The organism is Pantoea latae (genome assembly GCF_002077695.1).
GTDB lineage: Bacteria > Pseudomonadota > Gammaproteobacteria > Enterobacterales > Enterobacteriaceae > Pantoea > Pantoea latae.
On record NZ_MWUE01000022.1, the window covers coordinates 1 to 54,289 of the forward strand.

At 50.4% G+C, this 54,289-nt stretch carries 65 protein-coding genes, 1 tRNA gene and 3 pseudogenes (1 of these 69 cut by a window edge); 48 read left to right on the top strand and 21 right to left on the bottom strand.

Features of this window, described 5'->3' with window-relative positions:
* The first annotated feature begins 508 nt into the window (after positions 1-508).
* Positions 509-766, top strand: a pseudogene (locus B2J69_RS24540) (replication protein P).
* A 464-nt stretch (positions 767-1,230) separates the two neighbouring features.
* On the opposite strand, the gene B2J69_RS13930 reads toward B2J69_RS24540, so the two are convergent.
* The 3 genes from B2J69_RS13930 to B2J69_RS23870 form a co-directional block, all read right to left on the bottom strand.
* The gene (locus tag B2J69_RS13930) at positions 1,231-2,310 is read right to left on the bottom strand and encodes a hypothetical protein (protein ID WP_081140506.1); all 1,080 of its coding nucleotides are present in this window, start codon (positions 2,308-2,310) and stop codon (positions 1,231-1,233) included.
* A 492-nt stretch (positions 2,311-2,802) separates the two neighbouring features.
* Positions 2,803-3,558, bottom strand: coding sequence for a hypothetical protein (locus B2J69_RS24235; protein ID WP_174580910.1), 756 nt, complete (start codon positions 3,556-3,558; stop codon positions 2,803-2,805).
* Positions 3,559-3,561: 3 nt separating this feature from the next.
* Positions 3,562-4,389, bottom strand: a complete 828-nt coding sequence (locus tag B2J69_RS23870; RefSeq protein WP_143806291.1) for a hypothetical protein — start codon at positions 4,387-4,389, stop codon at positions 3,562-3,564.
* Between the two features lie 1,104 nt (positions 4,390-5,493).
* On the opposite strand from B2J69_RS23870, the gene B2J69_RS13940 reads away from it, so the two are divergent.
* Entirely contained in the window at positions 5,494-5,910 is a 417-nt protein-coding gene (locus B2J69_RS13940; protein WP_081140148.1) for an antiterminator Q family protein, read from the top strand.
* A gap of 71 nt (positions 5,911-5,981) precedes the next feature.
* On the opposite strand, the gene B2J69_RS23875 is transcribed toward B2J69_RS13940, so the two are convergent.
* Positions 5,982-6,533, bottom strand: a complete 552-nt coding sequence (locus B2J69_RS23875) for a DUF6037 family protein (RefSeq protein ID WP_143806292.1) — start codon at positions 6,531-6,533, stop codon at positions 5,982-5,984.
* 628 nt (positions 6,534-7,161) lie between these two features.
* The gene (locus B2J69_RS23640) at positions 7,162-7,662 is read right to left on the bottom strand and encodes a tyrosine-type recombinase/integrase (RefSeq protein ID WP_094078517.1); all 501 of its coding nucleotides are present in this window, start codon (positions 7,660-7,662) and stop codon (positions 7,162-7,164) included.
* A gap of 424 nt (positions 7,663-8,086) precedes the next feature.
* On the opposite strand from B2J69_RS23640, the gene B2J69_RS13950 reads away from it, so the two are divergent.
* The 21 genes and pseudogenes from B2J69_RS13950 (at position 8,087) to B2J69_RS14045 (ending at position 24,318) form a co-directional block, all read left to right on the top strand.
* Complete coding sequence (locus B2J69_RS13950; RefSeq protein WP_081140150.1) at positions 8,087-8,401, top strand: hypothetical protein; 315 nt, start codon at positions 8,087-8,089, stop codon at positions 8,399-8,401.
* Positions 8,388-8,912 carry a lysozyme gene (locus B2J69_RS13955; protein WP_081140151.1) on the top strand — a complete coding sequence of 175 codons (525 nt, stop codon included), beginning with the start codon at positions 8,388-8,390 and terminating at the stop codon, positions 8,910-8,912. Before B2J69_RS13950 ends, B2J69_RS13955 begins: the two co-directional genes overlap by 14 nt.
* Positions 8,912-9,370 carry a lysis protein gene (locus B2J69_RS23645; RefSeq protein WP_094078518.1) on the top strand — a complete coding sequence of 153 codons (459 nt, stop codon included), beginning with the start codon at positions 8,912-8,914 and terminating at the stop codon, positions 9,368-9,370. The genes B2J69_RS13955 and B2J69_RS23645 overlap by 1 nt, the downstream gene beginning before the upstream one ends.
* A gap of 76 nt (positions 9,371-9,446) precedes the next feature.
* Positions 9,447-9,671 carry a hypothetical protein gene (locus B2J69_RS23880; RefSeq protein WP_143806293.1) on the top strand — a complete coding sequence of 75 codons (225 nt, stop codon included), beginning with the start codon at positions 9,447-9,449 and terminating at the stop codon, positions 9,669-9,671.
* A 912-nt stretch (positions 9,672-10,583) separates the two neighbouring features.
* Positions 10,584-11,096: a DUF1441 family protein gene (locus B2J69_RS13965; RefSeq protein ID WP_081140155.1), complete on the top strand. Its 513-nt coding sequence runs from the start codon at positions 10,584-10,586 to the stop codon at positions 11,094-11,096.
* Positions 11,093-13,192, top strand: coding sequence for a phage terminase large subunit family protein (locus B2J69_RS13970; RefSeq protein ID WP_081140157.1), 2,100 nt, complete (start codon positions 11,093-11,095; stop codon positions 13,190-13,192). The genes B2J69_RS13965 and B2J69_RS13970 overlap by 4 nt, the downstream gene beginning before the upstream one ends.
* Positions 13,189-13,401, top strand: coding sequence for a hypothetical protein (locus B2J69_RS13975; protein ID WP_081140158.1), 213 nt, complete (start codon positions 13,189-13,191; stop codon positions 13,399-13,401). Before B2J69_RS13970 ends, B2J69_RS13975 begins: the two co-directional genes overlap by 4 nt.
* Positions 13,401-14,906, top strand: a complete 1,506-nt coding sequence (locus B2J69_RS13980; RefSeq protein ID WP_081140160.1) for a phage portal protein — start codon at positions 13,401-13,403, stop codon at positions 14,904-14,906. The genes B2J69_RS13975 and B2J69_RS13980 overlap by 1 nt, the downstream gene beginning before the upstream one ends.
* A gap of 13 nt (positions 14,907-14,919) precedes the next feature.
* A complete protein-coding gene (locus tag B2J69_RS13985) occupies positions 14,920-16,842 on the top strand; it encodes a ClpP-like prohead protease/major capsid protein fusion protein (RefSeq protein WP_081140162.1) in 1,923 nt (640 codons plus the stop codon).
* Positions 16,843-16,926: 84 nt separating this feature from the next.
* Entirely contained in the window at positions 16,927-17,250 is a 324-nt protein-coding gene (locus B2J69_RS13990; protein ID WP_081140164.1) for a DUF2190 family protein, read from the top strand.
* Positions 17,243-17,554 carry a hypothetical protein gene (locus B2J69_RS13995; protein ID WP_081140166.1) on the top strand — a complete coding sequence of 104 codons (312 nt, stop codon included), beginning with the start codon at positions 17,243-17,245 and terminating at the stop codon, positions 17,552-17,554. The genes B2J69_RS13990 and B2J69_RS13995 overlap by 8 nt, the downstream gene beginning before the upstream one ends.
* A complete protein-coding gene (locus B2J69_RS14000) occupies positions 17,520-18,086 on the top strand; it encodes a phage tail protein (protein ID WP_174580913.1) in 567 nt (188 codons plus the stop codon). The genes B2J69_RS13995 and B2J69_RS14000 overlap by 35 nt, the downstream gene beginning before the upstream one ends.
* Entirely contained in the window at positions 18,083-18,481 is a 399-nt protein-coding gene (gene gpU, locus B2J69_RS14005) for a phage tail terminator protein (RefSeq protein WP_081140170.1), read from the top strand. Before B2J69_RS14000 ends, gpU begins: the two co-directional genes overlap by 4 nt.
* A gap of 9 nt (positions 18,482-18,490) precedes the next feature.
* Positions 18,491-18,967, top strand: a pseudogene (locus B2J69_RS14010) (phage tail tube protein); the annotation flags it as partial.
* A 47-nt stretch (positions 18,968-19,014) separates the two neighbouring features.
* Positions 19,015-19,410 (top strand): phage minor tail protein domain-containing protein, encoded by a 396-nt coding sequence (locus B2J69_RS14015; protein ID WP_081140173.1) that lies wholly within the window; start codon positions 19,015-19,017, stop codon positions 19,408-19,410.
* Positions 19,411-19,418: 8 nt separating this feature from the next.
* A complete protein-coding gene (locus B2J69_RS14020; RefSeq protein WP_081140175.1) occupies positions 19,419-19,724 on the top strand; it encodes a phage tail assembly protein T in 306 nt (101 codons plus the stop codon).
* Between the two features lie 118 nt (positions 19,725-19,842).
* Positions 19,843-22,146, top strand: a pseudogene (locus tag B2J69_RS14025) (phage tail tape measure protein); the annotation flags it as partial.
* 134 nt (positions 22,147-22,280) lie between these two features.
* Entirely contained in the window at positions 22,281-22,610 is a 330-nt protein-coding gene (locus B2J69_RS14030; RefSeq protein ID WP_081140179.1) for a phage tail protein, read from the top strand.
* Positions 22,611-22,620: 10 nt separating this feature from the next.
* Positions 22,621-23,322, top strand: coding sequence for a phage minor tail protein L (locus tag B2J69_RS14035; protein WP_081140181.1), 702 nt, complete (start codon positions 22,621-22,623; stop codon positions 23,320-23,322).
* Positions 23,319-23,678 (top strand): C40 family peptidase, encoded by a 360-nt coding sequence (locus B2J69_RS14040; protein WP_081140183.1) that lies wholly within the window; start codon positions 23,319-23,321, stop codon positions 23,676-23,678. Before B2J69_RS14035 ends, B2J69_RS14040 begins: the two co-directional genes overlap by 4 nt.
* On the top strand, positions 23,665-24,318 hold the full coding sequence (locus B2J69_RS14045; RefSeq protein ID WP_081140185.1) for a tail assembly protein: 654 nt from the start codon (positions 23,665-23,667) through the stop codon (positions 24,316-24,318). The genes B2J69_RS14040 and B2J69_RS14045 overlap by 14 nt, the downstream gene beginning before the upstream one ends.
* Before the next feature lie 152 nt (positions 24,319-24,470).
* Here the strand turns inward: B2J69_RS14045 and B2J69_RS14050 are convergent, their stop codons facing one another.
* Together B2J69_RS14050 and B2J69_RS14055 are read right to left on the bottom strand one after the other, a co-directional pair.
* On the bottom strand, positions 24,471-24,953 hold the full coding sequence (locus B2J69_RS14050; protein WP_236722734.1) for a PIN domain-containing protein: 483 nt from the start codon (positions 24,951-24,953) through the stop codon (positions 24,471-24,473).
* Between the two features lie 56 nt (positions 24,954-25,009).
* Entirely contained in the window at positions 25,010-25,726 is a 717-nt protein-coding gene (locus tag B2J69_RS14055; protein WP_081140188.1) for a hypothetical protein, read from the bottom strand.
* Between the two features lie 384 nt (positions 25,727-26,110).
* Between B2J69_RS14055 and B2J69_RS14060 the strand changes: the two genes are divergently transcribed.
* Positions 26,111-29,527, top strand: a complete 3,417-nt coding sequence (locus B2J69_RS14060) for a phage tail protein (RefSeq protein WP_081140189.1) — start codon at positions 26,111-26,113, stop codon at positions 29,525-29,527.
* A gap of 207 nt (positions 29,528-29,734) precedes the next feature.
* Here B2J69_RS14060 and B2J69_RS14065 read toward each other — a convergent pair whose 3' ends face one another.
* Both B2J69_RS14065 and B2J69_RS14070 read right to left on the bottom strand, forming a co-directional pair.
* Positions 29,735-30,892: a tyrosine-type recombinase/integrase gene (locus tag B2J69_RS14065; protein WP_081140191.1), complete on the bottom strand. Its 1,158-nt coding sequence runs from the start codon at positions 30,890-30,892 to the stop codon at positions 29,735-29,737.
* A gap of 162 nt (positions 30,893-31,054) precedes the next feature.
* Positions 31,055-31,129, bottom strand: a tRNA-Arg gene (locus tag B2J69_RS14070).
* A gap of 195 nt (positions 31,130-31,324) precedes the next feature.
* On the opposite strand from B2J69_RS14070, the gene B2J69_RS14075 reads away from it, so the two are divergent.
* Positions 31,325-32,494 carry a tyrosine-type recombinase/integrase gene (locus B2J69_RS14075; protein ID WP_081140193.1) on the top strand — a complete coding sequence of 390 codons (1,170 nt, stop codon included), beginning with the start codon at positions 31,325-31,327 and terminating at the stop codon, positions 32,492-32,494.
* A 211-nt stretch (positions 32,495-32,705) separates the two neighbouring features.
* On the opposite strand, the gene B2J69_RS14085 is transcribed toward B2J69_RS14075, so the two are convergent.
* The 4 genes from B2J69_RS14085 to B2J69_RS14100 are packed head-to-tail and all read right to left on the bottom strand — an operon-like array spanning position 32,706 to position 34,414.
* Positions 32,706-33,050, bottom strand: coding sequence for a hypothetical protein (locus B2J69_RS14085; RefSeq protein WP_081140196.1), 345 nt, complete (start codon positions 33,048-33,050; stop codon positions 32,706-32,708).
* Positions 33,051-33,806 carry a hypothetical protein gene (locus B2J69_RS14090; RefSeq protein WP_081140198.1) on the bottom strand — a complete coding sequence of 252 codons (756 nt, stop codon included), beginning with the start codon at positions 33,804-33,806 and terminating at the stop codon, positions 33,051-33,053.
* Positions 33,806-34,243, bottom strand: a complete 438-nt coding sequence (locus B2J69_RS14095; protein ID WP_081140199.1) for a hypothetical protein — start codon at positions 34,241-34,243, stop codon at positions 33,806-33,808. The genes B2J69_RS14090 and B2J69_RS14095 overlap by 1 nt, the downstream gene beginning before the upstream one ends.
* 12 nt (positions 34,244-34,255) lie before the next feature.
* Positions 34,256-34,414: a DUF1317 family protein gene (locus B2J69_RS14100; protein WP_081140201.1), complete on the bottom strand. Its 159-nt coding sequence runs from the start codon at positions 34,412-34,414 to the stop codon at positions 34,256-34,258.
* Between the two features lie 824 nt (positions 34,415-35,238).
* Between B2J69_RS14100 and fumD the strand changes: the two genes are divergently transcribed.
* On the top strand, positions 35,239-35,442 hold the full coding sequence (fumD, locus tag B2J69_RS14105) for a fumarate hydratase FumD (RefSeq protein WP_081140203.1): 204 nt from the start codon (positions 35,239-35,241) through the stop codon (positions 35,440-35,442).
* A 918-nt stretch (positions 35,443-36,360) separates the two neighbouring features.
* Here the strand turns inward: fumD and B2J69_RS14110 are convergent.
* The 4 genes from B2J69_RS14110 to B2J69_RS14120 all read right to left on the bottom strand — a co-directional run bounded on the left by B2J69_RS14110 (position 36,361) and on the right by B2J69_RS14120 (position 38,635).
* Positions 36,361-36,858, bottom strand: coding sequence for a PIN domain-containing protein (locus B2J69_RS14110; RefSeq protein ID WP_236722735.1), 498 nt, complete (start codon positions 36,856-36,858; stop codon positions 36,361-36,363).
* A 38-nt stretch (positions 36,859-36,896) separates the two neighbouring features.
* Positions 36,897-37,613: a hypothetical protein gene (locus B2J69_RS14115; protein WP_081140207.1), complete on the bottom strand. Its 717-nt coding sequence runs from the start codon at positions 37,611-37,613 to the stop codon at positions 36,897-36,899.
* 140 nt (positions 37,614-37,753) lie between these two features.
* Positions 37,754-37,912 (bottom strand): hypothetical protein, encoded by a 159-nt coding sequence (locus B2J69_RS24095; RefSeq protein ID WP_158083437.1) that lies wholly within the window; start codon positions 37,910-37,912, stop codon positions 37,754-37,756.
* A 9-nt stretch (positions 37,913-37,921) separates the two neighbouring features.
* On the bottom strand, positions 37,922-38,635 hold the full coding sequence (locus tag B2J69_RS14120) for a LexA family protein (protein WP_081140208.1): 714 nt from the start codon (positions 38,633-38,635) through the stop codon (positions 37,922-37,924).
* Between the two features lie 101 nt (positions 38,636-38,736).
* Between B2J69_RS14120 and B2J69_RS14125 the strand changes: the two genes are divergently transcribed.
* The 8 genes from B2J69_RS14125 to B2J69_RS14155 all read left to right on the top strand — a co-directional run bounded on the left by B2J69_RS14125 (position 38,737) and on the right by B2J69_RS14155 (position 43,025).
* On the top strand, positions 38,737-38,958 hold the full coding sequence (locus tag B2J69_RS14125; protein ID WP_010246577.1) for a Cro/CI family transcriptional regulator: 222 nt from the start codon (positions 38,737-38,739) through the stop codon (positions 38,956-38,958).
* 28 nt (positions 38,959-38,986) lie between these two features.
* Positions 38,987-39,535: a YmfL family putative regulatory protein gene (locus B2J69_RS14130; RefSeq protein ID WP_081140210.1), complete on the top strand. Its 549-nt coding sequence runs from the start codon at positions 38,987-38,989 to the stop codon at positions 39,533-39,535.
* A gap of 186 nt (positions 39,536-39,721) precedes the next feature.
* Positions 39,722-40,609, top strand: coding sequence for a conserved phage C-terminal domain-containing protein (locus B2J69_RS14135; protein WP_081140212.1), 888 nt, complete (start codon positions 39,722-39,724; stop codon positions 40,607-40,609).
* 14 nt (positions 40,610-40,623) lie between these two features.
* On the top strand, positions 40,624-41,022 hold the full coding sequence (locus tag B2J69_RS14140; RefSeq protein WP_081140214.1) for a PerC family transcriptional regulator: 399 nt from the start codon (positions 40,624-40,626) through the stop codon (positions 41,020-41,022).
* The gene (locus tag B2J69_RS24455; protein WP_269087941.1) at positions 41,022-41,144 is read left to right on the top strand and encodes a hypothetical protein; all 123 of its coding nucleotides are present in this window, start codon (positions 41,022-41,024) and stop codon (positions 41,142-41,144) included. Before B2J69_RS14140 ends, B2J69_RS24455 begins: the two co-directional genes overlap by 1 nt.
* Positions 41,141-42,463 carry a ParB/RepB/Spo0J family partition protein gene (locus B2J69_RS14145; RefSeq protein ID WP_081140216.1) on the top strand — a complete coding sequence of 441 codons (1,323 nt, stop codon included), beginning with the start codon at positions 41,141-41,143 and terminating at the stop codon, positions 42,461-42,463. The genes B2J69_RS24455 and B2J69_RS14145 overlap by 4 nt, the downstream gene beginning before the upstream one ends.
* Before the next feature lie 29 nt (positions 42,464-42,492).
* Entirely contained in the window at positions 42,493-42,678 is a 186-nt protein-coding gene (locus tag B2J69_RS24545; RefSeq protein ID WP_407944748.1) for a Lar family restriction alleviation protein, read from the top strand.
* On the top strand, positions 42,675-43,025 hold the full coding sequence (locus B2J69_RS14155) for a RusA family crossover junction endodeoxyribonuclease (protein WP_081140220.1): 351 nt from the start codon (positions 42,675-42,677) through the stop codon (positions 43,023-43,025). The genes B2J69_RS24545 and B2J69_RS14155 overlap by 4 nt, the downstream gene beginning before the upstream one ends.
* 123 nt (positions 43,026-43,148) lie before the next feature.
* Here B2J69_RS14155 and B2J69_RS14160 read toward each other — a convergent pair whose 3' ends face one another.
* On the bottom strand, positions 43,149-43,409 hold the full coding sequence (locus tag B2J69_RS14160) for a hypothetical protein (protein ID WP_081140222.1): 261 nt from the start codon (positions 43,407-43,409) through the stop codon (positions 43,149-43,151).
* A gap of 400 nt (positions 43,410-43,809) precedes the next feature.
* On the opposite strand from B2J69_RS14160, the gene B2J69_RS14165 reads away from it, so the two are divergent.
* Positions 43,810-44,013, top strand: coding sequence for a hypothetical protein (locus B2J69_RS14165; protein WP_143806297.1), 204 nt, complete (start codon positions 43,810-43,812; stop codon positions 44,011-44,013).
* A gap of 40 nt (positions 44,014-44,053) precedes the next feature.
* Here B2J69_RS14165 and B2J69_RS24550 read toward each other — a convergent pair whose 3' ends face one another.
* The 3 genes from B2J69_RS24550 to ycgZ all read right to left on the bottom strand — a co-directional run bounded on the left by B2J69_RS24550 (position 44,054) and on the right by ycgZ (position 44,951).
* Positions 44,054-44,299, bottom strand: a complete 246-nt coding sequence (locus B2J69_RS24550; protein WP_081140226.1) for a biofilm development regulator YmgB/AriR family protein — start codon at positions 44,297-44,299, stop codon at positions 44,054-44,056.
* A gap of 57 nt (positions 44,300-44,356) precedes the next feature.
* Positions 44,357-44,635 carry a hypothetical protein gene (locus B2J69_RS14175; RefSeq protein ID WP_081140228.1) on the bottom strand — a complete coding sequence of 93 codons (279 nt, stop codon included), beginning with the start codon at positions 44,633-44,635 and terminating at the stop codon, positions 44,357-44,359.
* Between the two features lie 76 nt (positions 44,636-44,711).
* On the bottom strand, positions 44,712-44,951 hold the full coding sequence (ycgZ, locus tag B2J69_RS14180; protein WP_081140230.1) for a regulatory protein YcgZ: 240 nt from the start codon (positions 44,949-44,951) through the stop codon (positions 44,712-44,714).
* A 387-nt stretch (positions 44,952-45,338) separates the two neighbouring features.
* Between ycgZ and B2J69_RS14185 the strand changes: the two genes are divergently transcribed.
* From B2J69_RS14185 to B2J69_RS14245, 13 genes are all read left to right on the top strand, one after another.
* Positions 45,339-46,220 carry an ORF6N domain-containing protein gene (locus tag B2J69_RS14185; RefSeq protein ID WP_174580911.1) on the top strand — a complete coding sequence of 294 codons (882 nt, stop codon included), beginning with the start codon at positions 45,339-45,341 and terminating at the stop codon, positions 46,218-46,220.
* Positions 46,221-46,222: 2 nt separating this feature from the next.
* On the top strand, positions 46,223-46,483 hold the full coding sequence (locus B2J69_RS23885) for a hypothetical protein (RefSeq protein ID WP_143806298.1): 261 nt from the start codon (positions 46,223-46,225) through the stop codon (positions 46,481-46,483).
* Positions 46,480-47,496 carry a DUF968 domain-containing protein gene (locus tag B2J69_RS14190; RefSeq protein WP_081140232.1) on the top strand — a complete coding sequence of 339 codons (1,017 nt, stop codon included), beginning with the start codon at positions 46,480-46,482 and terminating at the stop codon, positions 47,494-47,496. The genes B2J69_RS23885 and B2J69_RS14190 overlap by 4 nt, the downstream gene beginning before the upstream one ends.
* 22 nt (positions 47,497-47,518) lie before the next feature.
* Positions 47,519-47,920 carry an antiterminator Q family protein gene (locus B2J69_RS14195; protein WP_081140234.1) on the top strand — a complete coding sequence of 134 codons (402 nt, stop codon included), beginning with the start codon at positions 47,519-47,521 and terminating at the stop codon, positions 47,918-47,920.
* Between the two features lie 737 nt (positions 47,921-48,657).
* A complete protein-coding gene (locus B2J69_RS14200) occupies positions 48,658-48,909 on the top strand; it encodes a phage holin (RefSeq protein WP_081140236.1) in 252 nt (83 codons plus the stop codon).
* A 2-nt stretch (positions 48,910-48,911) separates the two neighbouring features.
* Positions 48,912-49,415, top strand: coding sequence for a lysozyme (locus tag B2J69_RS14205; RefSeq protein ID WP_081140238.1), 504 nt, complete (start codon positions 48,912-48,914; stop codon positions 49,413-49,415).
* Entirely contained in the window at positions 49,405-49,788 is a 384-nt protein-coding gene (locus B2J69_RS14210; RefSeq protein ID WP_081140240.1) for a hypothetical protein, read from the top strand. Before B2J69_RS14205 ends, B2J69_RS14210 begins: the two co-directional genes overlap by 11 nt.
* Positions 49,789-49,954: 166 nt before the next feature.
* On the top strand, positions 49,955-50,299 hold the full coding sequence (locus tag B2J69_RS14215) for a hypothetical protein (protein WP_081140242.1): 345 nt from the start codon (positions 49,955-49,957) through the stop codon (positions 50,297-50,299).
* A gap of 443 nt (positions 50,300-50,742) precedes the next feature.
* A complete protein-coding gene (locus tag B2J69_RS14225; RefSeq protein WP_081140246.1) occupies positions 50,743-51,093 on the top strand; it encodes an HNH endonuclease in 351 nt (116 codons plus the stop codon).
* The gene (locus B2J69_RS14230; RefSeq protein WP_081140248.1) at positions 51,090-51,275 is read left to right on the top strand and encodes a hypothetical protein; all 186 of its coding nucleotides are present in this window, start codon (positions 51,090-51,092) and stop codon (positions 51,273-51,275) included. The genes B2J69_RS14225 and B2J69_RS14230 overlap by 4 nt, the downstream gene beginning before the upstream one ends.
* Before the next feature lie 161 nt (positions 51,276-51,436).
* Positions 51,437-51,910, top strand: coding sequence for a phage terminase small subunit P27 family (locus B2J69_RS14235; protein WP_081140250.1), 474 nt, complete (start codon positions 51,437-51,439; stop codon positions 51,908-51,910).
* 3 nt (positions 51,911-51,913) lie between these two features.
* On the top strand, positions 51,914-53,644 hold the full coding sequence (locus tag B2J69_RS14240) for a terminase large subunit (RefSeq protein ID WP_081140252.1): 1,731 nt from the start codon (positions 51,914-51,916) through the stop codon (positions 53,642-53,644).
* Positions 53,644-54,289, top strand: the start of a protein-coding gene (locus B2J69_RS14245) for a phage portal protein (RefSeq protein WP_081140253.1). It continues 659 nt past the right edge of the window; only the first 646 of its 1,305 coding nucleotides appear in the window; its start codon is at positions 53,644-53,646; the stop codon falls past the right edge of the window. Before B2J69_RS14240 ends, B2J69_RS14245 begins: the two co-directional genes overlap by 1 nt.

The window sequence follows — 54,289 nt, forward strand, 5'->3', positions numbered from 1 at the left end:
GATGGAGTTAATGTATAAGATTTTAAATAGCGGTAAGTTAGAGGAAATAATGTTATTGATTGAAAAGTGAAAGATTGCTGGTAAGGTGTTTATTTATAATATTACCTTACCGGTTTTATTGGTTTTATTGGTTTTATTGGTTTTATTGGTTTTATTGGTTTTATTGGTTTTATTGGTTTTATTGGTTTAGTAAGTGAATATTCCATTCCTTCGCTTGTGTTTATCACAGAAGCATAAAGTGTTCAGGCATGGTTTTTTATACAATAATTTTATCTCACTAACGTTAAATTAATATGTTGTAAATTTATTAGAGCATATGATGATAATAAAACCCTAAGTTAACCGGCAACCAGACGCAGTCAGGCAACCGTGGCTTTAACAGAATCGCTGAGCAGCTGAGGGATATACTTTTCTGCAGTTGAAGCTGGTCTTTCCCGCATCCATCAGCACGGCCCTGAAGCATTAATGTGACGAGGCCGCTGCGAAACGACAATGGATTGCGGCGTTTGTGGAGAACGGCATCACTTCGAAACAGCAGTTGCCCACGGGTATGAAACGGACTTGTTCCAGTAATTGGCCTTTCTGACCTTCGCCTGATGAGTTCATTCAGTGGTGCCGGAAGGGCGAATACAGCGTTGCGGGGCTGCCGGACGAGGATGAGCTTTACAACATGGTGATGAAATATTGCGCTCGCCGGGGACTGTACAAATCACCTGAAGCCTACTCGTGGAAGAGCAACACCTGCTTCTGGATGGTTACCGGCTGATACAGTGCAATGCGCGCGAAGGGCTGACGGAGCTGGAGCTGTGCATGAAGTGTCGCAATGAGCTGCGGATAATGACTATGCGCCTTCAGTCTAGCGAGTTGATGCCGCCTCCTCGTGCGTAGCTGGAAAAGCTCTATGTGCCAGCCAGCACCGAAAAGGTAGTGGCATATATTAGGTAGTTGAAGACTTTGCTTAAAGCAAATGGCAGGAAGCGCCGGGGTAAACTTTCGGAATGAGCAAGCAGCGGAAGTTCATCACTTTTTGCTAATGGAGATTTAACGAATAATCCAAATGCTCAATTAATGGGGGGCAGGTCAAAGCATTTTAACATTCCTATTCAACTTGAAACGATTTTGCGCGATAGAATTTACGGTTTATCAGGAAATATTCCTGAGCTCCTACCCTTTTAAAAACGTGATTTAACGTATCTAAGACCTATTATTCGTTGGTAGGGGTTGTCGATATTAATCGGAGTCAATTTTCCCAAATTCTGTTAAGCCGAAAACTGAATTATCAGTATTATGAGCTTGCAAACCCGCTTCGTGAATTTCATTCAGATCAACTGCTTTACTATCCTCTAATCCTAGAGAGAACATAGGATAAGCCCAGTTCCAATGCTGATCAGGAATCAATCTATTATTCTCAATCCTAAAAAAACTGACTATGAGATGATGCTTCCCTTGAATTGCCTCGTCATCATAGATATTTGCCAGTACACCAAAGTGCTTGTAGCCTGCTTGGTCATTCTCGAACATTTTTATTTTTGTGCCGTTTCTTATCATCCAAAAAGAATGTTTCCCAATAGCATCAGTGGCTTGCCAGTCGGATTCATCAACTTCCCAGTCAAGGTAGTGTTTGTAGTTTGACTGAGGTTTTAGTTTTTTGTCATTACTAAACCAAGGTATTGGTGGGAGTATAGGTTGAAGTCCTTCTGGCAGGGGGGACTGACCCGCGGCAATGGAATGCATGATCTTTGTCATTGATGGAAGCCCCATTAAATGCCATAGATCATGTTTATCCTTTTTAAAGATAAGAAGCCCTTTAGATACGCCATCCATGTAAGTTGACTTTAAACGAATTAGTATATCCTTGTTACCGTCTTTATCTAGGTCTTCAATATTTATTGAAGATGCTACGACTTCGTCATTCTCAGCGCCCGGGATAATTGCCCAGTACCCAATATCGTAGAATCCAGGTCTGCCAACTACTTTATCTATTAAGTTTTGTCCAGAGGGTTCGAAGATCATCAGGAAGCGGCTAAGGGCACCATTAGCACTCATAGCTTTTCCGTAAACTACTACGGAGTTTGATGTACTTAGGTCGAGTGACTCACTTGTTACTGAGTCAAATAACACTGAGGTCAAATTTGTGGCAAGTTGCTGCTGGATACAGGCTCGAGCCATTTCTACTAATTTTTCACGAACATCCGCAGATCGCATAGGTTGTGAAGTAAAATGGAACAGCCCTAGTGTAACCACTACGCCCAGTATTGCCGTTATAATGCTGCCTAGAACCTGTTCCTTAACCAATTTTAAAATACTCATCAATATCACCTTCAACTTCACTTTAGCATCTTAGTACTATTAAAATTGTCATTCTGAAATATCACAGCTTTCCAGCCACTAAGTCTATCTCTAAGCTTTTCGAGCATTCAGCACCAGTCATAAATAATGCTCGATAAAGTTCGCCTTGAGCGCATTATAGCAAGGAACGTCGTTTTATTGACTAATGCAAGCGAGTATTTTGTCTCAGCATAACTCCCAACTACGTATCTGTTTTTAGGAGATCATTACGGCGAGCAAGATGTTTCAGAAAATGCATATCTCCAACAGCAAATGCATGCACTTGATTGTCATTTGAATTACTACCCTTCATAAAGTGCCGGTATTCAGGAAAACCGTTTTACCGTACGTAACGTATCCGGCGTAGAATATCATACATTAATATTTAATTGGTTATTTTATGTCAGAAATTTCAGTAGTATATTGATTGCTGGCTTCGCTGAGAGACAAGTGATGTAAATATTACGAACATTCTTAGCCATGCATTTCGTAAAAAGCATCTATGCTATTTTTTATACCAGGTTTTTCAAAAAACTCTGGAAAATTATCTTTCATATAAGAAATGTTTTTCCAATCAAAATAAACTACAGCTATTACTAATATGTTTATAGCTTTAACTGGTGTTAAGCTAACGCAAACATCAATATAGTGTTCTCTGTCCTCTATAGGACATTTTTCATTTATTAGTTTAGTTAGAACGTAAAAGCCTCTGACAACAGAAAATATTGCCATTCCAGAAGCGTCATCAATACCCCCTAAAATTGCAGAAGTTTCACTCAGAGTTGAGTTGTTTTCCTCTATATAATTGGTGATATAGTTTTCTAGTTCATTAACCGCCTTTACGCTTTTGAACGTGCCGTTTGGTAGAATCAATTCAAGCTCTTTAAATTCTTCTCGTTCTGCTTCAATTAAATTATAAAAGCTTACTTCAAAAGATCTTTTGTCTTCTAACTTAGACTGTCGCTTCGAATCTTCTATAAGTGAGTTGTTTGCTTCTCGTTGCAGATTAATTGAGTTGATTAGCATAACAATGCTTATAAATGATAATATAGGGTTAAGAACGCCTCCAACATAGTCACCAAATGTCCCCCAATCACCTTTCGAATCGGAAAAGCCACTCCATTTTCTTGGCTCAAAAATATCCCACATATCATCCCAGTGATTAAAATATGCGAAGTAAACAAACCAAGTAATAGCTATTATGGCTATAGCTGAAATCTTTACCCTCATCAGTTATTCCACGCCGTGTATTAAATATTGAACAAGCTCACCAGTATTATCTGTGATCTCAGTTACTTCCATGGTTAATGGGGAAAAATAATCATTTCCTCTCCTATTATTATTATCGAGGTTTCGTGAGAACTTCCTCTTTTGTTCTTGACTTATGTAATCCCATCTAACTGCATGTCTAAAGGATATAGAAGTAGATTCTCTATCTAAAAGAAGTCTCCCAGTCCCCGTCAGCGCGTTAAATCTCGTAACGATTGCTTGGATTCGAGACCTTTGAGGCGACTCGTAACGTCGATTAAGATTAGCTAAAGTGACGCTATCAATAGTGGCTACTTTGACTCTTATTTCATTCTTTTTAGTAGAAAGCTCTACCTTATACCCTTGACTTTCAACAGCCTTATGCATATTAATTAATGGCTCTTTGAGTCTTCTTAGTATGTCTAGTTCGATAGGTCTTAGCTCTGCTATTTTATGCATTGCGTTTTCGGTAGTAGGCACAAAGTCAACGCGGAGACACTTGCAAATATAATATCTCATTATTTCAGAAAATGCTTGTGCGCCTAATTCATTAAAACGCTGAATTTGATCATCACCCGTAATGGACAATAAAAAGTTTTGTCCAAATGATCCTTCGAAATTATTTTTAAATACTGTTCTTAACCCTTCGGCTTTGTTTATTTTTTTTGGAACTTCACTGTTTAATATAGCATTGGCAACCAGAACTGTTGTGTCTGAAGTCCCTAGGAATGTTTTGGAACCCGAGTTCATGTCAAGAAGATTAAATTGCCTTTCGCCATCTGTTACGATTACGTCCATTTTTAAATCAAGCATTTGTTTTCCTTTGTTGATTTGTAGTGCCTTAAGTAGACGATATCTTAAAATTTCCCATGTAAAGCATTTGTTTGATATTTGCTTTATTTTTATAGTTATTTTTGATATGAATAATTTGCGTTTTATATAATAATATTCCCGTTCGCCATCCCATGTCAGTGTAACGAGGCTGGCATCTGATTAGCTTGTAACGGTGCGCAGTTGAGTTTTATGATAGTGCAATTTTTTAATTGCCTAACCTTTATTAACCTTAAGTTTTTAGTTGCTGTTCAGTGAATGGCAAGCGATAGATGTTTAATAACATCTAGAAAATATGATAAAATGCAATATTTAGTATTGAATGTGCTTTATATCAATTTGTTACATCGTTAAAGCTTTGCTTTTGCCTCAACTTATGCACCATGCGGACAAAATATCTCCCGTGCTAGTATTTTATCTATAAATCGGCAAGGCCATAGAATCTCTGTCCGTCAAATCCTGACTCATCGAGTGTTATGTACCATATTATTTTTCCCAAAATTTTTCATTTGGCTATATACCTGCAGGAGACATATTCTGAAAGTATTAAATCATAAATTTAACTGGTTAATGAAGAGCGTTTCATGCAACTTTATGCATTTATTATAAATACAAGGAAACGTACTTTTCTAACGTGTTTTAGCGGAGTTTTATAGTGTTTATTGTGGGATGAGCGATTTTTTCTACCACAAAATTAAACTAATCTGTTAATGGTTATCATGGCTCATGGGCACCGCTAATCAATTTTCAAATGAAAGGCAATCACTCTATCGGCTGGTCTGGGCAAATCCGGCAGACGTCTTAGCTGCGGACCTCAGGGTCAGCGAGCAGGTGCTTATTGCAAGATGCCTAGAGTCCCTGACCCCGCGTCCATTAACCGATTACTGGCGAGCTCTACTTGGATGTACCTGTTCCGAACTCATTCCAAAGATGCTCATCTTAGGATGCGTCCGGGGCGGCTTGTCTTCTCCCCTTGATTTACTTGTCTTTAAAACTGCGCAACACTGACTTTCTCATGTAACGTTCATCAATAAACCGTATAATTGTTTTACTTAGTTCGGTTCAGTCAAGATGGAAACCAGAGCAATGCGTGATATTCAACAGGTGCTTGAACGCTGGGGAGCCTGGGTTGCAAATAACCCGGAAAAAATCTCATGGTACAGTGTTGCCGCTGGATTCACAGGGCTTTTCCCAAATAGAGTGACGACTCGCCCTCAGTGTTGTGATGAGGATGGACTGATTGTCAGCCGTTGTGTCGCTAAGCTTTATTCCAAAAATGCAGATCTGCATGAATTGTTGGTAGATTACTACATTCTCGGTCATACTTTTATGTCATTGGCAAGAAAACATCACTGTTCAGATGGCCACATCGGGAAAAAGCTTCAAAAGGCCGAAGGCGTAGTTGAGGGCATGCTCGTCATGCTAGATACGTCACTTGAAATGGACAGGTTTGTGCAACGCATACCTCGCCCATATTCATGTGAAACTAATTTACGTACGTAAAAGTTGGCGTAATCTGGTAATCATGCAGTTTCTGTGACAACACCGGCTTCCGCAGTCAGTAAGCGTTCAGTCTAATTTTTTTTGTCGTGTACTGACCAGCAACTGCTGATATTTCTGTCCAGACAAAAATCGGAGATCAACTTGCCAAATGCACGGTAAGTTTTTTCCAGGTTCTTTTCGCTGACATGGCTGCTGCTTCCATTATTGCGCCAGTGGCTGAAGAAAACCTTCTCTCCGTCATCAACAATTTCTGCACTCTGGGTAGGTAGAGCAGATGGCTGTTTGGCATTTTCGATAGAGGAAGGAATATGTTGGGCAAAGTGCTGTAAGAATTTAGATGGCTTAAAAGGGTTAGCAGGATCGAAGGTCAACCCCAAGGCTCTGCACAGATCTGAGTAAGCTGATTCAGGTCTTATTACTGGCGCAACCTCATATCCCTGGCGAACATCAAGTATGAAACTACATTTATGTCCAATCGCGCCAAAAAGCAGTTTATAGGGCGTACGGTCGGTAAAAAAAAGCACATCGAAAACAACATTATTGTGTCGGTATTGAAACTGCGTCCGTGTCACATTATTAGCCCGCATACTCGCATGAAGTGAACGAAGACCCTCTAATTGCATATGCCCCTCACTAATTGATAAGTTAATCTTTAGGTTATCAAATGGTGTAAGGGGCATCCACAAGCAATTACTATTTTCAATGTACTCTTATGGCATACCTCAACCCTCTGACAGCGCGGTCTGTAGAAAATTTGGCAGCTGGGATCTCAGCCTTTATTGGCTGGAGAGTTTTGGCATAGATAAAATATTGTTAATTTTTGTCAACACTACAGATTGCTCTGTTCAATGAATGGGTCGATAGAGGAATATATTGCAAAACATTCCAAAAGACTGGCATAGCCTGTATGAACTGGCACAAAGCTGATGCGTGGGAGTCGCTAACTGGCGTAATACCGCTAAGAGCAGCCATAGCCCATCATCGATGGTTAAAGCGTCGGCAGTATCTTACCGACGCTTTAACCATCGATGATTAACTAAGCGATAAATACCTAAAACCTTTCTCTCGCATGTCGTTGTATTTATCTGTCATATGCTGATATTTATGGCCCAGTAGTGTGCGAGTATCTATGCCCTGCACTCGATAAAGTCGCTCAGCCAGAGAGCGCTGTTCGCGGAACGGCGGTGCAGTACAGCCGGGCGGAACTGACAGCTCGCAGCACTCACGACAAACCCTAAACCAGTGCGACAACTACCAGGTATGGATGCACCTCCCTGAGTCCGTTTGCAGCATCAGGCCATTTGACGGACAGATAACGATGACTTCAGCGAGTAAGGTAGATATAGCCTCCAGATACAGGCTAAGCGAGAGGGCTATCTTTTCTCCCGTTTTAATCTGCGTGATATAAAGATAACCATCCCTGACGTCACGAGAATGCATACTGACTAAATCCGAGGGGCGCTGGCCGGTAACCAGTGCCAGCAGCATTGCGTTCTGAAAATAAACCGGAGCCCGGTATTTAGCGCACTTAAAAAGCTGTATCCACTCGCTGAGGCTCAGTCGCGCCGCTGCAACCGCTGTCATCGGCGGCCGGGATAAAAGGGCGGGGTTGTGTCCCATCGGTACAACGCTCGCTCGTTGCACCTCTTTGAAAAGATCGGACAGATTTATGCGGAGCCGGCGAGCTGCGTATGAGGTTTTTTGGACTTTTTCATTGATGATGCGGCTGATCTCATAAGCCGAGATGCTCATCAACTTACGATCGCCCCAGACTCTGCAACAGAACCGCGCAAGCCTTATATAGTCCTGTACTGTTTTCGCTTTTATTTCGCCGCTGGCGTGTCTTGCCTGCACTGCGAGTGAATAGCTTTAAACCCATTTACCTACTGTTAATGACATGATTTTCTACTCATCTGTAATTAAAGCTGCCTGCGCGGCAGTGAGATAAGTGAGGAAGGCTATTCCTGCGCTGAATGCAGTCCTTGCATATCTCTGCGAGGACTATAGAGCCTGTTGTTAACGACGAATCTCAATAAATTGTACCTACAAAGCTCGCTTAGGCGGGCTTTTTTTTATACTCAAAGTCTCCGCTGGTTCCCACCGCGCACCCTGCGCACGCCGACGCGCGGCTTTTTTCTTTTCACCCCATCGTTGCCCACACCAGAAAGGGCTGAGCATGCATCGTATGGACTCTTCATCTCATCAAATGCCGTATTGGTGGTCTGCGTGTCTGGCGTTCTTCTCAACGCTGACGCTTTACGACTGCGTTTTTTGCATCGGCGCAGCGATCTCCGCTTTCTTCACAGTCAAAACCTATTACGCCTCGCGACGCGAAAGGCGACAGCAGCTGGAGGAGGAGCGCAAGCGAACAGAGATGCTCAGAACCTATCTGGACAGCGTCATCGCTAAGCCGGAAAGCGAGCGCCCAACGGCTGCTGAAGTGGTGGCTAAAGCAACAGAAAATGCGGGGATGACAGATGCCGATACTTAACAGAAAAGCCGGCGCAGCGGGCGCGGTATGTGCTGTTGGCGTCATCGTTGCAATCATGCTTTCTGGCGGGCAGGTGCGCACAAATCAGCGCGGACTGGAACTCGTTGGTAATGCAGAGGGTTGCCGGCGTGAGCCGTACACATGTCCGGCAGGTATTATAACCGACGGTATAGGCAATACACACGGTGCTAAGCCAGGCTCGCGCAAGACTGACGAACAGATAGCCGCAGACTGGCAACAAAACATACTGGACGCCGAAGCATGCGTAAATCGCTACGCCGCTGGCACCCGACTGCCGGCTAACACTTTTTCCGCTGCGGTCTCGATTGCATTCAATGTCGGCTGTCCAAAAATGCAGAAATCAACGATGTTCCGCTATTTCCGCCATGGGCAGCTGGTGGACGGATGCAATGAATTTCCCCGGTGGGTTTTCGGCGGAGCCAAAGAGCTGCCGGGGTTGGTGAAACGTCGCGAGGAAGAAAGGCAGCTTTGTCTGAAGGGTGTGAAGTGATGCGGTATTTGCTGCTGTGCCTCTGCCTAGTTGCGTTGGGAGCCGGTCTGCTCGCTACCCATTATCACGACAAAGCCACAGAGTGGCGCGCGGCAGCACATCAGACGCAACAGCTGGCGAAGCAGCAGGAAGCTGCTCTCAGCGAAATGCAGAGGCGACAGCGTGAGGTTGCCGCGCTCGATGAGAAATATACAAAGGAGTTAGCCAATGCTCAGGCGACTATTGAGCAGCTTCACCATGACGTTATTGCTGGTCGCAAGCGGCTGTACCTCAAAACCCGCCGTTCAGCCATGCCAGAGGGTAAAGCCCCCGGCACCAGCGGCGTGGATGATGCAGCCCGCACCCGATCTGATAAGTCCGCTGAACGGGATTATTTCACTCTCAGAAGTCGAATCGAGCTCGCCGGTAAGCAAATAGCCGGCCTGCAGCAATTCATCAGAGAGCAATGCCTGAGGTAACAATAATTCCCCGGCTTTTTGCATGACTTCTGATGATGCATAATCCTGGTTCAATGCATCAGCACATGAGTGAAAAATGGAAATAGACGTTGGAAACTTCACACGCGTCCAAGGAAACGCTGTCTATGCAGAAGTAACGATTTATACCGATCCCGATTCGGGTGGTGAAAACGTGTCTCTGTATCTGAAGTTGCCTTACAAGTCTGAAACAACACTTGCAGATTTAGAGGCGCTGGCAAAAAGCGAGGCCATAAAGCAAATGCGCGCTGCGGCCGACTGGTTATCCAGGAGTCCTGTATAGCTGCACAAGCTCATTACACAACAAAGCGCATTAAAGGTGGCATTGCTTGAGACTATGGGCTTGAAGTTAGTTTGATTATATTTACGTGCTCGAAGGTAAAAACAATTTAAGAGCTGGACTTATGCGCGGGCCTTATGATTTACTGAGTTTAGTTCCGGAATTCAAGCTCATTATAAAGTAAGGGCTTGTAAAGATATGGGTGGTCTCCTCCTTAGACTGATGTTCACGGCTTCGGTAGTTGGAATTGGCGGGAGCTTAACCTCGTTTGCAGTATCGTTTCTAACAGCAGAAGTTATCAGTTTGATTTCAGGATATATCCTTAAGGAGGGTGCATATATGATTAAATTTAATACTAAAAATCACATCTGCTTCAAAAACAACGCCGTGAAATCTGGTTGTGGAGAAGGCCGCCATTTCAGGCTAAGCCTGCTGATGAGCCTGTGAAAGTCAGGCGAAAATAACATATCTTTTTAAAGCCTCTTTTATAGAGGCTTTTTTATTAGGTAAATATGGCCCCTATTTATAAACATGACATGTTCTGTTGCAAACACCTCTTTGTTTAAACACTGTGCTCGAAGCCGTATCAGGGCAACTCGGAACTCTTTAAAAGAGGTGAAAGCCTGACCTATTAAAAATCAGAACAAAAAAAGGAAAAAATGATTGTCTCGCCACGCTCTGAATCTGCGGGTCCTCCCGGAGGGGTACCCTGGCCACGAGGCGGCGGCCCCGCAGAAAACGGCTAGTTTTGCGATTTTCATAGGGACACCACCACGTGTCTTAACTAATTGAATATATAAAATAAATCGGCTTTTGAGGTGTCCATTTCGCCAAAACCAGGGACAGGTGGATAGCGGTTAATTACATGATATTAAAAAGGAAATACGTAAATGAGCTGGTGTGTTGAGGTGAGGAATGTCAGACATCAGCAGAATCGGGGATGCCTATAACTGGAGTGTTGCGAAAATTGCTGAAGCTTTCGGCATAGATCGTAAGACGGTCAGAAAGAAAATCATGAACGCTCAGGTTGCATCCGCCGGAAACATTCGTGGAAATCCGGTCTATGCCCTCAAGGACATCGGTCCTGTTCTCTTTGCCCCTGACGAAGCAGCCACACCTGAAACACTTCATGATCCCTCCCGTATGGATCCTAAATCCCGTAAGGACTGGTTTCAGTCTGAGAATGAGCGCGTAAAGCTTGAAGCTGCGCTCAGCCAGCTCGTTCCTGCTAATGAAGTGCATCGCGAGATGGCCATGATGGCGAAATCTGTTTTACAGGTACTGGATACATGGCCTGACAGGCTGGAGCGCGATCATGGGTGGTCTCCGCATCAGATTTCAGAAGCACAAAGCATTGTTGATGAAATTCGAGAAGCGCTGGCTGCAGAGATCCGTAGTGCAGATATCGTCGAAGAGAGTGAGTCATGACATACGCCTCAGCTGCTGAGATACGCCGAGACGTATCTGAACTCTTTAAAGCTCCACATCGAATGCCAGTAGCTGATGCGGTTAGACGCTACATGCGCGTGCCTTTGGGTGGCGGCAGTTCACTCCCATGGGACGCGACACTGACGCCCTATATTGTTGAACCCATGAACTGCCTGACGTCGCGCAATTATGACGCTGTGGTTTTTGTCGGCCCCGCGCGGACGGGTAAAACGCTGGGTCTGATTGATGGCTGGATAACCTATTCTGTGGTCTGCGATCCGGCAGATTTTCTGCTGATACAGATGACGGAAGAAAAGGCGCGCGAACATTCAAAAAAACGCCTTGAACGCACTTTTCGCTGCAGCCCTGAGCTTCACAGCCGTCTCAGCCCACGCGCCAGCGATAATAATGTGCATGACCGGACTTTTCGCGCCGGCAACTACCTCAAAATTGGCTGGCCATCCGTCAATATCATGTCCTCATCGGATTATCGATATGTTGCACTCACTGACTATGACCGCTGGCCCGATGATATAGACGGGGAGGGGGATGGTTTTTCCCTGGCGTCCAAACGCACCACCACATTTATGTCAGCCGGGATGACGCTGGTGGAGAGCTCCCCGGGCCGGGATATTTGCGATACAAAATGGAAGGCTTCGACGCCACATGAAGCACCGCCAGCAACAGGGATCCTCTCGTTATATAACCGGGGCGATCGCCGCCGGTGGTACTGGCCGTGCCCGCATTGTGGGGAATATTTTCAGCCGGAAATAGCCAGTATGACAGGCTATCGCGGCTATACCGATCCGGTACTGGCCAGTGAGGCTGCACGTCTGCAGTGTCCGGCCTGCTCTGAACTGATTGAACCCGATATGAAGCGTGTCCTGAATAGCCGCGGCGTCTGGCTGCGTGACGGGCAGAGCATGGATCGTGAGGGGCAACTCAGCGGGAAGGCACGCCAGTCCCGGATTGCCTCTTTCTGGATGGAGGGGCCGGCAGCGGCATATCAGACATGGACTCAGCTGATTTATAAATATCTCACTGCCGAACAGGAGTATCAGGCAACAGGCAGTGAAGAAACCCTTAAAGCCGTCTTCAATACGGATTTCGGCAGGCCTTATTTTCCCCGGACCGCCCTTGAACAACGTAAGGGAGAACATCTGGAGAGCCGGGCAGAGGATATTCCCGAGCGAACGGTTGCAGACGGGGTGAGGTTTCTTGTTGCAACCGTGGATGTGCAGGGCGGCCGGCATCGTCGTTTCGTGGTGCAGATAACCGGATACGGTGCGATGGGAGAACGCTGGGTCGTTGACCGGTACAACATCCGTCATTCGTTACGCAGCGATGCCCTTGGCGAAAGCCGCCCACTCGATCCCGGCAGTTACCCTGAGGACTGGGATCTGCTTCTCTCGGACGTGCTGTACAAAACCTGGGCGCTGGCCAGCGATCCGTCAAAACGAATGTCGCTTATGGCGATGGCTGTGGATTCCGGAGGCGAGGACGGTGTGACCGACAACGCCTATCGCTTCTGGCGAAAATGCCGTCGGGAGGGGGAAGGAAAGCGTGTTTATCTTTTCAAGGGCGACAGCCATAAGCGTGAAAAGCTGATCACCCGGACATGGCCTGACAATACCGGACGCTCAGCGCGCCGGGCAAAGGCTGCAGGGGATGTTCCGCTTTATCTGCTCCAGACCGATGCGCTCAAGGACCGGGTAAATAACGCCCTGTGGCGTGAAGCCCCAGGTCCCAATTACATTCATTTTCCGGCCTGGATCGGGAGCTGGTTTTATGACGAGCTCACCTATGAAGAGCGCTCACCAGAAGGGCGGTGGCGTAAACCGGGGCGGGGAGCCAATGAAGGATTTGACCTGCTCGTCTATGCCGATGCGCTGGTCATTCTGCATGGCTACGAAAAAATTAAATGGCCTGATGCACCTTCATGGGCTCGCCGGGAAACCTGGCTTGAAGACAGTGATACAGATAACACTCTGACAAGCATGTCTCCGCCACTGAAAGCCCGCACCCGCAAACCCTCATCAGGCCCGACTCCCGACATGACAAACAATCCCTGGATTACAAACGGAGGCTGGATATGAACCAGACCGAGGTGGAAGCCATGATCCGCTATTACACCGAGGCAGAGATTGCCGTACTGAGCGGCAAAACCATCATGCTGAACGGACAGTCCATGACGATGGAGAATCTGGCAGACATTCGAAAGGGGCGGCAGGAGTGGGAGCGCCGCCTGGCCGTATACCTTAAAAAACGCTGTGGTCAGACGGGTTATCGTTTAGCGAGGTTCTGATGTCATTCCTGGATAATGCAATCGGTGCTTTTTCGCCGTCGTGGAAGGCTGCCAGGCTGCGTGCCCGCATGCAGATCCGCGCCTACGAAGCCGCGCTCCCCACCCGCACACATAAAGCCAGACGCGAAACACGCTCAGCCAACCAGCTCAGTCAGGCCGGGGCAGTTTCCCTTCGCCAGCAGGCCAGAGCGCTTGATGCGAATCATGACCTGGTGATCGGCATACTGGATAAGCTGGAAGAGCGCGTTATCGGCGCAAAAGGCATCATCGTTGACCCGCATCCGCTGCTGAAAGACGGCCGTGTGGCTACAGAGCTGGTGAAAACCATACGCAAAAAATGGGGTGAATGGTCACTGCGGCCTGATGTCACTGGCGAGTTTTCCCGGCCAGTACTGGAGCGCCTGATGCTGCGCACCTGGCTCAGAGACGGGGAGGTTTTTGCTCAGCTGGTGAGCGGCCATGGCGCCGGGCTCAGGGCAGATGGCGGCGTACCTTTCTGGCTTGAAGCACTTGAGCCAGATTTCGTGACCATGAACTCCGATCCTGCCGCTGGACTCATTCAGGGCGTCTGGCTGAACGAGTGGGGTAAGCCGCTTAAGTATCAGGTCTATAAAAATCTCCCCGTCAGCGGTTTGCTCTCTGATACCAAAGAGGTGTCTTCTGACGCCATGCTGCATCTTAAATTTGCGCGGCGTCTGCACCAGGTGAGGGGCATTACCATCCTGTCTGGTGTGATGATCCGCCTGAGCGCCCTGAAAGATTATGAAGAAAGCGAAATGGTGGCCGCGCGCATTGCCGCTGCTCTGGGGATGTACATCAAAAAAGGTGACGGGCAGGACTATTCAGAAAGCCTGAGTGGCAGCAGTGAGCGTGAACTGACTATTCAGCCGGGCATGTTGTATGACGATCTCCGGCAGGGTGAAGAGATTGGCATGATCAAGTCAGACCGGCCCAACACCAACCTTGAATCATTCCGGAACGGGCAGCTACGTGCCGTGGCTGCCGGTACACGTCTGAGCTTTTCGAGCACCGCCCGCAATTACAACGGCACATACAGCGCGCAGCGGCAGGAGCTGGTGGAGTCTACGGACGGATATCTCATTCTGCAGGACTGTTTTATTGCTGCTGTCACCCGGCCGGTTTATCGCGCATGGCTGAAGCAGGCGCTTGCGGCGGGCGTGATTAAGCCACCCGCCGACATCGAGCTTTCCACACTGTATGACGCCATTTACTCGGGACCCAGTATGCCCTGGATCGACCCTGTGAAGGAGGCGACAGCCTGGAAAATCCAGATACGGGGTGGGGCGGCAACCGAATCCGACTGGGCGCGAGCGTGCGGGCGCAACCCTGATGAGGTTAAACGTCGCCGCAAAGCGGAAGTCGATGAAAACCAGAAAGAGGGGCTGGTGTTCGACACTGACCCGGCAAACGACAAAGGAGTCAGCAGTGACCGAGAAAATAAAGCAGATAAGCCAGCGTCAGGCGATACAGGCGAAGAAGACTGAATCCTGGTTCTGGATGGCCATACGGGGCGAAGCTGAGGCAGAAATTTATATCTATGACGAAATTGGTTTTCAGGGGGTGCCGGCAAAACAGTTTATCAGCGACCTCCAGGCACTCGGCGAGATCAAACACATCAACCTTCACATCAATTCGCCGGGTGGCAGCATTTTTGAAGGGATCGCCATTTTTAACGCACTTAAATATCACCCTGCTGCCATTACGGTTCATGTCGACGGCGTGGCCGCGTCGATGGCCTCCGTCATCGCCATGGTCGGTAATCCGGTCATCATGCCGGCCAACAGTTTCATGATGATCCATAAACCCTGGGCGGTCGCAGGCGGTGATGCCGATGACATGCGTGATTTCGCTGAACTGCTGGATAAAACAGAAGCTGTGCTCATCCCGGCTTATGCCGCCAAAACAGGGCTGGCCCATGAGGTTATCGCCGGGATGCTGAAAGAGGAAACCTGGATGGATGGGACCCAGTGTGTCTCGCTGGGATTCGCTGACCAGCTGGCGCCCGCCGTTCAGGCAATGGCCCGCATTGATTCAAAACGTATCGAGGAGTACGAAAAAATGCCAGAAAACCTTCGCAATATGCTGACGCCGCCGCAGAACAGCCTGACGCATGATCCTGCTCCACCTCAGGCAGGTGTGAACGAAGCGGTTTTACGTGAACAGTTCATTGAAGAACAGCGTGTCCGCGCACGGGCGCTCACTGACCTGTTTGGGATGTTCGGTGATAAATACAATGCTCTGCAGGCAGCTTGCATCGCGGATCCGACGTGCACACTTGAGCTGGCACGCGAGAAGCTGCTGACGCAAATGGGCAAAGACAGCACGCCGTCTAACAAATCAGCCGCACCTCACATCTATGCCGGAAACGGTAATTTTACCGGTGACGGTATCCGGCAGGCCATCATGGCGCGGGCCGGTTATGAGCCACTCCAGTCAGATAACCCTTACAACGCCATGACGCTTCGCGAGCATGCGCGCCTGTCACTGACCGAACGGGGCTTCGGTGTGGCCAGTTATAACCCGGTACAGATCGTCGGGCTGGCGTTTACGCACAGCACTTCCGATTTTGGCAATATCATGCTGGATGTGTCCTATAAATCCATTCTTCAGGGCTGGGAACAGGCCCCTGAGACGTTCGGTGAGTGGACCAAAAAGGGACAGCTGTCCGATTTCAAAATTGCGCACCGTGTGGGGCTGGGTGGTTTTCCTTCGCTACGTCAGGTCCGCGAGGGGGCGGAATACAAATACGTCACGACGTCAGACAAGCAGGCAACGATTGCCCTGGCCACCTACGGTGAGCTGTTCAGCATCACCCGCCAGGCCATTATCAATGATGACCTGAGCATGCTGACCGATGTTCCCATGAAACTTGGCCGTGCGGCTAAAGCCACGGTGGCAGATCTGGTCTATGCCATCCTCGTGAAAAATCCGCAACTGAGCACGGATAACATTGCGTTGTTTGCAGACAGCCATGCAAATGTTCTGACCAAAGCCGCAATGGATGTGGCGTCCCTGGATAAAGCCCGGCAGATGATGCGCCGTCAGAAAGAAGGCGAACGCCATCTCAATATTCGTCCGGCTTTTGTGCTGGTGCCGACCGCCATGGAGTCCACTGCCAGTCAGGTCATTCGCTCAACGTCTGTTAAAGGCGCCGACATCAACGCCGGTATCATTAACCCCGTGCAGAACTTCGCAACGGTAATTGCCGAACCACGTCTGGACGATGCCAGCCAGAACACGTTCTACCTCGCGGCGGCAAAAGGTTCGGACACGATTGAGGTCGCTTACCTTAACGGTGTGGATACGCCGTTTATCGACCAGATGGAGGGATTTACTTCTGATGGTGTCACGACGAAAGTACGCATCGACGCTGGTGTTGCACCTGTTGACTATCGCGGCCTGGTGAAGTGCACCGCCTGATGCGCCCTGAATAAACCTGAACGCCCGGAAGGGCTTTTTTTATGCCTGAAATCCGGTCAACACGGATCGGGAAGGAGAATAACCATGGCAAAAAATTATGTGCAGGATGGCAAGACACTGACGTTCATTGCGGACGAAAACTATAAAAGCGGCGATATGGTGCGTGTGGGAGATCGTATCGTTATTGCCGTAACAGATACCCCGAAAGATTGCGCCGGAACTGGCCTGGCGGAAGGGGTATTCACTTTAGCGAAAAAATCGGGTGAAACCATTCAGGCCGGAAAGCGCGTGTATGTGTACGACAATCACGTTGTTGCAAACAATCAGGCGGGGGCGGTACCACTCGGTACCGCCTGGGAAAACGCCGAAGGCAAGGCGCCCTTTGTGGCCGTTAAGCTTTTTGGCTAGCCCGTTTTTCCGCCTGACTGACAGGATGGACGATGTCACTGCACGCCGGTTCGGTCAGGCCGTAGTGATTAATGGGCGGACGATGTGCGCAACTGAACATGCCTTTACGGCTGACATGGGACCACTGTCCGGAGAGGGCGTGTCGTTAATTGTCTTCGACAGGGCTTATCAGCCCGAACGACATGATCGGGTTGAATGGCAGGAGAAACACTGGAGAGTGACCCGCTGGCAGTTTTACAACGGCAAGCCGCAAATCTGGCTTGAGGAGGATAAAAGTGTGGGGACTGAACCAGGCACTGAATAACCTGTATGAGCTCGATCGTCAGCTGGTGCCCCGCGCGCTGGCGCAGGCGGTGAACCGTGTGGCCCGTCGCGTCATTACGCGCTGCACACGCGAGGTTGCAAAGCAGACGCGTGTTCCTCAGAAGCTGGTCAGGCAGCGTGTCCGGCTACGCCCGGCCACGCCGGGCCATGCTGATCCGACCGCGCGACTGGTCGTTAACCGCGGGGATTTGCCGGCTATCAGTCTGGGCACGGCCCGTCTGCAGCTGTCCCGGCGAAAAACAGTGGCCGGCCGGCATGGCAGCGTGCTGAAAATCGGGCGGTTTACTTTCCGAAATGCATTTATACAGCAACTGGCTAACGGCCGCTGGCATGTACTGCAGCGGACCGGCCGCAGTCGCTATCCGGTTCAGGTTGTAAAAATCCCGCTGTCCGGACCGCTGACGGAGAGCTATCAGAAACAAAGCCGGCAGTTGCTGGAAACGGATATGCAGGCTGAACTGGCCGCCGCGCTCAGACAGCAACTGAGGCTTTACCTGAGGAAGAGGGTATGAAAAAACATGCTGAAATCAGGCGCACCCTCACGGATGCGCTTAAGTCCCACATCAGCGGGGCGGCCTTTCATGATGGCCGCCCCGTTTTTATTGATGAAAAAGAACTGCCCGTCGTAGCCGTTTATCTGTCAGACGCCCGCTACAGCGGTAACTATCTGGATGCAGAAGCCTGGCAGGCCACGCTGCATATCGAGGTATTCCTCCGGGCAACCCAACCGGATACGGCACTGGATGAGTGGGTTGAACGCCATATCCTTCCGGCACTCGTTAATGTGCCGGCACTTTCATCCGTGATCGATACGCTCACGCCGCAGAGTTATGACTGGCAGCGAGACACTGAAATGGCGAGCTGGGGTTCAGCCGATCTGACTTATCTCATTACCTATCAGATGTAAGGAGCCACTATGGCGACACCTAATCCTCTTGCATCAGTCAAAGGTGCAGGAACCACCTTACTGATTTTCACCGGCAGCGGCGATGCCACCGCTAAACCTCTGAACGATGACGGCTGGACACGGCTCGCCCAGATCCGGGAGCTGCAGCCTGGCGAAATCAGTGCGGAAAGTTACGACGACACCTGGCTGGACGATCCGGACGCCGACTGGAAAGCCACGGCGCAGGGCGAGAAATCGGCGGGAGAAGCCAGTATTACGCTTGCCTGGAAACCCGGCGAGCAGGGACAGAAAGATTTACTGAGCTGGTTTCACAGTGGGGAGGTTCGCTATTACAAGATTCGCTATCCGAACGGCACGGTTGATCTGTTCCGGGGCTGGGTCAGCAGCCTGGGCAAGACCATTCCGGCAAAAGAGGTCATCACGCGAACCATCAAGGTAACGAACAGCGGCCGTCCGGTTCTGGCTGAGGAAATTCCGCAGTCGCCTGCACCTGCGCCACATTCTGACAATAAGAATGATAAAGGAGGTCTCTGATGTTTCTGGAAAAAACCGTGTTTCATTACGGGCCTGAGCAAATGGAGTTATCTGAACTGACAGCGCTGCAGCGCGCCGAGTTTTTTGCGTTTATTGCCAGTTCTGACGTGGTTAAAGATAAGGCTCCCTCGGACGCAGCCCGGAACGCAGCACTGGTCAGGCTGAATACGGAGTCCAGTGCCTGGCTTGTTTCGCGTGCGCTCTGGAATTGTCATCGTGAGGCGGACGTTAACGATATTTATCAGGGGATCCTGGCCGACTGGCCCGAAAAGGCGCTGTGTGTGGCTGCGGAAAAGGTGATGGTTCTCAGCGATCTCAAGGGGGATGAAAAGCCGGCCGAGCCATCCGGCCCCGGGGAGGATGACCTGAAGGTAAAGCCGACGGACGAGAGCTGAAATTTATCATGTTTCTGGCCCATGAGTTTCGCCGTCCTGACTGGCGCCGGATGCTGAGCGAGATGACGTCTTCTGAACTCGCAGACTGGCAGCGTTATTTCGCCATTGTGCCGTTCAGCCATCGCCTGCTGGATGCTGAATTTGCGACGCTCAGCAGCACAATGGTGGCGCTCGCCACAGGCGAATGCGGGCTGACTGCAGAAGACTTCAGCCTGCTCAGTGGCTCAGGAACCGGTGACCTCATGACTGATGACATGCTGATGGCCGTGGCAGAGTCCATGGGAGGAGAACGCCATGTCCCAGCAGATCGCTGATCTTGTCGTAAATCTTGGGGCTGAGACTGCCCGGTTTCACGAGCAGATGGGCCGGGTCGAACGTCAGCTGAAAAACGCGGGGCAGCAGGCCGGGCGCGCTGCGCAGCAGGTTTCCTCCGTTTCGCGCGCTGAAGTGCAGGCCACGCAGGCAAAAGCCCGTTTTCTCAGCCAGCTCAAGGCACAGCTGGCCACACAACGGCTTTCACGTGAAGAGATGCTGAGAACGCGCGCGGCACAGCTGGGGCTGGGCGATGCGGCGGAAATCTATATCCGTAAGCTGGAGTCGGCCCGTCAGAAAACACACTCTCTGGGACTGGCGAGCGCGTCGGCGCGGCGCGAGCTGGGCGTGTTGTTTGGCGAAATGGCGCGGGGCAATTTTGGCGCACTTCGTGGCTCAGGCATTACGCTTGCGAATAATGCCGGATGGATAGAAAAGCTGATGACCCTGCGCGGTCTGAGCATAGCCGGGATGGTGGGCGGTATTGCCGCTGCTGTCTGGGGACTGGGGAAAGCCTGGTATCAGGGCAGTCAGGAAGCTGAGGCCTTTAACAGGAATCTTATCCTCACCGGCCACTATGCCGCCCGGACAACCTCAGCGCTACAGGCGATGAGCCGCTCTCTGACGGGCAACGGTATTACGCAGCATGAAGCGGCTTCTGTGCTGGCGGAAGTCACTGGCTCGGGTTTATTTAATGGGCAGCACCTCCGGCAGGTCGCTGACGTCGCGGCCCGTCTCAAAACTGTAACCGGTCAGGCTACCGAAGAAACTATCCGACAGTTTGCGCGGCTTCAGGACACGCCCGTCGCTGCCGTCCGGGAGCTGGATAAATCCCTGCACTTTCTGACGGCGACTGAACTGGAAAACATCACCCGCCTGGCAGAACAGGGGCGTGAAGCCGATGCGGCAGCTCTGGCTATGGATCGTTACGCTGAAACCCTGCGTCATCGCAGCGACGATGTGGCACAGCATCTGGGAACGCTGGAGAAAACCTGGAAATGGCTGGGGGAGACGGCGGCGGGTGCCTGGGATGCCATGCTGGGCATCGGCCGGGAACGGTCGCTGGAAGAGCAGATTGCTGCCCTGAGAGAGAAGTTAAACGCGGGTGGAAAGGCCCTGGGCAAAGCCTGGATACCTGTCACGCAGCAGGACAGGGACAGGCTTTCCCGGCTGGAAGAACAGAAGTTTCAACATGACCTGAAGGCCGCCCGCGATAAAGCAGATCAGGATGCGGAAATCCGTAAAAAGCGCCGTTTCGATGCTGACCAGACCCTGAAAAAACAGTACGAAACGGAAGAGGAAAAGCATCAGCGCGCGCTGTCAGTTATCCGCCATTCATGGGCATCCCGTGAGGTTAAAGAGGAGGCGATGCGCCGTGAAAAACAGCGCTATGACACGCTTGTCGCAGGCCGCCGAAAACGGCGGGACGCACATCAGCCGTCGGCGGCTGCCCTTGCAGGCGAAAAGGCGCAGGCTGACATGCTGGCGCTACAGGCCCGGCTTCACGCTCTGAAGACGCATCAGGAAGCAGGTATTGTCAGCCAGCAGCGTAAAGAGCTCTGGGCCTCCCAGGCGAAATTTCATGTTCTTGAGGAAGCCGCACAAAAACGCCAGCTGACCCATGAGGAAAAATCCCTGCTTGCCGGTAAAGCCAGCGTCCTGCTTCAGCAGGAAAAACTGGCCATGCTGGGGGATGAAGTTGCGCTTCAGGAACGCATGAATCAGCTTCAGGTGCAGGCTGGAAAATTTACGGAGCAGCAGCGCACGCGGCAGGCGGAAATTGCGGCGCTTGAACACGGCCTGTCGGCACGGGAGGCGCAGCAGCATGCCAGCGTTACCCGACTCAGCGCCACTTATGCAGAGGCGCCAGATGTACTTGCTGCAGTGTTAAAAGCACAGCAAAAAACCTGGCAGGCGGAAGAAAAGCTGCGGGCTGACTGGCTGGCGGGAGCAAAAAGCGCATGGGCTGAGTACCGTGATGCGGCGCTTGATGCCAACAGCCAGATAAAACAGGCTTCGTCCAGGGCGCTTGACGGGTTAAGCACACAGCTGAGTGCTCTTCTGACGGACGGTAAGGCAGGTTTTCGCGACTTTACCCGAAACGTTCTGAGCATGCTCACCCAGATCCTGGTGAAAATGACGCTGGTCAGGGGCGTGGATTTTTTCGCCGGACTGCTTAAGCAACATGCGTTGTCATTTCATGCGCAGGGCGGTGTTTTTCATTCTCAGGATCTTCATGCCTTCAGCGGAAGCGTGATCCGGACGCCTACGCTGTTTGCGTTTGCCCATGGTGCCGGCGTCATGGGAGAGGCCGGGCCGGAAGGTATCTTTCCACTACGTCGCGGTGCCGACGGTAAGCTGGGTGTGGTGGCCCGGATGACAGGAGCCGGCCTGAAATACGCACCCGTCTTTAATGTCACCATTCACAATGACGGCCGTAACGGGCAGCTCGGGCCGGAGGCCGCAAGAATGATGTATGAGCTGGGGCGTCAGGGCGCGAAAGATTTCTTCCTTCAGCAGCAGCGTGACGGCGGCATGATGAGCGGAGGCCGGGTCTGATGGAATCATTTAACTGGAAGATCCGGCCGGGTATGCGTGCCGAGCGAGAGCCACGTGTGCAGACAATCCGGTTTGGTGACGGGTATGAGCAGCGGCGCGCAGATGGCCTGAATGTTCTTCAGAGCCGCTACGCCATTATGCTGTCCGGACCTCACGCCACGATGCAGGCGGTGGAGAACTTCCTTATCCGGCACAGCGGTGTCAGAGCCTTTCTGTGGCAACCGCCGGGCCAGCCCGATCCTGCCGTCTTTGTCTGCCGACGCTGGTCGGCGGTGCGTCTGGCGAGGCGCACGGAAATAACCGGCGAATTTGAACAGGTCCCCGCCTGAGGTAACAGCGATGAACACCATTCCTTCTCAAATGCTGAGTGAACTGACCCGGACAGAGCCGTCTGCCCGTATTGACCTGTGGGAAGCGGATCTGACCGCAACAGGCGGTAAACGTTACTTCTTCTGCAATGAACAGAATGAACTCGGAAAAGCGGTTATCTGGCAGAAACGTCGCTACCGGCCTTATCCCGTCAGGATGGAAGAGTGTGGCATGAGTGGGCGAGGCCCGGCTGCGCGTCCGTCAGTTGTTGTCTCAAACCTGTATGGTATCGTGACCGGCCTGGCCGAGGCGCACCAGAGCCTGGTGGGTGCCGCTGTGATACGGCGAACGGTCTGTGCCCGGTTTCTGGACGCAGAGAATTTCAGGCGTGGTAATCCGGACGCCGATCCGCAGCAGGAAGTGGTCAGCCGTTATGTTATTGAACAGCTGGCGGAACTGACGTCACTGACGGCGAGATTTATTCTGGCCGTGCCGACAGAAACCGAAGGGTTACTCTGCCCGGGCCGCATCATGCTGTCTGACCTTTGCCCATGGGAATACCGCTCAGCAGACTGTGGGTACACCGGGCCGGCAATTGCAGACAGCAACGGACACCCCGTCAAGGATGCCGCTCAGGATCACTGTGGCAACTGTGCGGCAGGTTGCCGGCTTCGTCATAACACCAGGCGCTTCGGCGGGTTTCTCTCGCTGAATACGTACTCAGCAGAATGACGTACGCCTGTAGCGCAGCGACAATCGGGCGTCTCTCCGAAGATATCTTCGCCCACGCCCGGGCCTGTCATCCGCAGGAGTGCTGCGGTCTGGTCATCCTGACACCGGACGACTGTCAGTATCGGCCCTGCATTAACACTTCCCCTGAGCCACACCGGCATTTTCTGATCACCCCTGAAGATTACCTGAGTGCCTCTGCCGCCGGCACGATTATCGCGCTGGTTCACAGCCATCCTGATGGGCCACCTGAACTGAGCCCTGCGGATAAAGCCGCCATGAGACACAGCGCCTGCAGCTGGTGGCTGGTGTGCGGTGACAGCATTTATCGCTTTGGAGATGAAAATGAGCTCACCTGAATATTCATCTGAAAGGGCCCGGCCGGTTCGGGTGTGTCTGTACGGCAACCTCGGCAGGTCTGGCAGGCGCATTGATCTGCATGTGAGGACTGCGGCAGAAGCGCTGCATGCGCTGGTGATGCAGTCCGGTGAGTTCAGGCGTCAGTTCAGCGAAGGGCTTTATCAGGTGCGTATTGCCGGCAGCGATCTTGATACTGGCAACCTGCATGCCCGCCTGCATGAAAAGCTACCGTCCGGCGCAGTTGTCCATCTGGTTCCCCGGCTGCAGGGCGCTTCCCGGCGGGGCCTGCTTCAGTTGTTTGCAGGTGCCGCGCTCATCGCGGCGTCATTTATTCCGGGTCTGAATGCTTTTGCCTGGACGGTGGGCGCGACAACGCTTTCGCTGAGCGGGGCGGCTTTTTCGCTGGGGGCCAGCCTGATGCTGGGCGGAGCCGCTCAGCTGCTGGCTCCACGACCTGCGGGTGCAGATACCAGGGATAACAAAAGCACCTGGTTTTCAGGCACAGAAAACATGATGGCTCAGGGCGCGCCGGTACCAGTACTGTATGGAGAAATGCGGGTGGGGTCACGCGTAATTTCTCAGGAGATTTCCACCCGGGATATGAGCGGGGAAGGAAAGGTGATTATTATCGGATACTGACATTAAGAGAATAAATAAGCGTTTTTTTATTACATCATTATTAGTTAATTGACTGTATTTAATTATAAAATTTGAAAAACGAAGCATGATGCTATTGCTGATAACTGACAGGATTTAAAACTAGTCAAAGCAGGTAGCCCACTAAGGTGGGCTCAATGTACACTTTTATTTTCGATAGATTGACTGAAGTCCATTGTGCTTTGTATAGGAGCCGGTTCTATTGATGACAATGTGAATACAGGAATTTTGAGATGCTTACATCTCTCATGTACACCTTTATCATGAGTCCAGACTTCATCAACACCAATCGCAATGGCTATGGCAATGATTTGTCTATCAAATTTTATTTTGTTAGCCGTTCCCTCTGTGCTGATTTTTTTTAACTCCTGAAGTGTTGGTAATGACGCACATTCAATTGCAGCAAGCTCATCAAAAGGAGCAGTTTCAAAACAAGAAACAGATCTAATAATATTTAATCTTTCTTGTTGATGATTCTTATGTATGCCTACCAAATATTCAGCTAATACTGGGGTAGGCACAATTATCGTACCGTTTAAGCTTTCGATTCTGTCAAGCAAAGCTTCAGCTCTTCTTTTAACATCTTTAATTTGAGAACCTAAAACAGGATCGGACATTCTGTAATCATTTTCAATGTCTGACAGCAAAGGAACTAAAATATTGGTATCTAAAATTACTCGCAATTTATTACCCTCATCGTCTTGAGGAGAGAATCAGCATCTTCTTCTTCTGACCACTGGTCCCCAGGTGCTTGTTTAATAGAGCTGATTGCATCCCTGAGCGATGTCTTCTTTAGCAACGTAAAGGAAGCAATTTTCATTTTTTTTAACTCCCATTTACCCTCTCTTTTTTCCCAATTACTCTCTCCTTTTACTCTTATATTTTTGAAGAGATGTGAGCCTAAAGATGAAGCTAGTTCGGGAGTAGCCTCACACTTGAAGGTTTCCCCATTAGGGCCTTCAATTCGAACAGGAATAGAGTCATCTTTACCACCAACGCTATAAAGCCTCCCTTGGATCTCAGCAACTTTAGTTACATATAGGGGCATGTCTTTTTTTATCGTTGGGAAAGAAATGATAACAGTGTCGTTACGATCAAGCAGCTTTCCGACAAAACCATCCTGTTCAAGTAAATTTGTTAGCCTTTGGTACGAGGAGCCATTGTTCTGTGCAGCCAGAGTCGCTTTAGTAATTACAGCATTGTAAGAAATGTCATTATCAACCCATGCATTTAAATCGGCAGAGCCTTCGCTTACCGAATCAAAATGTACAGCCTCCACGGAACCATAAAAATCCGTAAGCGCAGCCATATACTTAACCAGCTTAGCCATAGGCAATTTGCTTGGGCTGGTACCGTCAAGTTTTAAAGTGAGAGCATTGGGTTTTTTCATTAATCTTTACACAACATCATAGGATCCTGTTTTCAGTATAACCCTAAACATCAGCCTTAAAGCTCATCATTCTTTGACATACAACTCTCAACTGAAAGCTGGGAGGTTAACCGGCCCTTCGACGATTACTCTTTAAGATTCATCCTAGCCTGGCTTTGCTCGCCCGCCCATCCTGATAGATGAACAGTACTTTTTTATCATGGCGAATAGGACGGTTTATGCTGACAGAAGAAGTGCCTGTCTAAGTGAACAAGCTGCACTATCAACTCTGTCTTGTTCGCAGTGAGCGCAGGCAGAGAGAATTGAACAAGAAACACTGACACCTTCTCCCCGAACACCATAACCCGCTTAACTGCGGTTTTTTTATTTGTACAGAGGAAAGCAATGCACATTTTTCATCACCATGCACAAACGCCGCATGACAAACCTGACAACCTTCGCTCCTCTCAGGTACTGAGCGTAATGGATGTTGTCAGCGAAGGCCCCGTTGCCGGTCTTGTTGACGGTTTAAAAAGCGTGCTGATTAACGGCACGCCTGTGCTTGGGCCGGACGGACAGGTGAACGTGCAGGGCGTCAGTATGCACTTTCATGCCGGAACGGCGGATCAGCCACCGCTGAGCGGATTTGAGGCATCAGCCCGGGAAAAGCTGATCAATGCTGACGTGACCGCGCAATATGCCGTCACGCGCACGGTGGATGGAAAGGAAACAGACCGGCTTCGCCTGACGCTGGGCGTTCGCCAGCTATTCTCGGTCAACAAAAAAGGCGAAACGCAGGATGCGTCAGTCACCCTGCGAATTCTTATCCGGCATCCTGCAGGCTGGAAAACGGAAAAAGACATTACCGTGAAGGGACGTACGCACGAGCCATTTGCGTTTTCGGTGATCCTTGAAGACCTGCCAGCTGCGCCGTTTGACGTTCGCGTAACGCGTATTACGCCTGACAGCACCGGTAACCGGCTGTTCAATAAGACCTTCTGGTCATCATATACAGAAATCACCGATGTCCGGCAATGCTATCTCCATACGGCCGTGACGGGCCTGAAAATTGACTCAGAGAAATCGGGCAATCAGCGAGCGGAGCGTAATTACCTGATGCGGGGGCGCCTGGTCAGGGTGCCGGCAAATTATGACCCGGTGACGCGCCGCTATGCCGGAGAACGCTGGAATGGCGAGTTCAAAGAAGCCTGGACGGACAACCCGGCCTGGTGCCTGTATGACCTGCTGATGCACCCACGCTATGGTCTGGGTCAACGAATGGGTATTGCAGATGCAGACAAGTGGGCACTGTATAACATTGCCCGCTACTGTGATGAAAAGGTCAGTGATGGCTATGGCGGGCTGGAGCCCCGCATCCGCTGCAACGCGTGGCTGACCCGCCAGCGGAAGGCGTTCGATGTGATCGGTGATTTCTGCAGCATGATGCGCTGTATGCCCGTATGGAGCGGCCAGCGTCTGACGTTTATTCAGGATGCGCCTTCAGATGTTGTCTGGACCTACACCCGTGCCAGCGTGGCCGGCGGCCAGTTCCACTACAGCTTCAGCGCGCTGAAGGATCGCCATAACGCGGTTGAAGTACGTTTCATCGACCCACACAACAACTGGCAGCCTTCCATAGAGCTGGTGGAAGATCGCGAGGCCATAAAGCGATACGGGCGCAATCTGCTGAAAGTCGATGCGTTTGGCTGTACCAGCCGGGGGCAGGCACACCGGACCGGCTTATGGATCATCCAGACCGAACTGCTGGAAACCCAGACCGTTGATTTTTGTGTGGGGGCAGAAGGGCTGCGTCATATCCCTGGTGATGTGTTCGAAATTTGCGACAACGATTATGCCGGGACCGCGACCGGTGGCCGGATCATTGCAGCAGAGCCTGAGAAAAAACTACTCAGGCTTGACCAGCCTGTGTCTCTTCCAGAAGAGGGACGTGCCACGCTGAATCTGATGAGTGAGACCGGGCAGCCTGTGACCGTCAGCGTGACCGGCCATCCTGAACCTGACTGTGTCGAAGTGGACAGCATGCCTGAAGGCATAACGTCATTCAGCGTCTGGGGGCTCAAACTGCCGGGTCTGCGGCAGCGCCTGTTTCGCTGCGTGGCCATACGTGAAAGCGAAAACGGCGGCTATGCCGTGACCGCACTGCAGCACTGCCCGGAGAAACAGGCGCGAGTGGACGAAGGCAGGCGCTTTTCAGAAAACCCGGCCAGCGGGCACGCAATGTTACCGCCCGCTGTCCGGCATCTTCATGTCAGCGTCAGCGCTTCATCCGGCCACATTCATGCCATTGCCCGATGGGAAGTTCTGCGGACCTCCGGCAGCGCACACTTTGATGTACGGGTCACTCGTGGCCATGATGCCACGGGATATCTGGTTTTCAGCCACACAACGGATCGGCCTGAATGTGCGTTCACTCTGCCAGAAAGGGGAAGCTATACGCTGAGCGTCAGTTCAGTCAATGAGGCCGGGCAGAAAAGCGAACCTGCCTCTGCCGGTATTACGGTTGCTGCACCTGAGGCTCCCGTATCCATTGACGTCACACCCGGCTATTTCCAGGTCACGCTGGTGCCACATCAGGCCGTTTATGATGCCACTGTACGTTATGAATTCTGGTATGCCGGAACCCGGCTCGCTGACGCGCAACAGGCCGAATCTCAGGCGCAGTATCTTGGAGAAGGACGCTGCTGGATAAAAGACGGCCTCATGCCGGGCAATGTTCACTACTTCTATATCCGCAGCGTAAACGCGCTCGGCAAATCTGCTTTTACCGAACAGGCCGCCAGGCCGAGCGATAAAGCGGAAGACTATCTGGCGTTTTATAAGGGGAAAATCAGCGACACACATCTTGGCCAGAGCTTACTGACAAAAATGGAGCAGCTGTCAGAGGGCGCCACAAAAATCGGGAAAATTGAAAAGAGCTGGAAAGACACGGAAGGGCGGCTGAATTCGCAATGGTCGGTCAGACTTGAGCAGATGAAAAATGGTCAGTACTGCATGGCTGGCTTTGGCATGGGGATTGAGGAAAAACCGGAGGGGATGCAGAGTCAGATCCTGATGGCAGCCGATCGTGTGGCGTTTGTGAACACGGAGAACGGAAACACCGTACCCGCACTGGTTATTGAGCATAATGATATCTACTTTCGTGAAGCACTTATTAAGCATCTGCGTGCGGTCAGTCTCATCAGCAGTGGATCACCTCCATCATTCAGCCTGACACCAGACGGCAGGCTGTCAGCAAAAAAAGCCGACATCAGCGGTACCTTACGGGCAACGTCGGGTGAGCTTGAGAACGTCACGATTAAAGACAGCTGCACCATTGAAGGTGTACTGGATGCAAAACAGATAACAGGTGACATTTATAATGTTCAGTCAGGTGGAGTGCGGTTACCCGAAGGCGCTTTCAGCTGGTCCGACAAAGAAGGAGAACATGTTCTGTTCAGAATTGCTGGCGAGTCATTTGACCGTATTCTGGATACAAATCTGACTCTGATGGCTCAGTGCCGTAGAAAACGGCAGCAGTTTAAGTTAATCATCCGGCATCATCATTATCAAAACGAAATATATAAAGATGTCCAGCTCGCTTACGCGGATACCGGTAATAAGGGACATGCCCCAGGCATGAGTTACAAAATAAACGGAATAAACCTGCCGGCGATCGGCCGGTCGCATGTGCACGAGTTGATTGTGTACGTAGGTAACAGTAAAAGGTTTGGCCGTGTCTGGTGCTATCTTCCCCCTGGCGAGGCACCAAAATTTACGGCCTATCGCGCAGGACGCTCATTTGTTACCAGCGGGGAAGTGTAATAACCATGCTGAGTAATAACGTTGAATATCCTGACATAGTGGCAGGTTGTTTATGCGAAGGGCTTCAAATCCAGTTCAGATAAAAGGCTGCCCCGGCAACAAGCACAACGGATGAAATAATATTGAGCGCAATAACAGTGCGAGGTGATACGTCCATTTCTGAAACTCCTTAGATGAAGATTCTAAGATTAGCACCTGTATGAAAATTTACTTCAGCTTGCCATCAAGCCAGTCTGCCCACCACTGCATCATTTCGCGCCGTTTTTCCAGATACTGAGCATGGTTGTAAATGCCGCGGATATTATTTGGATCAGCGTGCGCCAGCTGTCGCTCAATAGCATCCTTAGGCCACAAGTATTCATTCAATATGGTACTGAACTGATGACGGAACCCATGACCGCTCGCAATGCCACCGTAACCGATCAGGCGAATTACAGTCAGCACAGCACAGTCGCTTATTGGCTTCATCTTGTCATTGCGTCCCGCAAATACATAAGGTGATATGGACGTGATCGGTTTCAGGAATTTGAGCAACGCAATAACCTGATCAGACATCGGCACGACGTGCATCTTGCGGCTTTTCATCACTTCTGGCTCAATCGTGATGAGCCTGTTCTCGAAATCGACGTTTTTCCACTGCATGCTTCTGAGTTCTATAGTACGCATTGCGGTGTACTGAAGAACCTGAGTAGCGACGCGAGAAACAATACTTCCTGGATATGTTGCCAGAGCTGCATTAAAGGCTGGAATCTGGTCAGCAGGCAGGTACGGAAAATTTTTTTTCCGGTAAGTCTGCATGGCATCTGCGAGATCAGGTGCGGGATTGTATCTGGCTCGCCCTGTCACTACGGCATACCTGAATACCTCACCACACCGGCGACGAGCCTTGCTAGCACGCGAAAGAGCTCCACGCTCCTCAAACTGGCGCAGTACCGCAAGCAGCGTCATCGGTTCTATCTCTTCCAACTGCAACTTACCAATGTAAGGAAGGATATCATCCTTAAACATCTGCCTGACTTCAGCGGCATAGCGATCAGACCATGAGGCTCTTTTATACTTATACCACTCCTCAAAAATAGTACTGAAAGAGTCTGGCTCTTTGGTTTTTCGCAGCTTCTTCGTCGCCGGGTTTAAACCTGAAGCCAGGTCGCGCCTTAGCTCAAATGCGAGATTACGTGCATCGGCCAGACCTATCTCCGGGTACTTACCGATGGTATGCACCTTCTCTTTACCATAATACTGATAACGGATCTGCCAGACCTTTTTACCGGTTACCGGTACGTAAAGGTAAAGACCATTACCATCAGCAATCCGGTAAGGCTTGTCTTTGGGCTTTGCGGCGTTGATCTGTTTGATAGTAAGCATTGGGTAAAATCTGTACGGGTGAAATCTTTTTACCCAAAATTTACCCAGAGGCACATGTGGATGTCAACGAACCGGGACAACCGATAGCGGAGTGGATGTAGAGGGAAGAGGTTGCTTTGTATGGACTTTACGAACTTGTACGGAGAGTAGCGAACTGAACCATGGCGTCCCCTGCAGGAATCGAACCTGCAACTAGCCCTTAGGAGGGGCTCGTTATATCCATTTAACTAAGGGGACATCGTTTCGGCGAGTTCAACGATGTGCGAACTGGTTTCTATACTACCGGAAAACCTGAGTTTTTAACAACCCTTACATTTCACATCATCTTACTTTGTTTCGATGTAAACCATATGGAAATGGGTTCGTTCACTTGCCTTTGCGTACACTTTGAGTACAGAATGCGTCAGACCTATGTGTACAGGACATAAGACAGTGGCGCTCAGCGATACCAAACTCAGAAGCATTAACGGCAAACATTACAGCGGCCCCGCTGAAGTCACTGACGGGGATGGATTGAGCGCGCGCATTACACCTACTGGCACGATCTCTTTTCAGTTCCGGTTCCGCTGGAACGGTAAGCCTGTACGCCTCACGGTTGGCCGTTACCCTGGCACATCCCTCAAAGACGCGCGCGTCATTGTCGGCGAGATGCGCGGATTGTACACGAAGGGGATTCACCCTAAAACCTACTTTGCCAGCAGTAAGGGTGAGCTGACGCTGCAGGAGTGCCTTGACCAGTGGTGGGAGAAGTACGTAGAGGGGCTAAAACAGAACACGCGCATTCTGTACAAATCTGTCGTGTACAACACCATGTACACAGAATTTGAAGATATGCCTGTGGCCAACATTCCCGTCTCGCAGTGGGTACTCTTCTTCGATAAGCAGGAAAAGCTGAATAAGAAAAAGGCGCGGGTGCTTTTGCTACAGCTGCGGTCTGTCATCAACTGGTGCATTAGCCGGCAGCTGATCCCCTCATGTGAGCTGACAAAGCTTAGCGTCAAGAACATCGGGAAAAAGCCTGATGTGGGTGATCGCGTGCTGACTTACACCGAGCTGGCAAAAATCTGGCTGGCGCTTGAGAACAGCAAAATCGTCACATCAAACCGCATGCTTCATCAACTGCTGTTGCTTTGGGGAGCCAGGCTGTCAGAACTACGCCTGGCAACGGCGTCAGAGTTCAATATGGATGATCTGATTTGGACCACGCCGGCCGCTCATTCAAAGATGGGGAACGTTATCCGGCGCCCGATATTTGAACAGGTGAGGCCTTACATAGAGCAGCTCCTGGCCACAAAAAATAGCGTACTTTTTCCGGGGCAGGCGCTAGATAAGGCGATAGACAGATCGTCGTCGAACCTTTACATGAAGAAATTACGTAGCGGAATTGAAATACCCGAGTGGCGCACTCACGATTTCCGGCGCTCGCTTGTGACGAATTTATCCAGCGAAGGGGTTATGCCTCACGTTACGGAGAAGATGCTGGGGCATGAGCTGGGTGGGGTGATGGCGGTCTATAACAAGCACGACTGGTTAGAAGAGCAGCGTAAAGCATATGAGCTCTACGCCGATAAGATATTCTGGCATGTCAAACAGCTCGGTTAACTCCGCCTGACTCAATCCAGCGCTGCACCGCTTTTCGACTATAGCGCGCTGGGTGGGTAAGAACCGGCGACGGAAAACCGTGACATTTACGCAGGCGCCAGAGTGCCGTCCGCGCCTTGCCGATCTCCTGCATCACTTCCTGTTCGCTCATAAAATCTGAATTCATTATTTTCTCCACTCCTGCTGCAACAGGCTAATCAATCGTGACGTGTCACGGCGTAATGTTTAATTTTGTCTCAAGCCAGCCGCTAGTGGCCCAGCACTGCGAATCACCCTGGCAGGGGCAGGAAGCTACCGGCAGACGATCACCACACTTCCCGCACTGGCGCTTCGCCAGCTCTTCCAGCTGCTGCGCCAGCTCAGCCGCGTCCTTGCGTATCAGCATGGTGATGTACTCGTTCAGCGTATACGGCTCACGGCCAGGGCGCCGGGCGGCGCAGTTCTGCGCCAGCATCTCGACCTCTTGGCTATCCAGCTTCAGCTCCAGCTTTTTTTCGCCGCTGGCGGCCTGGCGTGCGCGCTGCGCGGCTTTGCGTTCGGCCGGGGATTTAGGCATTTACACCTCCAGCGCCATTTGCAAAGAAATTCGGTCCCGCTGTTCGCAATAGACCAGTGAACCTTGGCTGTTATGCGACTCGATACGTTCAACTAACAAGGCCGCGCGGGTTTCTTTTGAAGCCGGCGCGTATGCGCCAGACCATGCTTTATCAATCCCGATGTTGCGCGCGACATTGGTACTGTCCGCGCTCGCGAGCGGAAGCTTTGTAAAAATCTGCGGGTTGAGCATGCGCAGACCGTGGATCTTAGCGATCGGCTGTCCGTAAGCATCGGTCACGTGGCGAATAAGGTCTTTCATCCGCGCGACGGCGAGATTTGGCCGCTTCACGTCATACTCGCCGCAACTGCCGATCGCTACCCGAGGGTACTCATTGCAAAGCCGAATGAAACGCTCGTCACTTTCGTTCATATGCCACACCGGAACGCCGTAGAAATCACCGTGCGGCCATTCATCCAGCAATGCCTCGTTCTCTGCCTCACCGCCATCAATAACGTCAGGGATGATCGCAAAATCGAAGCCTGGATGATTTTTCCAGCGCGCTACGAACTCGTAATAATCGGCCCAGTCTATTTTGTTTCTACCAGCTGCTTTCCACGCCGTAAATGCGCCGTTGTCCAGCGCAAAGGACTGGCATGCTTCAGACGCCAGCCCAAGCTGCTCTGGATGGGCAAACGAGATAAAGGCATGCCTGCCGCGCCAGGCTTTCAGCGCTGCAAGGTCAGGTGTAATCGGGCCTCCGTGATAGTGGATCATCACTCACCCTCCTTACCGGCGCCGACGCGAAGCATATCCATCTCCAGCTGCGAGATGAGGTTAATAACGTGAGATACGCCGGGCTGTTGGTGGTTAGTCATGGTCTGGACGTATTTACGCGTCTGCACGACTGCTTCAGCCTGGAGAGCCTTAATCCACTCGTTTGCAGCTGGCGTCACCATGGTGGCGTTCAGGTTGGCAACGAGACTCATATGGTCGCCGGTGGCGTTCAGTGCGGCGATGGCGTCCGGCATGATGCTGTTAATTCGCAGCACTTCACCTGCCATCACACTGGCGCGAGCGTTCGCTACGTCGAGACGGGTAGCAAGCTCGCTGACCATCTTGGCCATGTCCATCAAGCCGGTATCAGCTGACACGTTCTTGGCAAACGCATGGCCGGCGGCAACGATCTCTTTATTCGATTTTGCGTTGAGCATGTTGGGGGCGCCTCAGTGGATGGTGATGCTGCGGTTCATTTCCTCAGCCATGCGCTGAGCTTTAATCGGGTTCTTTACCAGCTCACCGTCTGGGGCGATCCATCCCTTTAAAATGCTGGAATAGGGGAAGATGATGATCCCGACCTTGATGTCGTCGTTAGGCTTATGCATATGTTCTCTACACGATTTTTGATTGCATGAATTCCTTGCCAGTGACGGCAATAAAAAACTGAGGGATTCGTTTAAAGGGCTGGTGGGTTACTGCAATAACCCACTGCCTGATTTCTCCACACCGAAAAGAGGATTGTGGTGCCGGGTGCCTCCCGGTGCTCTGGCCGAACTGACAAACTCCAGAGCGGTGACCTTTAGACTCCGAGCATCGCACGATAGTTACGATGCCAGTTCTCCGCGTGCGCTAGCCGCATTCACCACAATGAGGAGGGCATTCACTCCACGTCTTTAAAGCGCTCGAAAGCACCCGCTTTGCAAATGCCCTTTTCATTGTGAAAAAGAGGGCGGTCAAATCAGATTGCGAACTGAAGAAACCGCCAAAAAACACAGCGTCATCCATCAAAAAACCGGCTTCGCTGCCGGGCTATCGACACAGCACTCCAACAACACGATCCCCATATCCCCATCGCAAACCAGCTCGGCATCCGGGAACAGGTACAGAAAAGTGATCAGGTCCCAGAGCGTTGTATTCGACATGTTCTTAATCATTTTCACAGTGCTGCCCTCACGTCACTGCAACTTGCTTAGCGAACCATCCCGGCTGTCATGTGCCCCGATCAGATACCTCGTGGGCATCCTGCCTGTTCGCTATTGATGAATTCATTATTGCCGGAAGTGATAAATTCGTCAACACCGCTAGAGATATTATATATCCTGCGGTGTTTATGTTATTGATTGGTCTAGTATTAAATTTTTTTGAAGGCTTCATTATTAAATTGAGCATGTGATAGCGTGATTTTGGGCGCTTCTTGAGCGGAGGTTTCATGAGCAAGCAATCAGATGAGCTCTATGATGAGATGTGCAGAGTAGTAGGCGACGTGGTTTTCACGCTTCACGATTATGGGGTTGAGTCGAAGCAGATAGTGATAGCAGATGCACTCAGAACGGCGCTGGCATCGAAGAACCCTGCACGTTCTGAGCTACTGACTAAAGCAATGGAAGCTGCGGCGAGAGTGCTGGATCGGTAGGTATAAAAAAGCCCGCCTTACACGGGCATGAATTCGTTCAAGATGAAAGGGAAATCCAGAATGCCAGCCTAGCTGGCTTTGCCACCATATAGCTTTTGCAACAGATAGATACTACGGGACACTTTTGCTCTCAACACAGCACGATACAGGTGTGGACACAAAAAAAAGCCCGTCACTCGAGGAGAGATGACGGGCAACGTGGTAGATAGCGAGTTGCTTTTAGAATCCCACCCATGACACACGATTTATCTGGCTAGTCTACTCATAGTAACAACCGAGCTTCACTATACAAGCGTAGCGGTTGATTAAATTAGCCATTACGCTGCAGAGACAAAAAAGCCCGCTCAGTGGCGGGCAAAGTGGTTCAGCACAGGATTAACCTGCAAATCTCGTACAGCTTACGCGCAACATCCTGTATGCGTGTAGCCATTACAGGTTAGGAGTGTGTGAGGTCTTGCGATGTGGGAATGGTCCTACAAGTCATGAAGTTAGGATTGTTCTGGCAAGAGGAGTTGGCTTAAAAAAGCCCGCTCTATGGCGGGCAAGAAGACACAAATTCCAATGGGGAAAGCCATCGCACACAGCAAATAATGTGCTTTCAAAGCATAGGCTACTGCCGCTACGTTGTTGTGAAATATAGCGTAGTAATTTTACTCGTCAGGATTATGTTAGTTGATGTATTGAAAAGAAAAAAGCCCGCGCATAGCGGGCCAACCAGCTTTATTTCATATTGTCTTGTCGTTATGGGTGCCACTGAATACCAGAGCAAAGAGGTTAACGGCGACATAGCTGATAACTTTAGAGCAGCATCAAAAAAGCCAGCACGAGGCGGGCAGAGATGCTGTATAAAGTCTTTTTTAGCCTTCAGGCCATGTCTCTTTGGACATTATGTTATCGGCAGGAAGGGCTGAATAGAAATTAGTGGAGATTGGAAGAAAGATCTTGCCCCAAATCAATCAATCCCTGAATTGGGGCCGGGTCTATGTCTGCAAGTGACTTAACTACAATCCCTATTTCTTTGCAGCGATTAAATACGCCTTTGTCATGGGTCCAAACCTCATCAACATTAAGAGATTTAGCTATAGCTATGATTTGCCGATCAAATTTCACTTTATTCGCAGTATCAGACTGCATCATAAGTTTTAATTCTTTTATGGATGGCATTTGAGCACATTCTAAGGCTGCGATTTCATCGAAGCTGGCGATTTCAAAGCAAGCTTGCTGCTGAATCAACTTCAGATGAGTTTGGTGCTCTTTTTTATCAATTCCTACGAGGTATTCTGCTAAAACAGGAGTGGGAATGATTATCGAACCGCCACTGCTTTCGACCATATCGATTAAGGCTTCGACCCTTCTTGAAGGATCAGGGATTTCTAATCCATTTTCAGGGTTAGTTAGCTTGCATCCATCTTTCATACCTGTGATGGCCTGCACCAAAATGTTGGTATCGAATATTATTCGCAATTTAGCGCCCTTAAAGCTTTCAAGATGGCTTGAGCGTCATCTTCTTCTTTCCATTGATTACCAGAGGCATTCTGTAATGCCTTAAAAGCAGTCTTCAAATTGGATTTTTCAAGAACTTCGTAGGAGTCAATTATTAATTTTTTAAGCTTCCATTTGCCATCTTTCTTTATCCATTCGCTATCACCTGAAACTCGCAGTTGCTTGAAAAGCAATGCACCTAACTTAGCAGCTAGGGCTGGCGTGGCTTCGCAATGATAAGTCTCCCCATTAGCGCCCTCAAGTTTAACTGGCGCCGAATCATCTTTACCACCAACATTATAAAGCTTCCCTTGAACACGACCTTTTTTTCGGATGATCAATGGTGCTTCTTCATTAAATGATGGGAATTCAAGGATAGTAACTTTATCTTGATTAATTATTTTGGCTTCAAAGCCGTCCTGGGCCAAAAGAGAAACTAATTTTAAATATGAGCTTCCAGATGTAGCTGCTTGAGATATTGAGCGTTGTATAACCGCATTATATGAGCTTTGGTTATCAACCCAAGTGTTCAGACATGCTGACCCCTCGCTCACATCTTTAAAGTGAACGGCATCTACCGAGCCATATAGGTCAGATAGTGCTGATAGATACTTGCCAAGACGCGCCATACTAAGCTCGCTTGGGCTTGTTCCATCAAGTTTTAAGGTCAGGCGGTTATCTTTGCCCATGGATTATTTACAGCCTCAACATCAGATTAAAAATCCCATTATCACAACTTCATTGTTGTGCATCACTGATCTGCCGTCAACGCGTTTGTGCTCAAAAAATTCTTATCTTTTTGAACTCACCCAAACGTCTCTTCCGGCCACTAACCTGCAGTAATCGCAATTACCGCATTCACAACTCCAGCAGCTAACAGAACAACGCCCGGAATCAGGTAGTTTTTGTCACGCTTTTTGCGAGCCAGGTAGAACATTGCGAATGCAATACAAAACATCGGAAATGCTATCTTCGCATAAACTGACATGCTATCTCCTTAGCAGAATGTCTCCTCCGGCCACTGAGCCTTAACTACTTTCCCTATGATGCGGCAGCTGTGGTCACAGTCCAGAATTCTATAGGACGGATTGAGCGGCACAAGATAGCTTACACCGGCATCCTTCTCATACTTCTTAAAAGTTACCTCAGAGTCAGCGTTTGCTGATGCCACACAGAAATCGCCAGTCTCGACCGGCTCTGCTGGGTCTATCAAAATCAGCATGCCTTCAGGGAAGCTTGGGCGAACGCCCTGCGGCGCGGTCATTGAGTGACCTTTGACTTCAAGCCAGAATGCTTTATCGCTGGCCTTCTTGGTTGTCGGCACCCATGCTTTCGCATCTCTAGATGTAAAACTACCCACCTCAGAAAAATCACCAGCCTGGACATAAGTGAACAGGGGGTATTCATAATGATTCGGGCGAGAGCTTTCCTCGCCAATCGACTGATACATTTCAGCGATCTCAGCTGCGATTCTCGGACTGAACTCACCAACATTAACTTTCAAAAACCTTGCTAATGCTGAGGCGTTGCTGGGATTTAGAGCGTTTACGCCATTCAACAATGATGCAACTGCTGACTGACCAACGCCTAAGGCGTCCGCCACCGACTCTTGGGAAATGCCCAACTCAGATTTTTTGCGCTCATAGATTGATTTCAGCCTTTGCGCATCTTCGATTTGCTCAGTAGTGAGCGGTTTTTTCTTTGCATTCATACGTGAAATTTATCACCGCATGGGATAAAAGACTAACACCGCCAGTGTTGACTATTTTACCTCTAGCGGTGATAATTGAGCCTATCCATTAGGAGATGATTATGAGCCAGAGAATAAAACTCAAAGATTATGTAGAGCAGTTCGGTCAGACAAAGGCAGCTACCGATTTAGGCGTTTACCAAAGCGCGATTTTCAAAGCGATTTCTCTAAAGCGTGACATCACTGTGATTCTCCATGAAGACGGAACAATTTCAGCGGAAGAAGTAAAGCCGTTCCCTGCAAATCGTAAGTGTGATCACAAGTCTATATCGACAGCTTTTTAATTTTAACCACAGGAAAGAGGGCTCAACCGTGGATCAGCAGCACTGGCAAATAGAAAAGCAACCGGCATGGCTGGTGGCAGCAATTAAGAAGACTATTTCAAGTCTTCCGGGCGGGTACGCAGAAGCAGCTGAATGGCTGGGTGTAACTGAAGATGCGTTGTTCAACCGCTTGCGCGCCAATGGCGATCAGATTTTCCCGATGGGCTGGGCGATGGTTCTGCAGCAGGCAAGCGGCACAAAGCACATCGCCGACGCAGTGTCACGTCAGTCAAACAGCGTCAACGTCCCGCTGGTGGACATTGAGGATGTAGATAACGCAGATATCAATCAGCGCCTGATGGAGTCAGTTGAGTGGATTGGCAAGCATTCTGCCTACATTCGCAAAGCAACCGCTGATGGCGTGATTGATGAGGCTGAGAGGGAACAGATTGAGGAGAACAGCTATCAGGTAATGGCTAAATGGCAGGAGCACCTTACGTTGCTTTATCGCGTTTTTTGCCCCCCAGAAAAGGCGAACGCCCCAGGTTGCAGCCCGGAGCGTTCAGTTGCGACCAAATCACTTGGTGTGGAGAAATAATCGCATGAGTAATTTAACCAGAAAACCGGTTGCACGGCAATTTTACTGCTTCCCGATAAAGGGGGGTAAAGGTCCCGCATCGTTCCGATATGAGGAAATAGTAAGCGGCCAGCGAATAGTCCGCAACCACAGCGAGACTGAAGAAGCTGTGGGGCAATTCAATTTGGCAGGCTGCAGGGTGGCAGTATGAGCAACTTGATTTCACTTCTGGATCGGCCAATAGCTTATCAGGCGTGTTTTGTTCGCTTTGGTGGGGTTACTGGCGCCGTGCTGCTTTCTCAGCTGGTCTACTGGCATAACAGGATGGACGGCTCTTGGTTCTATAAAACTCAAAAAGAAATCAAAAGTGAGACTGGTCTGTCTCGTGAAGAGCAGGAAACCGCTCGCCGCCGTCTAATATCAGCCGGCGTGTTAGAAGAAGCTCGCCGGGGCGTGCCTGCAAAACTTTTCTTTAGGGTTAAAGCTGATCGCTTAGAGGCGCTTCTACTAAAGAGTGAGGAGAGGCCGCAATCCAGTATGCGTGAATCCCGCAATCAAGAAAGTGGCAATCCCGCAAACAAGAATGCGGACATGCCGCAGGCAAGTTTGCGTGAAAGCCACTCGCCAGTGTGCGGGAAAGCCGCAATCATTCATACAGTAGATTACCAAGAGACTACTACAGAGATTACAACAGAGACTTCTTGTCAGGTTGCTGCGCAACCCGACCGCGACGTTGAACTGACTGATCACGCTAAGAAGGTTCTGGCTCACCTCAATATGACCACCGGCGCCAAATTTCAGGTTTGCAAATCATCCCTGGAGAATATCCGTGCGCGGCTGGCAGAAGGTTATGAGCTCGGTGAGCTGTTGCTGGTGGTCGATTATAAAAACGCACACTGGCAGAACACTGAGCAGGCCCAGTACCTGCGCCCAGCAACTCTGTTCATACCCAAAAACTTCCCTGGCTATCTCCAGTCTGCGACCAAGTGGGATAAATCAGGGCGCCCACCATGCGTGAACGGCAAATGGCAGCGCGATGTGATGCAAATGCCCAGCGCTAATTACGCAATTCCCGATGGCTTCCGTAGCGAATAACAGGAGACGCGACGATGAATACCGAACAAATGATTCTGGCGTATCTGAAAAACTATGCGGGCCTGACTGCTGCTGAGCTGGCGAAAGGGATGAAGGCGAACGTGCGGACTGTACGCGAAGCAGCGAAAAGGCTGGTGGCGATGGGCGAGGTCTATCTCGACACGAAGTTTCGCTATTTCCTGATTGAGGAAGCTACCTCAATCGACGCCGAATACGCACGGCTTAGTAAGCTGGCCATGGCGCTGCAGGCGAGAAATTGCTGGAGCCGCGCGGCAACGGTCTGGCTGAACGCCATGGACGCCACGGCTAAACCTCGCTTTCGTGATCAGGCTGTAGCGCGCCGGCGGATGTGCATGCAGAAGGCTAAAGCCTTAAGGCCGAAGCCGAGCGCCGACGCATGGGGTGGCATCTGATGAAAGCCCGTGTACTGCGCCATTACGAGCGCAACGTGATTTTTTACCAAAGCATTCGCACTGCGGCCCTGATGATCGCCGCGCTGATCGTTACCCTGGCTTGGGAGCTGGCAACCAAATGACAAACTTAGCAAGAATCTACGACAACAAAGCAAAGACCGAAACCAACATCACCACTCGCAAAACTTACCTGCTGGGCGTCGATGAACTGTACGTCGAAAGTGGTTACAACATCCGAGAGATTGACCAGACCCACGTTGAAGAATTCCGCGATGCCTTCATCGCTGGTGAACACGTGCCTCCGCTCGCTGTGCAGGTCACTGAGCAGGGCATCAAGATTATCGACGGTCATCACCGCTACCACGGCGCGAAGCTGGCGAAAGAGGCTGGTTACGATATCCGCCTGGAGTGCAAAGACTTCGTGGGCTCCGAATCAGATCGCATCGCTTTCATGGTCACGAGCAGCCAGGGGCGCGCACTGGAACCGCTGGAGCGCGCCGCAGCCTATCAGCGCATGAGTAATCAGGGCATGGAACCGGCAGAAATAGCGAAGAAGGTTAAGCGCTCTATCGCTGACGTGGAACATCATCTGCAGCTGCTGACGTCTGGTGATGAGCTGATCGCCATGGTGAAAAACAAAGAGGTTGCCGCGACGACCGCCGTGGCGCTGGTGCGCGAGCATGGGGTAAAGGCTGGAACCGTAGCCAGAACTCAGTTGGATAAGGCGAAGGCAACCGGCAAGAAGAAGCTGACCAAAGCCGATGCGATGCCGCAGTTCAGCGCCGCGCGCGCCCGCCGCCTGATCGAATTGCTCTGTGATGCGCAGATCGGTGAGACGGACGAGGGACACGCAGCGCTGTTTATCGATCCGAAATGTGTTGAAGAAGTTATGGCCATCATCTCTGAATACCGCTCAGGTATTCCCGCCGGCGCCTCTCAGCCGATTGTTAACGCAGATAGCCAGTATGACGAAAACATGCCGCTTACCCGTGCTGGCATCCTTGAGCAAAGCGGCGTGGAAGTCTGGGCCTGTGCAGCCGCGATGTTTGGCGACAAAGACATCTACCCGTTTCAGGAATCCCGTTACGCACACATCTGGGCGGCGGACTCTTTCGAAAATCCAACGGTAGTGGTAGTGCCGGCGGAGATTCTTGCAAAAGCACAGCGCCTGAAGCAGAAAAAGCTAGAGAACACGGAGCTGAAAGCGTGGGTGGCTGCTCAGTATCCCGATATGGGCGAAGCAGAGGTAATGGAGAAGTTCAACCGCTTCAGTTCAGTTGAGATTGAAACCCGCATTGATACGGCAATGACAATGGCAGAGTTTATCGCACTGGTGGAGCGGACGGACCGATCAAACTGGGAAAACTTCCGCATGCTGCGCGGCGCGGTCGCTGAGCTGGCAAATCAAATGACTATCCCAGACATGGGCGGTACAGCATGAAAACAACAGAAATCAGCCAAACGCCAAATATGGCGCTTGAGCCTTGCCCGTTCTGTGGGCGAGCAGACTTGCTTCACAGTGAAAAGCATCTCAGAAGCCGCTTTTTGCATGTTCACTGTTGGGCATGTGGCGCTAATGGCCCCGCTAAGCGGGCCATGACAGAGAAAGAAGCCTATGCCAACTGGAATCAGCGCAGCAATCAAGGGGGAGCATGAAGCTAACTCTGCCGTTCCCACCGAGCGTTAACGGTTACTGGCGGTCCACCAAGCAGGGTATGAAGATTAGCGCCTTCGGGCGCTCTTTTCGCATCAACACCTTCGCAGCTGTCGTGGAGCAGCTCAAGCGCGCGCCTCAGCCGATTACAGTGGACGTTGAGGTTAATGTGGTTCTATATCCACCTGACAAGCGGCGGCGAGACCTGGACAACTACCAGAAAGCGCTGTTTGACAGCCTTACCCATGCTGGCATATGGGGCGACGACAGTCAGATAAAAAGATTCACTGTAGAATGGGGCGAACTTACCAAGGGAGGCAGAGCAGAGCTGACAATTACAAAGTTTTGATCAGTGCTTGAGAGCCGGGGGTCATCCTTGACAGTTTCTCCGGCCGGTACACGCTTTCGCGTGACCGATGAGGTCATCTTTCATCGTCGTCTCCCGGCCGGAGCCGGACTACGTCCACTGGCGTTATTTCGTTTCTTCGTTCAGGCCTGCAAGGACTTGCAGGTATGGCATAGGTTGTTTAGCTCTGCCCGGTACGATAAACCCCTGAAGCCATTTTCTAGCCTCTGTTAGCTGGACTCGCCGTCCGTCGCTTTTAACATCTACAGCCATACGTCTTAGCTCGGCAATCAGAGTTAGAACGGATATCTCCTTCTTGGCCAGTGCAAGATGCAGTGCCGCTTCGCCAATAATGACGTGGCCTTTCTCGTCGTTTTGAAGTAACACGGTAAATCCTCCATAAGTACGATTAATGACAACCTCACCTCTGACTGTAGTCGTCTTCGGGCAAACAGATCGCATAATAATCCGAGTAATTACTCCCTCATCGCGTGCCAAAAACGATTTGACCCTTCGAATGGCACTGGCTATTTATCTTTTTCACTTAGCTAAAATGCGACAATAGTCATTTTATTTCTATCGCTACTGTACGAATATTAAACGTTACTTCATGAAAAATGGGGTTAATTTACCTCAGTTCGCTGTAAAGAAAAATGCGGGCCAGTCTCATTATTGCCGCATATGGTCTGGGTAAGCATGGATGCCTCTGAAAGCTTAAAAAAATTTTAGATGGCCTTGAAGGGGCTAAATGTTAAGCTGTATGCATATACATGACAGGGAGGAGTTTTTGGAACTGGAAAAAGATACTCCGTCAACAGAATTGCACGCTCTGCTGGGAAAGATCGTGGTGGGAATGTTAAGCCCGGACATCGGTCTCAGTTTGCACGAGCTGATTGAAGCCTTGCACCGAATGAGCGTAAATGCAGACAGCGAAAAAACCCGACTCCAGTGCAGTCAACTAATTGATAAGCTCATGAGAAAGATGCATTAAATCAAGCCGGCAGACAAGCTTACCGGCTTGATTTTCCCGTCTATGATTCAGGGTGTAAAAGAAGTTCGAGGCAGTTGCGCAAAGTGTCCAGACGGACCACGTCATTCGTGCTCTCCATCTCGTTTATGAGACAGAAAAGGATGTTTTTTAGTGACACGTTTCCGGTGTTGATTAGTGACATTTTGACAGCGTTATCAAGCTCATGCTTCTCATCTTCAAAATTATCCCCAATGTCCTTTATGAGGGCCATCAGCACGAGGTCAGTTTTAAACAACATCTGTTGCATAATCAATATTTCTCCCGACCCGTGTCGTTTCTGATGTTTTTCGTACACGTCCGCAACTTAGTGCCGCGTGCTGTCGTCCTGACTGTTTGCTGCAACGCTTAAAAAGCTGTCAGCAGTGATAGTTTGCTTCGAGCGCTTCAGGTCCATTTCTGCTTTGACTTCCTGAATGGCAAGCATCGCTAGTCGGGTCCTTTCTGCATCATGCTTGCCATTAAGTATTGCCTGAAGCTTTGTCAGTACCGCATTCCACGATACCGCGGCTTGCTCATTGAGAATCGCCAGGACAACTTCACCAATGAGCGCGTCGCGCAGTACTTCGTCTTTACTGCTTTTCATCTATAACCTCTGAACATGTATTGCCTGCCTGGCAGAAATTATCTCCCCTCCGGCTGCAAATCCTGTTCGGGAGATGTCAGTCGCGGAAGAGCAAACTAATGAGTTCCTGAAGGTGCTGCTCCTCTTCCTGAGAGGTTGCTGCATCAACGCGCGCAAGCAGGCGCATACAGATAGTTTTACGGTTAAGTGAACGGCCTGAGCGTAAAATTTCTACCGCGATAGCGCCGAGCGTTTCCTGCTGAGAAGGCATGGTAGCGCGGCTGAAGTAGGCGGCAATGTTCCCCTGGGAACCCGTGTTCTGTGGATTCTGGTGCATGATTGTCTCCATTGTATATTTGGTGAGCACTGTCTCTGATGTGTAAGTTATACAAAATTAAATAAGTTGTACAGATTTGCTTTGATGAAATTTTGTCATCGTCTGGTTTTAGTTGTTTTGTGTTGATTTGCTTATCAAATCCGCAATTTTCCAGATTCTCTTAGTACCGGAACAAGGTATGAGGACTTTAAAGCAAAGTATTAAACCGCCTTCTTATTTTTTCAGTAAGAAAACCATAAATTTCATCAAAGTCGTGAAAATACTAACGCAGCCGTTATGATGGTTAAGCCAGCCAGCGTTTGCAGACGCTGTCGGCAAAGGTTGGTCCTGTTCATTTGCAGATGAGGGGGCGGGACCGGATAAAACAAATGGTGTGGAGAGCAAAATATGCCGAATCAGGTACTGGGCGCAGCTGCGTCTGGCGTAAACCCTATAGTTATCTCTTCGAACGCTTCAGTTAGCGTTCCCGTTCTCATGTACCGCGATCAGCGTGTAATCACGACAGAGCTATTGGCCAGAGGCTATGGCACTGACGAAGCCAACATCCGCAAAAACCTTTCACGCAACGCTGGTCGTTTTGAGGAAGGTATTCATATCTTCACCGTGGATGGCGACGAGCTACGCGATTTGCGAGTGACTAATAGTCACGCACAAATTTCATCCAAAGCCAGAAGCCTGACGCTATGGACAGAGAAGGGAGCCGCGCGCATGTCCAAAATCGTCGATACGGATGAGGCATGGACATTCTTTGAAGGGCTGGAGGACAGTTATTTTCGTCTCAGAGAGGTCGGCGGGCTTCTGCTGCCGGACATGAATGATCCGATTAAGCTGGCGCGCGCATGGGCTGATGCTATGGAAGCGAAACAGCAGGCGGAAGTACTGACCCATCGTCAGGCGCAATATATCGATCACCTTGAAAACCTGTTTAGCGATGGGCTCTCTCCTGTCCAGTTCTGCAAACGTCTGAACGGCGTGAACGTCAGCAGGGTAAGCGCATACCTGCAGGAGTCCAACTGGCTCTATGACGACAACCCTAACGGCAACCATGCTCACTGGCGAGTACGCTCTCAAGCGCGCGATAAATACCTCACAGAGAAGAGTAGCCAGATTAACCCGTCATCGGCGGCCAGCTTCATAACTCATCAGCCTGTTCTGCTGCGCGAGGGCGCAGTGTGGCTTTATCGCCGCTACCTCAAAGGCCAGCTGCCAATGAAGCTGTCGTGGAATGGCGAATACACTCACGATAAAGAACTGGCGGGAGGTAACTAAGCATGGCGGCACAAAACAAAGTAACAACTTTTGGGTGCTCATCTACGCATCGCATAAAAAAAAGGGCGCACACGATCCTAAGTGCAGAGCAGTTCCTTGCGCTTGATGAGACTAAAAAATATATAGCGGACAACCCAGGCTCTTACAGTCAGACTAATGATGGCATTTTCATTTCTCCAGAGCTTACTCTGAGATATCTTCATTTAATTGGAGATAAAAGGGCCAAGAAAGCCCTCCGTAAATCTCTGGAAGGTAATGCATGAGGGCGCTTCTCACACCGGAAGTGGCGCCGCGTACCGGGATCGTCCTATTCAAGCCTGGCTCAGAGCTGATGAGCCTCTTTCGCGGGCGCGTACTCATCAGCACGCCGCCTGGCGACATGGCAGACCTTCCGTCCGGCAAAATTAACGAGGACAATCAGCCATTGCTGGATGAGCCTCTGCTGAATTCCTTCTTCCGCGATGAACGCGTGATTGCCGCCGCTGGTGGATTTCCTGATCTCACTGTCTGGGTTGGAAAGATAAACGCGTGCCAGTGTGATGATGGTGACGGCTTCCACTTCCACGAAATAACCACGCTGGAAACAGAACAGGGCGTGTTATCGCTCTGCTATCACCATGACAACAAGCTGCGCAATAACGGCGTGTCTGGCGAAATGGAGGAGGTTGCCGCCGCGAACGTCGCAGCATGGATCATTCACAGCGCCTGTCTCGACATGGGCCTACATGCTAACCACTCCCTGACGTTGCCTGAGCTTTGCTGGTGGGCATCCATCAAGGACATAATCGACCTGATCCCCGAAGCGCCGGCGCGCCGCGTTTTGAAGATGAAGGCAGAGCAGGTTGCTACCGGAACGCTGAAGGAGTCACTGATTGCGCCAGAACGGCCGGGGCGCGAAGTATTGCAAGAGGCCGGAGAGGTGGTGAAGAAGGTTTTCAGCCTTGTGGCAGACCCGGAGTCGCCGGAGTCGTTTATGCTTCGTCCAAAGCGTAAGCGCTGGGAAAGCGAGAAGTATACGCGCTGGGTAAAGTCGCAAAAGTGCGCATGCTGCGGAAAGCAGGCAGACGATCCGCACCACATCATCGGACACGGACAGGGAGGAATGGGAACGAAGGCGCATGACTTATTTGTGATACCGCTTTGCAGGGCGCATCACGACGAGCTGCACCGGGACATGAGGGCGTTTGAAAGCAAATATGGCAGCCAGATTGAGCTGCTGTTCAGGTTCCTCGATCACGCTATTGCAGTTGGCGTTATCGGGTCAGATAAAAAATAAAAGGTGTGGAGAGGGATTTAATATGCGCGACATTCAACTGGTTTTAGAGCGTTGGGGCGGCTGGGCCGCAAATGAAGGTACTCAGGTTAGCTGGAATCCAACCAGCCCGATGTTTATTACACTGCTGCCTAAAAGCACCAGTAGCCGTCTTTCGTGCTGCGATAATGACGGCATGATTATTGATACTGCGGTCGGCATGCTCAATAAGGTAGGTCGGCTGGATGAACTGGATTTAATCATGGCGCATTATCGCTATGACGTGTCTAAGTCCTCTATTGCTCGCTGGCTTAAATGTTCCGAAGGTAAAGTCAGGCAAAAGCTGATGATCGCAGAAACGTTTATTGACGCCTGCATACTGATGACCGATTGCTGCCTTGAAATGGATGAAGCCACGAAGAAAACTATTTTCAAAGAAATCGCTTAATCTGCTTTTCGTTACGAATTTCTATATGTAATCTGTTAAGAGTGGTAACAACGCATAGCTTCTTAAATTAGAAACCTCGCCAAAGGGCGGGGTTTTTTTTATTTCCACACAATACCAAAGGCATTGAGCGCAGACGCTTATAAGGTCTGTCCAGGACTGCAAACCTGTAGCGCCTTTCATATTGTGATAAATACCTAAATTTACCCTGTTGCCGACGGGCAAGGCTGTTACCGCGATTTGCGTCAGGGTATCTTATTGTTACTCTTTGATTTAGATTGGAGCTAATGCGGTGAATCCCCCTCAGCGGCGGGGCTAGGTCAGTAGAAGTGATTGTTTAGCGACTCAGGATTCTCGCCTTACTGAGTCACCGGGAGGCACCCGGCACCGCAGGCTTATCACAACAATTTCAAAACCATCAGATGTTACGATCACATAGATAAAAAAATCCCGCAATGCCCAGGAGCATAAATTTGCGGGATTAAAAGAGATTCAAGGTTCCTCTGACGGATCATCCGTCGGGCTGCATAGTAGGCTATTCGTTTAGCTTTACCAGTAGGACCAGTCTTAAGTATATTTTATTTTCAATATCTTAACTATTCAGAATCATAAGGCTCGCTTCGGCGGGCCTTTTCGTTTTTGCGCCCGGCCAATCAACTCAAGCTGAACCTTAACCGATGTGGCTGAGGCGGATTTCTCTTTAACTACAGACAGCACCGACCGTAACCACGGAGGTGACCATGAGTATCAACCATATGAGCAAACTAGCATCAGGAGCGGCATACGGTGCGGCTGGTTCGGCTGTAGCCAATGGCGTACTAACGCGACTCAGCCCGGATGAATGGAGTGCGGTAGGCGTTATCGCCGGTATTGTTCTGGCTCTGATGACGTTTGCTATCAACGCGTATTTTAAGCGCAAAGTTTCTCTCGCTCAGATAAGGGCGCTGGAGCAGCGCGGCTATATCCCGTCCGATAAGCTGGGAGAGGAATAATTATGGCTATGTCAGCCAGTCTGCGAAACAAACTGATTGCCGCAGCGGGCGGCGGCTCGATGCTTATCGCCTCACTCTTCATCGGTGGTAAAGACGGTGTAGAAGGCCGCGTTTATGAGCCTTATAAAGATGTGGCTGGCGTCTGGACGGTCTGTGATGGGCATACCGGTAACGACATCATCAAAGGTAAGAAGTACACCGACCGCGAGTGTGATCGCCTGCTGTGGAATGACCTGCAGCCTGTAAAGAAAACGGTCGATAGCCTGGTTACGGTGCCGCTGAATGAATATCAGCGCGCCTCGCTTTACAGCTTTACCTACAACGTAGGCTCTGGTGCATTCTCCAAATCATCTCTTCTGAGAAAACTGAATGCTGGCGACCAGGCTGGTGCATGTGAAGAGCTTCGCCGCTGGGTCTATGCCGGTGGTATGAAGTGGCACGGTCTGATGAACCGCCGTGAAATGGAGCGCTCCATGTGTCTCGCGGAAGGTCCAAATGACATTTAGCTGGCGCATATACCTGCTAACCATCGCAGTGATGATTGTAATTTCAACGGGGTACGGGGAAATTCGATACCTCAATGGCTGGTATGCTCATAGCGCTAAGGTAAATGCTGACTATGCGCAGAAGAAACAGAAGGCAGAAGCCAGACTGGTTCCAGCAGAGCAGAAAGCGGCTGCGGCCAATACAGCAGGCAAAGTCATATATAAAACCATAACCCGCGATGTGGTGAAATATGTTCAGTATCCGAATCGTATTGTGTGCCGCTTTGATGATGATGCTGTCAGCATGCGCCAGCGAGCAATCGACGCTGCCAACAATATCTCAGGATTTGATGAGCCCACCGTGCAAACTCAGTCAGGCGGGAAGCGACACTGATGCAGACCTGCAATCCGATGTGGAAAACGCAGAGTGCGTGAGAGCGCTCCGGCTAAACATCTATCGCTGGCAGGCATGGTACGGCGTGACGCATTAATTGCGCTGGATATTGCAAAATTTGAGTTAAAAACTGGTCTGATGAGATTGCATGGGCTAGGGTTCAGATATGGACCAGATGATAATAGAGGTCGTTTTGCTTAGGAACGATTTTGACACTGAGTTTTATGCTCTTCAGATTCGACAGCTGGCTGCACAGTATCAGTCTGGCGCCGAGTTGTCAGAAATCAAGGCTTTGGTGGACAAGTCCATAAAATCTATGGAATCTATTCTTCAGTATGACTGTGATTACCAGCTACAGAAATGGTCGGAGCTTTTCGAAAGCCTTCATGCTTACGCTAACAAATTTTCAGATCCAGACTGGATGACAGTTATGTCCTATGCCCGAAAGCAAGTAAGCCGTAAGAAAGGCGCAGCGAATGCAAGGCATAAATATCTTCATCAAATCACATGAAAATTAGGTTAATTAATAACAGCATTATTGTGATTTGAATGAAAATGCATAGTTTACGCTAACTCAGCGGAGGAAAATTTGGAAGGAACTGAGGTAGATATTGAGTACTTTGCCATGGAGCTAAGAAAACTGGCCGGATCATTCCAGTCGGGCAAAAGCCTCAAGGAAACCAAGCATGAGGTCGATCGCCTTATTGTCTCAATCAGGAATAAGCTTGGGCCTGACAAAAAGGTTCAGATAAGCTTCTGGACCGCGCTCTTACATCGTCTCGAATTTTGCAATACCCCTAAAGCAGATCCCAGATGGCTCGTCATCATACGTCATGCAAATTACAGGATAAAATCCAGACTTTATACAGCGATCCATTATCGCCGCCGCTTTAAATAGTGAAGTAAAAAAAGAATGAATAGGCCGCCTCTGGGCGGTTTTTTATTGGGGCGCTCATGCCATCAGCTATCGCTCGCGCATGCCGAAAACTTGGCTGCGGGAAGACTACAACAGACCGATCAGGCTACTGTGATGACCATCGCAATGAAGGCTGGCAGCAGCATCAGCGTGGACAGAGCCGACACCAGCGTGGCTATGGCAGTAAGTGGGATGTTATTCGTGTACGCATCCTGAAGCGTGACCGGTATGTATGCCAGCAGTGCCTGGCGAACGGCAGGCCGGTACCAGCATCGACTGTAGACCACATCAAACCTAAGGCACATGGTGGCACCGATGAAGATAGTAATCTTCAGGCTTTATGTTGGTCATGCCACAGAGCCAAGACGGCAACGGAGAGAAACAAATGAATGCTGACCAACAAACACTGCTGATGTTCAAAGGCTTGATTGCATCTATGCCTGAAGAATCCCAGGTAAAAGTGAAGCAAGCAGAAGATAAGCTGCGCGTTGTATTGAGCGAATATCCTGAAGGAGAAGCTTTGGTAGCTTTTGGACTGATTGGGGCGCAATTACAGACCGAATCGCCATAAGTGAGAATAAATATCATTTAAGGAAATTCAGGGGATAGGGCGGGTAAAAACTTCAGGGCTTTGGGTCTAAAGGACCGCCGCCTAACCTTTTTTCACACCGCCGCAGGTTAGAAAACTTTTTTTGGGGTCCCCCAACCAGTAATTAATAGGAGTTTTCGATTATGCCAGGACCACCGAAAACCCCGACACATCTGGCTTTGGTGAAGGGGAACCCATCAAAACGGGCAGTAAATAAAAAAGAGCCAAAACCGCCTTCTGGGGTACCCCCAATTCCGAAGCATTTCGACAAGATGGGGAAGTACTGGTTTAAGCGAATTGGCGAAGAGCTTGATGCGGTCGGCGTGATGACCACCCTCGACGGCAAAGCGCTTGAATTGCTGATCGAGGCTTACACCGAGTACCGGCAACACTGCGACGTTCTGGCCGAGGAGGGATACACCTATAAAACGGTGTCAGCTACTGGCGAGGAGATCGTGAAGGCACACCCTGCAGCAGTAATGAAGTCCGATGCCTGGAAGCGCATCAGGGCAATGCTCGCTGAATTCGGTATGACCCCGTCCAGCCGATCAAAGGTTGGCGCAAAAGGTCCGGCTGAGGCCGATCCCCTGGAAGAATTTCTGAAAAAGCGCAAATGATGAATGGCAACCGTCCAAGCTGGTATCCAGTACGCCGAGCGCGTGCTGTCTGGCGAGATTGTTGCTGGCGAACTGGTGCGCCTGGCGTGTCAGCGATTCCTTAATGATTTAGAGCATGGGCCGGAACGCGGTATCTACTTCAGTGAGGACCGCGCTCAGCACATTCTCGACTTTTATAATTTTGTTCCGCACGTTAAAGGCGCGCTGGCGGGTAAGCCGATTGAGCTTATGCCGTGGCACATCTTCATCCTGATAAACCTGTTTGGCTTCATCATCCCTCTGATTGATGAAACAACGGGCGAGCAGGTAATGGACGATGACGGCGATCCGGTTATGGTTCGCCGGTTTCGCACTGCCTATAACGAAGTGGCGCGTAAAAACGCTAAGTCTACCGTCTCGTCTGGTATTGGCCTTTATATGACCGGCGCGGACGGCGAGGGCGGCGCTGAGGTTTATTCAGCTGCAACGACTCGCGATCAAGCACGCATCGTCTTTGATGACGCCAAAAACATGATTAAGAAAGCGCCCCGCACGCTGGGGCGGCTTTTTGGTCACGTCAAACTGAACATTCACCAGGAGAGAACGGCTTCGAAGTTTGAGCCGCTTTCCAGTGACGCCAATAACCTCGACGGCCTGAATATTCACTGCGGCATAGTCGATGAGCTGCACGCTCACCGCACCCGTGATGTTTGGGACGTGCTGGAAACAGCAACGGGTGCGCGTCTTCAGTCGCTGCTGTTCGCCATCACCACAGCGGGAACCAACAAAGAGGGTATCTGTTTCGAGCAGCGCGATTACGCCATTAAGGTGCTGCGCGGCGTGGTGGACGATGACACGTATTTTGCTGTCATTTACACGCTGGACGAAGACGACGATCCCTTTGATGAAGCGAACTGGCCGAAAGCCAACCCCGGACTCGGTGTCTGTAAGCGCTGGGATGACATGCGCCGCCTGGCGAAAAAGGCGAAAGAGCAGGTCGCCGCGCGCCCGAACTTTTTCACCAAGCATCTGAACATCTGGGTCACAGCTGAAAGCGCATGGATGGACATGGATCGCTGGGCGAAGATGACGGCCACTGCCGAAGAGGCTCAGCGTAAAGGCTGGCCACTTTGGGTCGGTGTGGACCTCGCAAACAAAATTGATATTTGCGCTGCTGTAAAAACCTGGCGTGACCCTACAGGGGAAACGCATATGCAGCCCCGCTTCTGGCTGCCAGAGGGGCGTATAGAAACGGCACCTAACCATATTGCTGAGCTTTACCGCAAGTGGGCCGATGCCGGTTACCTTGAGCTGACAGACGGGGATGTTATCGACCATGGGGTGATCAAAGCCGAAATAGTGGAGTGGGTTAAAGGCGAGAACATCAAAGAGATCGCATTCGACCCTTGGAGCGCATTGCAATTTAGCCTGGCGTTAGCCGAAGAAGGCTTACCGCTGGTTGAAGTGCCGCAGACGGTCAAAAACCTGTCTGAGTCCATGAAGTCAGTTCAGGCAGAGATATACGGCAATAAATTTCATCATGACGGGAATCCCGTCATGACCTGGATGATGTCGAATATCACAGTCAAGCCTGACAAAAATGACAACATCTTCCCGAACAAATCCACGCCGGAAAACAAAATTGACGGTCCCGTTGCATTATTCACTGCCAAGAGCCGACTTCTGGTGAATGGCGGCGGTGATGCGCAGGACCTGAGCGGCTTCTTTGAAAATCCGATAATGATAGGTTTCTGATGAAAAAGAATAAGCAGCCTGGCAAGGTAAAAAGCGCCTTGCTTAACTGGCTCGGTGTCCCTATCAGTCTGACGACCGGGACATTCTGGGAGGAATGGTTAGGCATGAGCAGCAGCGGAAAGGTGGTGTCGGCTGATAAAGCGATCCACCTTTCTGCCGTCTGGGCCTGCGTCAGACTTCTGAGCGAGTCGGTTTCAACCCTGCCACTTAAAATTTACGCGCGGCAGGCAGACGGTTCACGAAAGCCAGCAACGGATCATCCGGTCTATCAGGTGCTATGCCGGCGCCCAAATATGGAAATGACGCCTTCGCGATTCATGCTGATGCTGGTGGCCAGTATCTGCCTGCGCGGCAACGCCTTCATTGAAAAAAAGATGATAGGCAGCAAGCTCGTTTCGCTCGTTCCGCTGTTACCACAGAATATGGTGGTGAAGCGCCTCGAAAACGGCCGGCTGGAATACACCTATACCGAAAACGGACAGAAGCGAGTTATTCCAGAAAAAAACCTGATGCATATTCGCGGGTTTGGTCTTGATGGTGTCTGCGGAATGATGCCAATGAGGGAAGGGCGCGACGTTATCGGGGCGGCAATGGCCGTTGAGGAGTCAGCAGCAAAAATATTCGAAAACGGGCTGCAAAGTTCAG

What these genes read in the sequence shown, in the direction of transcription:
- B2J69_RS13940 (WP_081140148.1), top strand. Translation starts at nt 5,494, where the DNA reads ATGCGTGATATTCAACAGGTGCTTGAACGCTGGGGAGCCTGGGTTGCA.
- B2J69_RS13980 (WP_081140160.1), top strand. Translation starts at nt 13,401, where the DNA reads ATGTCATTCCTGGATAATGCAATCGGTGCTTTTTCGCCGTCGTGGAAG.
- ycgZ (WP_081140230.1), bottom strand. Translation starts at nt 44,951, where the DNA reads ATGCACCAGAATCCACAGAACACGGGTTCCCAGGGGAACATTGCCGCC.
- B2J69_RS14230 (WP_081140248.1), top strand. Translation starts at nt 51,090, where the DNA reads ATGAATGCTGACCAACAAACACTGCTGATGTTCAAAGGCTTGATTGCA.
- B2J69_RS14055 (WP_081140188.1), bottom strand. Translation starts at nt 25,726, where the DNA reads ATGAAAAAACCCAATGCTCTCACTTTAAAACTTGACGGTACCAGCCCA.
- B2J69_RS14050 (WP_236722734.1), bottom strand. Translation starts at nt 24,953, where the DNA reads ATGTCCGATCCTGTTTTAGGTTCTCAAATTAAAGATGTTAAAAGAAGA.
- B2J69_RS24455 (WP_269087941.1), top strand. Translation starts at nt 41,022, where the DNA reads ATGAAAGCCCGTGTACTGCGCCATTACGAGCGCAACGTGATTTTTTAC.
- B2J69_RS23645 (WP_094078518.1), top strand. Translation starts at nt 8,912, where the DNA reads ATGCGGTATTTGCTGCTGTGCCTCTGCCTAGTTGCGTTGGGAGCCGGT.
- B2J69_RS24545 (WP_407944748.1), top strand. Translation starts at nt 42,493, where the DNA reads ATGGCGCTTGAGCCTTGCCCGTTCTGTGGGCGAGCAGACTTGCTTCAC.
- B2J69_RS14120 (WP_081140208.1), bottom strand. Translation starts at nt 38,635, where the DNA reads ATGAATGCAAAGAAAAAACCGCTCACTACTGAGCAAATCGAAGATGCG.
- B2J69_RS14085 (WP_081140196.1), bottom strand. Translation starts at nt 33,050, where the DNA reads ATGCCTAAATCCCCGGCCGAACGCAAAGCCGCGCAGCGCGCACGCCAG.
- B2J69_RS14060 (WP_081140189.1), top strand. Translation starts at nt 26,111, where the DNA reads ATGCACATTTTTCATCACCATGCACAAACGCCGCATGACAAACCTGAC.
- B2J69_RS13955 (WP_081140151.1), top strand. Translation starts at nt 8,388, where the DNA reads ATGCCGATACTTAACAGAAAAGCCGGCGCAGCGGGCGCGGTATGTGCT.
- B2J69_RS14205 (WP_081140238.1), top strand. Translation starts at nt 48,912, where the DNA reads ATGGCTATGTCAGCCAGTCTGCGAAACAAACTGATTGCCGCAGCGGGC.
- B2J69_RS14155 (WP_081140220.1), top strand. Translation starts at nt 42,675, where the DNA reads ATGAAGCTAACTCTGCCGTTCCCACCGAGCGTTAACGGTTACTGGCGG.
- B2J69_RS14135 (WP_081140212.1), top strand. Translation starts at nt 39,722, where the DNA reads ATGAGCAACTTGATTTCACTTCTGGATCGGCCAATAGCTTATCAGGCG.
- B2J69_RS13930 (WP_081140506.1), bottom strand. Translation starts at nt 2,310, where the DNA reads ATGAGTATTTTAAAATTGGTTAAGGAACAGGTTCTAGGCAGCATTATA.
- B2J69_RS14240 (WP_081140252.1), top strand. Translation starts at nt 51,914, where the DNA reads ATGGCAACCGTCCAAGCTGGTATCCAGTACGCCGAGCGCGTGCTGTCT.
- B2J69_RS14175 (WP_081140228.1), bottom strand. Translation starts at nt 44,635, where the DNA reads ATGAAAAGCAGTAAAGACGAAGTACTGCGCGACGCGCTCATTGGTGAA.
- B2J69_RS13950 (WP_081140150.1), top strand. Translation starts at nt 8,087, where the DNA reads ATGCATCGTATGGACTCTTCATCTCATCAAATGCCGTATTGGTGGTCT.
- gpU (WP_081140170.1), top strand. Translation starts at nt 18,083, where the DNA reads ATGAAAAAACATGCTGAAATCAGGCGCACCCTCACGGATGCGCTTAAG.
- B2J69_RS14210 (WP_081140240.1), top strand. Translation starts at nt 49,405, where the DNA reads ATGACATTTAGCTGGCGCATATACCTGCTAACCATCGCAGTGATGATT.
- B2J69_RS14095 (WP_081140199.1), bottom strand. Translation starts at nt 34,243, where the DNA reads ATGCTCAACGCAAAATCGAATAAAGAGATCGTTGCCGCCGGCCATGCG.
- B2J69_RS23870 (WP_143806291.1), bottom strand. Translation starts at nt 4,389, where the DNA reads ATGCTTGATTTAAAAATGGACGTAATCGTAACAGATGGCGAAAGGCAA.
- B2J69_RS23885 (WP_143806298.1), top strand. Translation starts at nt 46,223, where the DNA reads ATGGCGGCACAAAACAAAGTAACAACTTTTGGGTGCTCATCTACGCAT.
- B2J69_RS13965 (WP_081140155.1), top strand. Translation starts at nt 10,584, where the DNA reads ATGTCAGACATCAGCAGAATCGGGGATGCCTATAACTGGAGTGTTGCG.
- B2J69_RS14030 (WP_081140179.1), top strand. Translation starts at nt 22,281, where the DNA reads ATGGAATCATTTAACTGGAAGATCCGGCCGGGTATGCGTGCCGAGCGA.
- B2J69_RS13970 (WP_081140157.1), top strand. Translation starts at nt 11,093, where the DNA reads ATGACATACGCCTCAGCTGCTGAGATACGCCGAGACGTATCTGAACTC.
- B2J69_RS13985 (WP_081140162.1), top strand. Translation starts at nt 14,920, where the DNA reads ATGGCCATACGGGGCGAAGCTGAGGCAGAAATTTATATCTATGACGAA.
- fumD (WP_081140203.1), top strand. Translation starts at nt 35,239, where the DNA reads ATGAGCAAGCAATCAGATGAGCTCTATGATGAGATGTGCAGAGTAGTA.
- B2J69_RS23880 (WP_143806293.1), top strand. Translation starts at nt 9,447, where the DNA reads ATGGAAATAGACGTTGGAAACTTCACACGCGTCCAAGGAAACGCTGTC.
- B2J69_RS13975 (WP_081140158.1), top strand. Translation starts at nt 13,189, where the DNA reads ATGAACCAGACCGAGGTGGAAGCCATGATCCGCTATTACACCGAGGCA.
- B2J69_RS23640 (WP_094078517.1), bottom strand. Translation starts at nt 7,662, where the DNA reads ATGAGCATCTCGGCTTATGAGATCAGCCGCATCATCAATGAAAAAGTC.
- B2J69_RS14225 (WP_081140246.1), top strand. Translation starts at nt 50,743, where the DNA reads ATGCCATCAGCTATCGCTCGCGCATGCCGAAAACTTGGCTGCGGGAAG.
- B2J69_RS14190 (WP_081140232.1), top strand. Translation starts at nt 46,480, where the DNA reads ATGAGGGCGCTTCTCACACCGGAAGTGGCGCCGCGTACCGGGATCGTC.
- B2J69_RS14035 (WP_081140181.1), top strand. Translation starts at nt 22,621, where the DNA reads ATGAACACCATTCCTTCTCAAATGCTGAGTGAACTGACCCGGACAGAG.
- B2J69_RS14110 (WP_236722735.1), bottom strand. Translation starts at nt 36,858, where the DNA reads ATGAAAGATGGATGCAAGCTAACTAACCCTGAAAATGGATTAGAAATC.
- B2J69_RS14115 (WP_081140207.1), bottom strand. Translation starts at nt 37,613, where the DNA reads ATGGGCAAAGATAACCGCCTGACCTTAAAACTTGATGGAACAAGCCCA.
- B2J69_RS24550 (WP_081140226.1), bottom strand. Translation starts at nt 44,299, where the DNA reads ATGCAACAGATGTTGTTTAAAACTGACCTCGTGCTGATGGCCCTCATA.
- B2J69_RS14020 (WP_081140175.1), top strand. Translation starts at nt 19,419, where the DNA reads ATGTTTCTGGCCCATGAGTTTCGCCGTCCTGACTGGCGCCGGATGCTG.
- B2J69_RS14140 (WP_081140214.1), top strand. Translation starts at nt 40,624, where the DNA reads ATGAATACCGAACAAATGATTCTGGCGTATCTGAAAAACTATGCGGGC.
- B2J69_RS24235 (WP_174580910.1), bottom strand. Translation starts at nt 3,558, where the DNA reads ATGAGGGTAAAGATTTCAGCTATAGCCATAATAGCTATTACTTGGTTT.
- B2J69_RS23875 (WP_143806292.1), bottom strand. Translation starts at nt 6,533, where the DNA reads ATGCAATTAGAGGGTCTTCGTTCACTTCATGCGAGTATGCGGGCTAAT.
- B2J69_RS14090 (WP_081140198.1), bottom strand. Translation starts at nt 33,806, where the DNA reads ATGATCCACTATCACGGAGGCCCGATTACACCTGACCTTGCAGCGCTG.
- B2J69_RS14235 (WP_081140250.1), top strand. Translation starts at nt 51,437, where the DNA reads ATGCCAGGACCACCGAAAACCCCGACACATCTGGCTTTGGTGAAGGGG.
- B2J69_RS14195 (WP_081140234.1), top strand. Translation starts at nt 47,519, where the DNA reads ATGCGCGACATTCAACTGGTTTTAGAGCGTTGGGGCGGCTGGGCCGCA.
- B2J69_RS14185 (WP_174580911.1), top strand. Translation starts at nt 45,339, where the DNA reads ATGCCGAATCAGGTACTGGGCGCAGCTGCGTCTGGCGTAAACCCTATA.
- B2J69_RS14215 (WP_081140242.1), top strand. Translation starts at nt 49,955, where the DNA reads ATGGACCAGATGATAATAGAGGTCGTTTTGCTTAGGAACGATTTTGAC.
- B2J69_RS14200 (WP_081140236.1), top strand. Translation starts at nt 48,658, where the DNA reads ATGAGTATCAACCATATGAGCAAACTAGCATCAGGAGCGGCATACGGT.
- B2J69_RS14145 (WP_081140216.1), top strand. Translation starts at nt 41,141, where the DNA reads ATGACAAACTTAGCAAGAATCTACGACAACAAAGCAAAGACCGAAACC.
- B2J69_RS14125 (WP_010246577.1), top strand. Translation starts at nt 38,737, where the DNA reads ATGAGCCAGAGAATAAAACTCAAAGATTATGTAGAGCAGTTCGGTCAG.
- B2J69_RS14065 (WP_081140191.1), bottom strand. Translation starts at nt 30,892, where the DNA reads ATGCTTACTATCAAACAGATCAACGCCGCAAAGCCCAAAGACAAGCCT.
- B2J69_RS14045 (WP_081140185.1), top strand. Translation starts at nt 23,665, where the DNA reads ATGAGCTCACCTGAATATTCATCTGAAAGGGCCCGGCCGGTTCGGGTG.
- B2J69_RS13990 (WP_081140164.1), top strand. Translation starts at nt 16,927, where the DNA reads ATGGCAAAAAATTATGTGCAGGATGGCAAGACACTGACGTTCATTGCG.
- B2J69_RS14015 (WP_081140173.1), top strand. Translation starts at nt 19,015, where the DNA reads ATGTTTCTGGAAAAAACCGTGTTTCATTACGGGCCTGAGCAAATGGAG.
- B2J69_RS14040 (WP_081140183.1), top strand. Translation starts at nt 23,319, where the DNA reads ATGACGTACGCCTGTAGCGCAGCGACAATCGGGCGTCTCTCCGAAGAT.
- B2J69_RS14100 (WP_081140201.1), bottom strand. Translation starts at nt 34,414, where the DNA reads ATGCATAAGCCTAACGACGACATCAAGGTCGGGATCATCATCTTCCCC.
- B2J69_RS24095 (WP_158083437.1), bottom strand. Translation starts at nt 37,912, where the DNA reads ATGTCAGTTTATGCGAAGATAGCATTTCCGATGTTTTGTATTGCATTC.